52 protein-coding genes, 1 tRNA gene and 1 riboswitch (2 of these 54 cut by a window edge) are annotated in these 57,671 nt (G+C 64.8%); of the genes, 17 read left to right on the forward strand and 36 right to left on the reverse strand.

The features are described 5' to 3' along the window. Window positions 1-249, reverse strand: partial view of an NADP-dependent phosphogluconate dehydrogenase gene (gnd, locus tag ACX80O_RS09850; RefSeq protein ID WP_459307134.1) — the beginning only. It extends 1,191 nt beyond the left edge of the window; 249 of the gene's 1,440 nt are visible here — the first part of the coding sequence; it begins with the start codon at window positions 247-249; the stop codon falls past the left edge of the window. A 215-nt stretch (window positions 250-464) separates the two neighbouring features. Here gnd and ACX80O_RS09855 point away from each other — a divergent pair, with 215 nt between their 5' ends. Next, a complete protein-coding gene (locus ACX80O_RS09855) occupies window positions 465-2,504 on the forward strand; it encodes an acyltransferase family protein (RefSeq protein WP_459333334.1) in 2,040 nt (679 codons plus the stop codon). Here the strand turns inward: ACX80O_RS09855 and ACX80O_RS09860 are convergent, their stop codons facing one another. The 5 genes from ACX80O_RS09860 to ACX80O_RS09880 form a co-directional block, all read right to left on the reverse strand. Beyond that, window positions 2,505-2,858, reverse strand: a complete 354-nt coding sequence (locus tag ACX80O_RS09860; RefSeq protein ID WP_459307130.1) for a DUF732 domain-containing protein — start codon at window positions 2,856-2,858, stop codon at window positions 2,505-2,507. It abuts the gene before it with no gap. Window positions 2,859-2,957: 99 nt separating this feature from the next. Next, window positions 2,958-3,033: transfer RNA gene (locus ACX80O_RS09865), tRNA-Val, on the reverse strand. A 93-nt stretch (window positions 3,034-3,126) separates the two neighbouring features. Next, window positions 3,127-4,053 (reverse strand): NAD-dependent protein deacetylase, encoded by a 927-nt coding sequence (locus ACX80O_RS09870; protein ID WP_459333335.1) that lies wholly within the window; start codon window positions 4,051-4,053, stop codon window positions 3,127-3,129. Continuing rightward, window positions 4,050-4,538 carry a peroxiredoxin gene (locus ACX80O_RS09875; protein WP_459307126.1) on the reverse strand — a complete coding sequence of 163 codons (489 nt, stop codon included), beginning with the start codon at window positions 4,536-4,538 and terminating at the stop codon, window positions 4,050-4,052. Before ACX80O_RS09875 ends, ACX80O_RS09870 begins: the two co-directional genes overlap by 4 nt. 1 nt (window position 4,539) lies before the next feature. Then, the gene (locus ACX80O_RS09880; protein WP_459307124.1) at window positions 4,540-4,959 is read right to left on the reverse strand and encodes a DUF3052 domain-containing protein; all 420 of its coding nucleotides are present in this window, start codon (window positions 4,957-4,959) and stop codon (window positions 4,540-4,542) included. A gap of 400 nt (window positions 4,960-5,359) precedes the next feature. On the opposite strand from ACX80O_RS09880, the gene aceE reads away from it, so the two are divergent. From aceE to fabF, 6 genes are all read left to right on the forward strand, one after another. Next, a complete protein-coding gene (gene aceE, locus ACX80O_RS09885; protein WP_459333336.1) occupies window positions 5,360-8,098 on the forward strand; it encodes a pyruvate dehydrogenase (acetyl-transferring), homodimeric type in 2,739 nt (912 codons plus the stop codon). A 176-nt stretch (window positions 8,099-8,274) separates the two neighbouring features. Beyond that, window positions 8,275-9,510, forward strand: coding sequence for a PucR family transcriptional regulator (locus ACX80O_RS09890; protein ID WP_459333337.1), 1,236 nt, complete (start codon window positions 8,275-8,277; stop codon window positions 9,508-9,510). Window positions 9,511-9,606: 96 nt separating this feature from the next. After that, window positions 9,607-10,572, forward strand: coding sequence for an ACP S-malonyltransferase (locus ACX80O_RS09895; protein WP_459333338.1), 966 nt, complete (start codon window positions 9,607-9,609; stop codon window positions 10,570-10,572). Next, the gene (locus tag ACX80O_RS09900) at window positions 10,569-11,621 is read left to right on the forward strand and encodes a beta-ketoacyl-ACP synthase III (RefSeq protein ID WP_459307116.1); all 1,053 of its coding nucleotides are present in this window, start codon (window positions 10,569-10,571) and stop codon (window positions 11,619-11,621) included. The genes ACX80O_RS09895 and ACX80O_RS09900 overlap by 4 nt, the downstream gene beginning before the upstream one ends. 83 nt (window positions 11,622-11,704) lie before the next feature. Next, a complete protein-coding gene (locus ACX80O_RS09905) occupies window positions 11,705-11,950 on the forward strand; it encodes an acyl carrier protein (RefSeq protein WP_019482900.1) in 246 nt (81 codons plus the stop codon). A 105-nt stretch (window positions 11,951-12,055) separates the two neighbouring features. Then, complete coding sequence (gene fabF, locus ACX80O_RS09910; RefSeq protein WP_459333339.1) at window positions 12,056-13,291, forward strand: beta-ketoacyl-ACP synthase II; 1,236 nt, start codon at window positions 12,056-12,058, stop codon at window positions 13,289-13,291. A gap of 129 nt (window positions 13,292-13,420) precedes the next feature. Here fabF and ACX80O_RS09915 read toward each other — a convergent pair whose 3' ends face one another. The 21 genes from ACX80O_RS09915 to ffh all read right to left on the reverse strand — a co-directional run bounded on the left by ACX80O_RS09915 (window position 13,421) and on the right by ffh (window position 29,794). Next, entirely contained in the window at window positions 13,421-13,924 is a 504-nt protein-coding gene (locus ACX80O_RS09915) for a DUF3145 domain-containing protein (protein WP_459307112.1), read from the reverse strand. Between the two features lie 170 nt (window positions 13,925-14,094). Next, window positions 14,095-15,015: a tyrosine recombinase XerC gene (locus ACX80O_RS09920; protein ID WP_459307110.1), complete on the reverse strand. Its 921-nt coding sequence runs from the start codon at window positions 15,013-15,015 to the stop codon at window positions 14,095-14,097. A gap of 154 nt (window positions 15,016-15,169) precedes the next feature. Further along, window positions 15,170-15,844 carry a methylated-DNA--[protein]-cysteine S-methyltransferase gene (locus ACX80O_RS09925; RefSeq protein ID WP_459333340.1) on the reverse strand — a complete coding sequence of 225 codons (675 nt, stop codon included), beginning with the start codon at window positions 15,842-15,844 and terminating at the stop codon, window positions 15,170-15,172. 28 nt (window positions 15,845-15,872) lie between these two features. Next, window positions 15,873-17,090, reverse strand: coding sequence for a DNA-processing protein DprA (gene dprA / locus ACX80O_RS09930; RefSeq protein ID WP_459333341.1), 1,218 nt, complete (start codon window positions 17,088-17,090; stop codon window positions 15,873-15,875). Then, on the reverse strand, window positions 17,087-18,631 hold the full coding sequence (locus tag ACX80O_RS09935; protein ID WP_459333342.1) for a YifB family Mg chelatase-like AAA ATPase: 1,545 nt from the start codon (window positions 18,629-18,631) through the stop codon (window positions 17,087-17,089). Before ACX80O_RS09935 ends, dprA begins: the two co-directional genes overlap by 4 nt. Continuing rightward, the gene (locus tag ACX80O_RS09940; RefSeq protein ID WP_459307102.1) at window positions 18,631-18,987 is read right to left on the reverse strand and encodes a YraN family protein; all 357 of its coding nucleotides are present in this window, start codon (window positions 18,985-18,987) and stop codon (window positions 18,631-18,633) included. The genes ACX80O_RS09935 and ACX80O_RS09940 overlap by 1 nt, the downstream gene beginning before the upstream one ends. 185 nt (window positions 18,988-19,172) lie before the next feature. Next, complete coding sequence (locus ACX80O_RS09945) at window positions 19,173-19,658, reverse strand: SRPBCC family protein (protein ID WP_459307100.1); 486 nt, start codon at window positions 19,656-19,658, stop codon at window positions 19,173-19,175. Continuing rightward, window positions 19,655-20,005 (reverse strand): ArsR/SmtB family transcription factor, encoded by a 351-nt coding sequence (locus tag ACX80O_RS09950; protein WP_459333343.1) that lies wholly within the window; start codon window positions 20,003-20,005, stop codon window positions 19,655-19,657. The genes ACX80O_RS09945 and ACX80O_RS09950 overlap by 4 nt, the downstream gene beginning before the upstream one ends. 52 nt (window positions 20,006-20,057) lie before the next feature. After that, entirely contained in the window at window positions 20,058-20,384 is a 327-nt protein-coding gene (locus ACX80O_RS09955; protein ID WP_459307096.1) for a DUF2469 domain-containing protein, read from the reverse strand. Between the two features lie 7 nt (window positions 20,385-20,391). Further along, window positions 20,392-21,150: a ribonuclease HII gene (rnhB, locus tag ACX80O_RS09960; protein ID WP_459333344.1), complete on the reverse strand. Its 759-nt coding sequence runs from the start codon at window positions 21,148-21,150 to the stop codon at window positions 20,392-20,394. Next, the gene (gene lepB, locus ACX80O_RS09965; RefSeq protein ID WP_459307092.1) at window positions 21,147-21,977 is read right to left on the reverse strand and encodes a signal peptidase I; all 831 of its coding nucleotides are present in this window, start codon (window positions 21,975-21,977) and stop codon (window positions 21,147-21,149) included. Before lepB (ACX80O_RS09965) ends, rnhB begins: the two co-directional genes overlap by 4 nt. A 32-nt stretch (window positions 21,978-22,009) precedes the next feature. Continuing rightward, the gene (lepB, locus tag ACX80O_RS09970) at window positions 22,010-22,603 is read right to left on the reverse strand and encodes a signal peptidase I (RefSeq protein WP_459333345.1); all 594 of its coding nucleotides are present in this window, start codon (window positions 22,601-22,603) and stop codon (window positions 22,010-22,012) included. Between the two features lie 95 nt (window positions 22,604-22,698). Further along, the gene (rplS, locus tag ACX80O_RS09975) at window positions 22,699-23,058 is read right to left on the reverse strand and encodes a 50S ribosomal protein L19 (RefSeq protein WP_459307088.1); all 360 of its coding nucleotides are present in this window, start codon (window positions 23,056-23,058) and stop codon (window positions 22,699-22,701) included. Between the two features lie 201 nt (window positions 23,059-23,259). Continuing rightward, complete coding sequence (gene trmD, locus ACX80O_RS09980; protein WP_459333346.1) at window positions 23,260-24,069, reverse strand: tRNA (guanosine(37)-N1)-methyltransferase TrmD; 810 nt, start codon at window positions 24,067-24,069, stop codon at window positions 23,260-23,262. Next, the gene (rimM, locus tag ACX80O_RS09985; RefSeq protein ID WP_459333347.1) at window positions 24,070-24,681 is read right to left on the reverse strand and encodes a ribosome maturation factor RimM; all 612 of its coding nucleotides are present in this window, start codon (window positions 24,679-24,681) and stop codon (window positions 24,070-24,072) included. Window positions 24,682-24,774: 93 nt separating this feature from the next. Then, entirely contained in the window at window positions 24,775-25,020 is a 246-nt protein-coding gene (locus ACX80O_RS09990; RefSeq protein ID WP_019482920.1) for an RNA-binding protein, read from the reverse strand. A 1-nt stretch (window position 25,021) separates the two neighbouring features. After that, window positions 25,022-25,441, reverse strand: a complete 420-nt coding sequence (gene rpsP, locus ACX80O_RS09995) for a 30S ribosomal protein S16 (RefSeq protein WP_459307269.1) — start codon at window positions 25,439-25,441, stop codon at window positions 25,022-25,024. Window positions 25,442-25,615: 174 nt separating this feature from the next. Continuing rightward, a complete protein-coding gene (locus tag ACX80O_RS10000) occupies window positions 25,616-26,494 on the reverse strand; it encodes a VOC family protein (RefSeq protein WP_459333348.1) in 879 nt (292 codons plus the stop codon). 233 nt (window positions 26,495-26,727) lie between these two features. After that, window positions 26,728-27,222: a GNAT family N-acetyltransferase gene (locus ACX80O_RS10005; protein ID WP_459333349.1), complete on the reverse strand. Its 495-nt coding sequence runs from the start codon at window positions 27,220-27,222 to the stop codon at window positions 26,728-26,730. Window positions 27,223-27,402: 180 nt separating this feature from the next. Next, a complete protein-coding gene (locus ACX80O_RS10010; RefSeq protein WP_459307078.1) occupies window positions 27,403-28,110 on the reverse strand; it encodes an alpha/beta fold hydrolase in 708 nt (235 codons plus the stop codon). 106 nt (window positions 28,111-28,216) lie between these two features. Then, window positions 28,217-29,794: a signal recognition particle protein gene (gene ffh / locus ACX80O_RS10015; RefSeq protein WP_459307076.1), complete on the reverse strand. Its 1,578-nt coding sequence runs from the start codon at window positions 29,792-29,794 to the stop codon at window positions 28,217-28,219. A gap of 26 nt (window positions 29,795-29,820) precedes the next feature. On the opposite strand from ffh, the gene ACX80O_RS10020 reads away from it, so the two are divergent. Beyond that, window positions 29,821-31,332: a glucose-6-phosphate dehydrogenase gene (locus ACX80O_RS10020; protein WP_459333350.1), complete on the forward strand. Its 1,512-nt coding sequence runs from the start codon at window positions 29,821-29,823 to the stop codon at window positions 31,330-31,332. A gap of 147 nt (window positions 31,333-31,479) precedes the next feature. On the opposite strand, the gene ACX80O_RS10025 is transcribed toward ACX80O_RS10020, so the two are convergent. After that, the gene (locus ACX80O_RS10025) at window positions 31,480-31,818 is read right to left on the reverse strand and encodes a P-II family nitrogen regulator (RefSeq protein WP_019482927.1); all 339 of its coding nucleotides are present in this window, start codon (window positions 31,816-31,818) and stop codon (window positions 31,480-31,482) included. Continuing rightward, entirely contained in the window at window positions 31,815-33,113 is a 1,299-nt protein-coding gene (locus ACX80O_RS10030) for an ammonium transporter (protein ID WP_459307074.1), read from the reverse strand. Before ACX80O_RS10030 ends, ACX80O_RS10025 begins: the two co-directional genes overlap by 4 nt. Before the next feature lie 261 nt (window positions 33,114-33,374). Here ACX80O_RS10030 and ACX80O_RS10035 point away from each other — a divergent pair, with 261 nt between their 5' ends. After that, a complete protein-coding gene (locus tag ACX80O_RS10035) occupies window positions 33,375-35,129 on the forward strand; it encodes a hypothetical protein (protein WP_459333351.1) in 1,755 nt (584 codons plus the stop codon). A 54-nt stretch (window positions 35,130-35,183) separates the two neighbouring features. Here ACX80O_RS10035 and ftsY read toward each other — a convergent pair whose 3' ends face one another. Then, window positions 35,184-36,338, reverse strand: coding sequence for a signal recognition particle-docking protein FtsY (gene ftsY, locus ACX80O_RS10040; RefSeq protein ID WP_459333367.1), 1,155 nt, complete (start codon window positions 36,336-36,338; stop codon window positions 35,184-35,186). A gap of 133 nt (window positions 36,339-36,471) precedes the next feature. Between ftsY and ACX80O_RS10045 the strand changes: the two genes are divergently transcribed. Then, window positions 36,472-37,740, forward strand: coding sequence for an MFS transporter (locus ACX80O_RS10045; RefSeq protein WP_459333352.1), 1,269 nt, complete (start codon window positions 36,472-36,474; stop codon window positions 37,738-37,740). 7 nt (window positions 37,741-37,747) lie between these two features. Here ACX80O_RS10045 and ACX80O_RS10050 read toward each other — a convergent pair whose 3' ends face one another. After that, window positions 37,748-38,422 (reverse strand): LuxR C-terminal-related transcriptional regulator, encoded by a 675-nt coding sequence (locus ACX80O_RS10050; protein WP_459307068.1) that lies wholly within the window; start codon window positions 38,420-38,422, stop codon window positions 37,748-37,750. 241 nt (window positions 38,423-38,663) lie between these two features. Here ACX80O_RS10050 and ACX80O_RS10055 point away from each other — a divergent pair, with 241 nt between their 5' ends. Continuing rightward, window positions 38,664-40,094: a hypothetical protein gene (locus ACX80O_RS10055; protein ID WP_459333353.1), complete on the forward strand. Its 1,431-nt coding sequence runs from the start codon at window positions 38,664-38,666 to the stop codon at window positions 40,092-40,094. Between the two features lie 102 nt (window positions 40,095-40,196). After that, window positions 40,197-40,940 (forward strand): class F sortase, encoded by a 744-nt coding sequence (locus tag ACX80O_RS10060; RefSeq protein ID WP_459333354.1) that lies wholly within the window; start codon window positions 40,197-40,199, stop codon window positions 40,938-40,940. A gap of 4 nt (window positions 40,941-40,944) precedes the next feature. On the opposite strand, the gene smc is transcribed toward ACX80O_RS10060, so the two are convergent. After that, entirely contained in the window at window positions 40,945-44,568 is a 3,624-nt protein-coding gene (smc, locus tag ACX80O_RS10065; RefSeq protein ID WP_459333355.1) for a chromosome segregation protein SMC, read from the reverse strand. 239 nt (window positions 44,569-44,807) lie between these two features. Between smc and ACX80O_RS10070 the strand changes: the two genes are divergently transcribed. Genes ACX80O_RS10070 through ACX80O_RS10080 form a run of 3 tightly spaced genes read left to right on the forward strand, consistent with a single transcriptional unit; the run spans window position 44,808 to window position 49,437 of the window. After that, a complete protein-coding gene (locus ACX80O_RS10070; RefSeq protein ID WP_459307060.1) occupies window positions 44,808-45,830 on the forward strand; it encodes a 3-oxoacyl-ACP synthase III in 1,023 nt (340 codons plus the stop codon). Beyond that, window positions 45,824-48,472, forward strand: coding sequence for an alpha/beta fold hydrolase (locus tag ACX80O_RS10075; RefSeq protein ID WP_459333356.1), 2,649 nt, complete (start codon window positions 45,824-45,826; stop codon window positions 48,470-48,472). Before ACX80O_RS10070 ends, ACX80O_RS10075 begins: the two co-directional genes overlap by 7 nt. Next, complete coding sequence (locus ACX80O_RS10080) at window positions 48,469-49,437, forward strand: NAD-dependent epimerase/dehydratase family protein (protein WP_459333357.1); 969 nt, start codon at window positions 48,469-48,471, stop codon at window positions 49,435-49,437. The genes ACX80O_RS10075 and ACX80O_RS10080 overlap by 4 nt, the downstream gene beginning before the upstream one ends. A 120-nt stretch (window positions 49,438-49,557) precedes the next feature. Here ACX80O_RS10080 and ACX80O_RS10085 read toward each other — a convergent pair whose 3' ends face one another. After that, a complete protein-coding gene (locus tag ACX80O_RS10085) occupies window positions 49,558-50,112 on the reverse strand; it encodes a DinB family protein (RefSeq protein ID WP_459333358.1) in 555 nt (184 codons plus the stop codon). A gap of 158 nt (window positions 50,113-50,270) precedes the next feature. On the opposite strand from ACX80O_RS10085, the gene ACX80O_RS10090 reads away from it, so the two are divergent. Then, window positions 50,271-51,386 carry a hypothetical protein gene (locus ACX80O_RS10090; RefSeq protein WP_459333359.1) on the forward strand — a complete coding sequence of 372 codons (1,116 nt, stop codon included), beginning with the start codon at window positions 50,271-50,273 and terminating at the stop codon, window positions 51,384-51,386. A gap of 171 nt (window positions 51,387-51,557) precedes the next feature. On the opposite strand, the gene ACX80O_RS10095 is transcribed toward ACX80O_RS10090, so the two are convergent. After that, on the reverse strand, window positions 51,558-52,514 hold the full coding sequence (locus ACX80O_RS10095; protein WP_459333360.1) for an NlpC/P60 family protein: 957 nt from the start codon (window positions 52,512-52,514) through the stop codon (window positions 51,558-51,560). A 6-nt stretch (window positions 52,515-52,520) separates the two neighbouring features. Then, window positions 52,521-52,681: riboswitch (cyclic di-AMP (ydaO/yuaA leader) on the reverse strand. Window positions 52,682-53,395: 714 nt separating this feature from the next. On the opposite strand from ACX80O_RS10095, the gene ACX80O_RS10100 reads away from it, so the two are divergent. Then, window positions 53,396-56,488 carry an Ig-like domain-containing protein gene (locus ACX80O_RS10100; RefSeq protein ID WP_459333361.1) on the forward strand — a complete coding sequence of 1,031 codons (3,093 nt, stop codon included), beginning with the start codon at window positions 53,396-53,398 and terminating at the stop codon, window positions 56,486-56,488. A 96-nt stretch (window positions 56,489-56,584) separates the two neighbouring features. On the opposite strand, the gene mutM is transcribed toward ACX80O_RS10100, so the two are convergent. Both mutM and rnc read right to left on the reverse strand, forming a co-directional pair. Further along, entirely contained in the window at window positions 56,585-57,604 is a 1,020-nt protein-coding gene (gene mutM, locus ACX80O_RS10105) for a bifunctional DNA-formamidopyrimidine glycosylase/DNA-(apurinic or apyrimidinic site) lyase (protein WP_459307044.1), read from the reverse strand. 24 nt (window positions 57,605-57,628) lie between these two features. Next, window positions 57,629-57,671, reverse strand: partial view of a ribonuclease III gene (gene rnc / locus ACX80O_RS10110; protein ID WP_459333362.1) — the end only. It continues 764 nt past the right edge of the window; the window shows 43 of its 807 coding nt (coding positions 765-807); its start codon lies beyond the right edge, outside the window — the gene reads right to left on this strand; its stop codon occupies window positions 57,629-57,631.

Consider the following 57,671-nt stretch of genomic DNA (forward strand, 5'->3'; position numbering starts at 1 on the left):
CACCGAGTCCACGGGCGCTCCCGCTTTGACCATGATCAGTACCCGGCGCGGTGTCTCCAGGGAGTCGACCAGTTCCTGCAGGGTCTCGGTGCGGATGAAGTCGCCTTCCTGCCCATGCTTCTCCAGCAGGATGTCGGTCTTCTCGACCGAACGGTTGTGCAGTGCGACTGTGTAACCGTTGCGGGCAAGGTTACGGGCCAGGTTTGCGCCCATAACCGCTAGGCCTGTGACACCGATCTGTGCACTCATGAAGTCTCCAATACTGGGGTAATGCCCCCAACCGCGGGGGCCGATGCGCGGCCAGCCAGGCAGCTCTGCGCCACGAAGTAGTCCTTCCACCCTATTACCGCTGGTAGTCCACTGGCCAGACGGCGTCGGATGATGAAGGAGCTTCGCCGTCGTGAGCCTGCCACCGACGGGCACCGAATCGATCCATTGGTGCCGACTTGATAGATTGGGACGAGATGTTTGCCAGGGAAGGACTTGTCATTTCGCGACCAACTGCCCGGCAGTCGGCTCCGTTCCGGCCGGATATTCAGGGTTTGCGTGCTGTTGCTGTGGGCGCGGTGGTCCTCTATCATGCTGGTCTCGCGGCGGTCCCTGGCGGTTACGTCGGAGTGGACATCTTCTTTGTCATTTCCGGATTCCTGATCACCGGCCAGCTGATTTCCATGATCAAGGCCCGCGGCCGGATCCCGTTCGGCGAGTTTTACGCCAAACGAATCAGGCGGATCATCCCGGCGTCCTTCGTAGTGCTGGCACTGACCACTGTGGCGTCGGTGCTGTTCCTCCCCCCCTCCACCCGCCCGGGGGCGCTACAGGACGCTATCGCCTCCGCACTGTATGTCCCCAATGTGTTGTTCGCCGCGCAGGGCTCGGATTACCTCGCGGAAACAGCTCCATCGCCCTTCCAACACTATTGGTCGCTGGGGATCGAGGAGCAGTTCTACCTCTTTTGGCCGCTGATCCTGCTGGTGGGTTTCATCGCCGTCCGCAAATCCATCACGCGCCTGTTCTGGGTGGTGCTGGCCCTCGTGGTCCTATCCTTCATCACCTGCGTCATCCTGACCAGTACCTCGCAGCCGGCTGCCTTCTTTCTGCTGCCGGCCCGGGCCTGGGAGCTGGGCGTAGGCGCGCTGGCGGCCTTCGCAGTGCACGCGGGACTGATCAACCTTAACGCCCGATCCTCGGCCATCGGCAGTTGGGTGGGACTGGTGGGTATCGGGGCGAGCCTGGTTGCCCTGAACGCGACGACGGTGTTCCCTGGTTGGGCTGCGTTGCTCCCCGTGCTGTCCACGGCCCTCATCATCGTCTGCGGCAGCCCTCGACCGGGCGCCGGCGCCGGAGTGCTGCTGAGCCGTGCACCGATGCAGAAGGTGGGCGCCTGGTCCTATTCCATCTATCTGGTGCATTGGCCGCTGCTGATTATCCCTCAGGCGGCGGTCGGCTACGAAAACCCACTACCGCTGCCCCTGACCCTCGCCCTGGGGGCGCTGAGCGTCCCGCCCGCGGTCTTGTTGTACACGTACGTCGAGAACCGCTTCCGGCATCCCTTGGCGGGCCCGGTACGGTCGCGCCGGGTCATCGTCCTGGCGGCGCTCGCGTCACTGGTGTTCGCTTCGACTGCCGCGGGACTCAGCGCTGTGCAGAGCACCACTCCGATTGCTTCCTCCAGGGATGCCGCATCGCAGCCACTGCAGGTCACGCCAACCGGATCGACGTTCGTTCCCGCCAATCTGACCCCCACCCTGCGCGACGCACCGGACAGCATCCCGGAGACCTACGACGACGGCTGCCACGCCGATTTTTCCGTGACGGAAGTTCAGGCAGGATGCATATATGGCGACGAGGAGGCTGACCTGGATATTGTCCTGTTCGGTGACTCCCATGCGGCTCAGTGGTTCCCGGCCGTCGACGCGTACGCCACCGGCAGTTCGTATCGCCTCCACAACCTCACCAAGTCCAGTTGCCCATCGGTGGACATCGAGATCCTCCACGAACAGTCACCCTATGCGGAGTGCGAGCAGTGGCGTCAGAGCGCTCTTGACTACATCGAGGACCTGGATCCCGAACTGGTCCTGCTCAGCAATTACGGCGACGTCGTCCCGGCCGACTCGTCGACTGGACTGCTGGGGCAGTGGGAAGCGGGGCTGGGTTCCACGCTGTCAGCTCTCCCCGAGTCATCGCGTGCCCTGGTGCTGGCTGACACGCCACGGCATCCCGCATCGCCCCTGTCCTGCCTATCCCAGCACACCGAGGACGCCAACGCCTGTGACCTGTTGCGCGCTGAGGGCCTCGATAATGAGATCGTCGCCATTGAGAAGCGGGCCGCCGCGGCGGGGTCGAACGCGTCGTTTGTTGACCTCAACGGCTATCTATGTACCGAAACCTGTCCGTCGATCATCGGCAACCTGCTGGTCTACCGGGACGAGCACCACATCACGACAGCCTTCAGCCGGGCGCTGGCCGGACCGCTCGGCGACGAACTGGACAAGGTCAAATAGTCAGGCGGCGTCCGGGCAGAGGTGCTCTGACGCCAGGGCCTGGGTGATCCGGATACGGTCGACGGTTTCGTCGGTGAGGTTTTCCGCCGGGTCACGCGCGCCAAGTTCCTCCAGGTCAGCGCCAGCGGCCAGCTCCTCGCAGATCCGCTCGCCCGTGGCGATGAGTTGCTCGTCCTTGGAGTACACCGAATCCGGGGCGGCGTCGCGCAGTTCAGACAGGAACCGCTGCTGGGAGACCTCGTTGGTTTCGGCGCCGCCCATCACTCCCCCATCGGCTGCCGAGCAACCGACCAGTCCCGCCACCAGGCACCCCAGCACGGCGCCGGCGGCGCGGTTGGATACTTTTCCGTTCACGTTCGGTTCCCCGCCCTCTACCTACTCTGAAATGTCCTACCCAGAAACTGAAAAACCCCGCCTCCTCAAGCATTATTGCTTGGAAAGGCGGGGTTTTGCTGGTGGGTCCTACCGGGATCGAACCGATGACATCCACGGTGTAAACGTGGCGCTCTACCAGCTGAGCTAAAGACCCAAACACCTGATTGCCGGTCCTGGGACCGGCCAACCAACGAAGGATTACTCTACTGGCATTCCAGATCGAACGCCAATCGGTGTGCACCCACGGCTACTGAAGATTGGACAACGATTCGGCGAGGAAAGTGAGGGCTTCCGAGACTCCCAGATCCACGAGGATGCTCGCCAGATCGTCGCCGCGGGTCATCCCCCGGTTGATGATGACAACCGGCTTACCAGCCTTCGCGGCGTGGCGGACGAACCGCAGCCCGCTCATCACGGTCAGCGACGATCCAGCAACGAGGAGCGCATCCCCCGAATCGACCACCAGGTAGGCCTGGGCGACCCGATCCTTCGGAACGTTCTCCCCGAAATACACGAAGTCCGGCTTCAGCATGCCCCCGCAGTTGGGGCACGGGGCTATCACAAAGTCGCCGGTGTCATCGACGTCGGCGTCGGCGTCAGGCGCCACGTCCCCGGCGTTGGACTGCCGTTCAAGGTAGCCGGGGTTGAGCCGTTCGAGGAGGACAGCGATATCCGACCTGCTGTAGTGCCGGCGGCACTGCAGGCAGACCACGCGATCATAGGTGCCGTGCAGGTCGATCACTTCCGCCTGCCCAGCCGCCGAGTGGAGCCGGTCAACGTTTTGGGTGATCAGCCCGGAGAGCAGCCCCCGGGCCTCCAGCGCGGCCAGCGCCTGGTGTCCGGGATTGGGATCAGCATGGCGGAGGTGATGCCAGCCCACGTGATTGCGGGCCCAGTAACGACGTCGCAGCGCCTCGTCCCCGACGAATTGCTGGTAGGTCATCGGGCTGCGGGGGACCGATTGCGGGCCCCGATAGTCGGGGATTCCGGAGTCGGTGCTCAGGCCGGCGCCGGTGAGGACGGCGAGACGGTGCCCACTGAGGAGGCTGATCACCTCCCCCATCCGCTGACGCTGTTCCTGGGTGAGGGTTTCGCCGGCGGCAGGATCCCCACTGGCGAATCCAGTCAGGCCCAAACCCGGCGACGTCAGTGGGTCCACGGCGTTGCCTGTCATGACCCGGGGTGCCGGACTGGTGCGGGGAGGGCCGTCAGCGCGGCCCGGTAGTCGTCCAGGTGGCGGGGCTCTCCCAGCTGTGTCCGGAACGTCGCCGCGATGATTCCGGCTGCGTCGATCAGGAAGGTCACCCGTTCAGCGTAACCGCGGGTGGTGTCGAACGCCCCGTACCGAGCGGCGACGTCGCCATGCGGCCAGAAGTCGGCCAGGAGGTCGAACCTGAGCCCCTGGTCCTGGGCATAGGAGCGGAGGGTGTATCTGGAGTCGACCGAGATGCCCAGGAGGCGCACGCCGTCGTCGTCGAACATAGCCAGGTTGTCCCGCAGTTCGCACAGTTCGACGGTACATACCCCCGAGAAGGCGAAGGGATAGAAGACCAGCGCCACGGGGGTTCCGTGCAGGCTGCTGAGGCGGACCGGCTCGCCGAACTGGTTGGCTAGTTCGAAGTCCGGCGCTGCCTCGCCGACCGCCGGAACCCGGCTCACGCTAGCTTTTCCGCCGGCTCACCAATCGGGTGGCTGCCCAGTCTTTGGAGACCCCGGCCGACGAGGTCGCATGGAGCCCGGCGGTCGGCGCCGCCTCCTGGATAAGCGCCGGCGCCACGTAGCCATCGCGTCCTGACTTGGGGGTAAGGACCCACACGGTACCGCCTTCGCCGAGGCAGATTAAGGCATCGACGAGCGCATCCACCAGGTCTCCGTCCTCGCTGCGCCACCAGAGGAGCACCCCGTCAACCACGTCCTGGTCGTCTTCGGTGAGCAATTCCGACCCGGTTTCATCTTCGAGGGTGGCCCGAAAATCAAAGTCCACATCCTCGTCGTATCCGAGTTCCTGCAGCAGGTCCCCGTTCTTGAAACCCAACTTGCCCGCCACGGTATCCGCTGTGGCGGCTTCGGCCTCGCTCACTGTTGTCCTCCCGGAAGACTGTGGGCCGCCCGGAGGGAGGGACCACTAGTTACGTTGATATGCATTATTACCAGCCAACACCCTTTAACGCCATGCATCAAGCCAGCGCGGATTTCGTCTTAATCCTGAGAGTGCCTAGCTACACCTTATAGCTGCGGTGGCCCGGCGGGTTCCGGGCGTTCACCTGCGTGACGGGGCCCTGGCCTGTGCCGAGAGCAGAATGCGGACCCGCCCCCCAGTCTCGGCTACGCATCCCCGGCGCGTCGCGGTTAGAGTAACTAGGTGATCCGTCACGATCCGGCGATCTTGGATTGTGGCTCCAGACAGGCTGCGGAGTACTGCTCCGTTGCAGGAGTTTTAAGCACCGCAGACATCATCTGCGGAGCGGGAGAGGTTTGGCGTGGCTGTAGAGCAGGGTGGACCGGAAATTCTGAGCAGTTTGACCGGCGGCACGGACGGTGATCCGGAGGAAACAGCAGAGTGGATCGAATCACTCGATGACTTGATCCGGGTCCAGGGCACCGAACGGGCCCAGTTCATCATGCGTTCACTGCTGCAGCGCGCTGGTGCGCGCAGCGTTGGCGTGCCGATGGTGACAACCACTGACTACGTGAACACCATCCCGGTGGATCAGGAACCGGATTTCCCCGGCGACGAGGAAATTGAGCGGAAGTTCCGGGCCTGGATGCGCTGGAACGCCGCGGTTATGGTGCACCGCGCCCAGCGCCCCGAGATCGGGGTGGGCGGACACATTTCCACCTATGCGGGCGCCGCCACCCTGTACGAGGTTGGCTTCAACCACTTCTTCCGTGGCAAGGATCACCCCGGGGGTGGTGACCAGGTGTTCTTCCAGGGTCACGCGTCCCCCGGCATGTACGCCAGGGCCTACCTTGAGGGTCGCCTGACCGAGGAAGATCTGAACGGGTTCCGTCAGGAGAAGTCAAAGGAGGGCCACGCCCTCTCCTCCTATCCGCACCCCCGTCTGATGCCGGAGTTCTGGGAATTCCCGACCGTCTCCATGGGCATCGGCCCCATGAACGCTATTTACCAGGCCCAGTCCAACCGGTACCTCCACAACCGTGGCATCAAGGACACGTCGGACCAGCAGGTGTGGGCCTTCCTTGGCGACGGCGAGATGGATGAGCCCGAGTCGCGTGGCCTGCTGCAGCTCGCAGCCAATGAACGCCTCGACAACCTGAACTTTGTCATCAACTGCAACCTGCAGCGTCTTGACGGACCGGTCCGCGGTAACGGCAAGATCATGCAGGAACTGGAAGCCTTCTTCAGGGGCGCCGGCTGGAACGTCATCAAGGTGGTGTGGGGCCGCGAGTGGGACGAGTTGCTGGAGAAGGACGAGGACGGATCCCTGGTGGGGATCATGAACTCGACCCCCGACGGCGATTACCAGACCTACAAGGCCGAGTCCGGTGGATTCGTTCGCGACCATTTCTTCGGCAAGACCCCGCAGACCAAGGAAATGGTCGCCGATTACAGTGACGACAAGGTCTGGAAGCTCAAGCGCGGTGGACACGATTACCGTAAGGTCTTCGCCGCCTACAAGGCAGCCACCGAATTCAAGGGCAAGCCGACGGTCATCCTGGCGAAGACCGTCAAGGGTTACGGCCTGGGGCCGCACTTCGAGGGGCGCAACGCGACCCACCAAATGAAGAAGCTCACCTCGGATGATTTGAAGGCGTTCAGGGATCACCTCCGCATCCCGGTCACCGATGAGCAGATCGACGACGATCTCTACAACGCGCCGTACTACCACCCCGGCGCTGATGCCCCGGAGATTAAGTACCTGCTCGAACGCCGGAAGGCACTCGGCGGTTTCGTCCCGGAGCGCCGGAAAGAGCACACCGAGATCACCCTTCCGGGTGACAAGGCCTACGAGGTAGCCAAACGTGGCTCCGGAAAGCAGCAGGCCGCCACCACCATGGCGTTCGTGAGGTTGTTGAAGGACCTGATGCGGGACAAGGAATTCGGAAAACGAATTGTCCCGATCATTCCCGACGAGGCCCGCACCTTCGGGATGGACTCCTTCTTCCCGACGGCGAAGATCTACAACCCCAACGGTCAGAACTATTTGTCGGTGGACCGGGACCTGGTCCTAGCCTACAAGGAGTCGGTCGAAGGGCAGATCCTGCATGCCGGCATCAACGAGGCCGGATCTGTTGCGGCGTTCACTGCGGCGGGTACTGCCTACGCCACGCACGGCGAACCGTTGATCCCGGTCTACGTGTTCTACTCGATGTTCGGGTTCCAGCGCACCGGCGACTCGTACTGGGCGGCGGCCGACCAGATGACCCGCGGGTTCATCATCGGGGCAACGGCTGGCCGCACCACTCTGACCGGTGAGGGACTGCAGCACGCTGACGGTCATTCGCCGCTCCTGGCCTCCACTAACCCCGCAGTGGTCACCTATGACCCGGCGTATGGCTACGAAATTGGCCACATCATGCGGGACGGATTGAACCAGATGTACGGGGAGGGTTCGGACGACCGGAATCTTATGTACTACATCACCGTCTACAACGAACCGATCCTGCAGCCGAAAGAGCCGGAAGAGCTCGACGTCGAGGGCCTGCTCAAGGGTATCTACCTGGTGTCCCCGGCCAAGATCGACGGTCCACGGACCCAGTTGCTCGCCTCCGGCGTGTCCGTTCCGTGGGCACTCGACGCTCAGCGGGTCCTCGCCGAGGACTGGGGTGTCTCGGCTGATGTCTGGTCGGTCACCTCGTGGACCGAACTTCGCCGCGACGGGCTGGCGGCCGAGGAAGAAGCGTTCCTGCACCCGTCCGACGAGGCGCGGGTACCGTTCATCACCCAGCAACTCGAAGGCGCCACCGGCCCCATTGTGGCTGTGACCGACTACATGAAAGCCGTACCGGACCAGGTCCGGCAGTTCCTGCCCAACGAGTTCGCGACGCTCGGAGCTGACGGCTTCGGCTTCTCCGACACCCGGGCTGCTGCGCGCCGGTTCTTCAAGATCGACAGCCACTCGGTGGTGGTGCGGGCACTCGAGATGCTGGCACGCCGTGGAGAGGTCGACACTGGTGCGCCGGCTGAGGCGATCGACAAGTACAAGCTGCTAGACGTCAACGCTGGCACCACCGGGAATACCGGCGGCGACAGCTAGCCCAATGGTGGAGTCAGCACCGTCCTAGAAACTGCCCCGGGACTCGGGTTCGCCGGTGAGAACCGGCGGACCCGGGTGCCGGGGCACCCCTCGTTGTGCGCCGATCGGGTTCGCTGCGTGTTTGTAGCCTCCACACAAAATGGGTCCTGACCCCGCTTCGGACGTATGCTCAAGAAATGCCTGTGTCCGAACACCCTTTTCCACCCAGTTCCCGCAGGTCCCAGATCCCGGTAGCCGACCCTGACACCCTGGTTCGGTTGAAGGCAAAGATCGGTGCCCTGTCGACGGCCACCCTTCAGCAACTCGACGCTTCGCTGCCCTGGTACCGCGGTCTGCGCCCCGATGAGCGGTCCGCGCTGGGCCTGGTGGCGCAAAAGGGCATCGCCTCCTTCGTGAACTGGTATCAACGCCCGGTGTCCCCCGCCTGGGTGCTCAGCGACGTCTTCGGCACGGCACCCACCGAACTCACCCGCTCCATCAGCCTGCAAAAAGCCCTGCAACTGATCCGCGTGGTGGTTCAGGTGGTGGAGGACCGGGTGCCGGACCTCGCGGCCGACGCCGACCAGGGGGCGCTCCGCGAAGCGGTGCTGCGCTATTCGCGGGAGGTGGCCTTCGCGGCCGCCGACGTCTATGCCCGGGCCGCTGAAACTCGTGGATCGTGGGACACCCGCCTTGAGGCGCTGGTGGTCGATGCCATCCTCCGCGGGGAAAGTTCCGACGCCCTGCGCTCCCGGATTGCCGCGGTGGGCTGGAAATCCCAGGCCCGGATCACCGTGATGGTGGGCAGTTCACCGCCGGAGCCAAACGCGATGTTCCTGAACGAGTTGCGACGCACCACCGACAGGATCGCCGAAGACACTCTGGTAGGTATCCAGGGCGACCGTCTCATCCTGGTGCTCGGCGGCGTGGAAAACTCTGAGAACACCTACAGCCGGCTCAGTGACCTTTTCGGGCCGGGACCGGTGGTCTACGGACCCGAATCCGAATCGCTGGTGGCAGCGAGCGGCTCCGCGCAGGCAGCGTTCGCCGGTCTCACCGCGGCACGGGCCTGGCCCGCCGCGCCGCGCCCGGTCGCGGCTGACGATCTGTGGCCCGAGCGGGTCATTTCCGGGGACGACACGGCACGAAAAGCGCTGATCCGGAATATCTACCGTCCGCTGGTCGGCGCGTCAAACGGCCTTGCGGAGACACTGTCGGCCTACCTGAATCTGGGGCACTCACTCGAAGCCACCTCGCGCGAACTGTTCGTCCACGCCAACACCGTTCGGTACCGACTCCGTCGTGTCTGCGACATCACCGGCTGGGACCCGCTACTCCCCCGTGAAGCGTTTGTGCTCCAGACAGCACTGGTGGTAGGGCGGTTGAGTCAGCCGCCCGCGACGCCGCCGGAGCGTCCGGTTACTCGTCCGTAACCCGCCGGGTCGTTGTAGACTTCCTACAAAGCGGACCCCGGAGCTTCGTGCACCAGGACACCCAATAATCCTCTCCCAGTTTGGAAAGCTTGATAAGTGCTTGCAATCGTCTGCCCCGGTCAGGGGTCCCAAACACCCGGTTTCCTGCGACCCTGGTTGGAACTCCCGGGCGTCCCTGAACATCTCGCGTCCCTCAGCGCCCAGGCTGGCCTGGATCTGATCCAGCACGGCACCACATCCGGCGAGGAAACAATCAAGGACACAGCCGTTGCACAGCCCCTCATCGTCGCTGCCGGGTTGGTGACAGCCCGCGTGCTGCTCGCCGACCGTCCGATGACCGCTGGAACGGTGGTCGCCGGACACTCGGTGGGCGAGTTGACGGCGTCGGCCGTTGCCGGATCGTTGTCCGAACAGGACGCTGTGTCCTTTGTCCGGGTACGGGCCACCGCCATGGCCGAAGCCGGGGCTGTAGTCGCCACCGGGATGAGTGCGGTCTTGGGGGGCGACCCCGACGACGTCGCCGACGTCCTGGCACGGCACGGGCTGACACCAGCAAACAGTAACGGCGGTGGCCAGGTGGTCGCCGCCGGAACCCTTGAGCAACTGGCAGCACTCACCGCCGACCCGCCAGCGAAGGCCAGGGTCATTCCCCTGAAGGTTGCCGGCGCCTTTCACACCCACCACATGAGCCCCGCCGCCGCCGCTCTTCAGGAGCTGCGGTCCAGCCTGACGCCAATGGATCCCGTCGCGACCCTGCTCTCGAACTTCGACGGGGCACCGGTGGTCACCGGGGACGGCAATCTTGACAGTCTGATCGCCCAGGTTTCCCGGCCGGTGCGTTGGGATCTTTGCATGGCGCGTCTGGAGCAGATGGGCGTGACCGGCGTCGTCGAACTGTCGCCGGCGGGAACCCTTACGGGCTTGATGAAGCGCGGAATGCGCGGCACACCGACATTGGCCGTAAAATCACCAGAAGATCTTGATGCTGCGGCGTCGTTTATCGACGAGCATTCCCGTACACCCGATCCGGTCATTTTCCCCATCGCAGAAGGGCACCAGTGAACGTCCCGGCTCTAAAGCAAGCTCCACTGCGCGAGCACACACGTATCCATGGCATCGGGGTCTTCCGTCCCGACGTCATTGTCACCAATGAGGATATCTGTCAGTGGATCGACTCCTCAGACGAGTGGATCCGCCAGCGCACCGGCATCGTCACCCGGCATCGCGCTGATCGGGACACCAGCGTGATCGACATGGCGGAGGCCGCCGCGCGGGCCGCCCTGGAGAATGCCGGGATTGAGGCGTCACAACTGGGCGCGGTCCTGGTCTCGACCGTCACTCACCCCTATGCCACGCCGTCGGCGGCTGCACACCTCACAGACCGCCTGGGTGCCACACCGGCGCCCGCCTACGACATCTCGGCTGCGTGTGCGGGCTACTGCTACGGCATCGCCCAGGCTGACGCCATGGTTCATGCCGGAACCGCCGAGTACGTCCTGGTGGTCGGCGTTGAAAAGCTTTCGGACTTCATCGACAACGCCGACCGGACGATCTCCTTCCTCCTCGGGGATGGCGCTGGGGCAGTCATCATCGGGCCGTCCGACAGCGCCGGCATCGGCCCATCGGTCTGGGGTTCGGACGGCAGCAAGCACCAGGCCATCAGGATGTCCCACTCGCTGCTGGATATTCGCGACGCCGAGTTGGCCTCGGTTGCCGCGGGGGGCGGGTCACTCGACGACGCGCCGAAAGCTTCCTGGCCCACCATGCGCCAGGACGGTCAAACGGTGTTTCGGTGGGCGGTCTGGGAAATGGCCAAGGTAGCCCAACAGGCCCTTGACGCGGCGGGCATCACCGCCGAGGACCTCGTTGCGTTTGTCCCCCACCAGGCCAACATCCGGATCATCGACGAGATGGTTAAACAATTGAAGCTTCCCGAGCACGTCGAGGTGGCTCGCGATATCGTTGACGCAGGAAACACCTCCGCCGCTTCCATTCCGCTGGCCATGCACCGTCTGCTGCAGGAACACCCGACCCTCAGGGGTGGCCTTGCCCTGCAGATCGGTTTTGGTGCCGGGCTGGTGTTCGGCGCACAGGTGGTAGTGCTTCCCTAGTTTCCCCCAAGCCAAGCCGTCAACCGCGGTTTGATTATCCATGTCGGATCTGTGATCCGGCAAGACAAGAAAAGGAGCCATCCATGGCTAGCAACGAAGAAATCCTGGCCGGACTGGCCGAAATCGTCAACGAGGAAACTGGTCTGGCACCAGAGTCGGTTGAGATGGACAAGTCCTTCACCGATGACCTGGACATCGACTCCATCTCAATGATGACCATTGTGGTCAACGCCGAGGAAAAGTTCGGCGTTCGGATCCCCGACGAAGAGGTCAAGAACCTGAAGACCGTCGGCGACGCCGTCAACTTCATCTCCGGCGCGCAGGCCTAAGTAATCCCTGCCTTCGGGACCACCAGCACGAGTCGGTGCTGGTGGTTCCGAAGGGCCCCACCAGCACGTTCCACAGCACCACCCCCACGTTTTAGAGAGTGAACCATGGCACGCAAAGTAGTCATCACCGGGCTCGGCGCGACGACGCCCATCGGCGGAGACGTTCCCACCATGTGGAAGAACGCCCTTAAAGGGGTCTCCGGTGCTCGAACCATCGAAGCCGACTGGGTCCAGGAGTACGAACTGCCCGTAACCTTCGCCGCACAGGTCACCACCCCCGCCCTCGAGGTCCTCTCACGAGTCGAAGCGAAGCGCATGGACCCCTCCACCCAGTTCGCGGTCATCGCAGCCCGTGAAGCGTGGCGGGATTCAGGGCTTGAAGAGATTGATCATGACCGCTTTGCTGTCGCCTTTGCCACCGGCATCGGCGGCGTCTGGACGCTGCTGGATGCCTGGGACACGCTCCGCGCCAAAGGCCCCCGACGGGTGCTGCCCATGACGGTGCCCATGCTGATGCCCAACGGTCCCGCCGCGGCTGTCAGCCTCGACCTCGGCGCCCGCGCTGGAGCGCACACGCCCGTGTCGGCGTGTGCCTCAGGAACCGAAGCCCTGCATCAGGGACTTGAGCTGATCCGCTCCGGCAAAGCCGACGTCGTGATGTGCGGCGGCGCCGAAGCGGCCATCCACCCAATGCCCATTGCTGCATTCGCCTCCATGCATGCGCTGTCCCGCCGCAACGATGATCCCGAGCACGCGTCCCGGCCCTACGACACCGGGCGCGATGGGTTCGTCATGGGTGAGGGCGCTGGAGCACTCCTGATCGAGGCGGAAGAACACGCGCTGGCCCGCGGCGCCCGGATCTACGCCGAATTGGCTGGTACGTCGGTCACCGCTGATGCCTACCACATCACCGCCCCTGATCCCGGCGGACTGGGCGCAACCCGTGCCCTGAAGGCAGCCATGTTCGATGCCAGGGTGCAGCCGTCCGACATCGCCCACGTCAACGCTCACGCGACGTCCACCCCGGTGGGCGACAAGCCCGAGTACGTGGCGTTGAAGACAGCTCTCGGCTCGCATATCGACAATGTTGCGGTGTCGGCGACCAAGTCACAGACCGGCCATCTACTGGGCGCCTCGGGAGCAGTAGAGGCAGTCATGACGGTTCTTGCTGTGTACGACCGCAAGCTGCCCGTGACCATCAACCTGGAAAATCAGGATCCCGAGATTCCGTTGGACATCGTTACCACCGAACGAACGCTGCCCGAGGGCGACCTGGTCGCCTTGAGCAACTCGTTTGGCTTCGGTGGACACAACGCAGTGATTGTGGTGCGCAGCGTCTAGCCAGTCGCTAGTGGAACCGTTGACGCAGAAGGCGCCGGCCCTCGGGGCTCGGCGCCTTCTGCTGTAGGAATGGTGACAGGCTGTTAGGCGTGGTCAGCCCGCTCGTGGGTGTCAGCCCGCTCGTGGGTGTCAGCCCACCTGGTGGAGCCACCTGACCGGCGCGCCCTCGGCGGCATGGCGGAACGGTTCAAGCTCATCGTCCCACGACTCGCCAAGGGCCAGCGACAGCTCATGGTAAACAGCAGCGGGATCCCCCGCACCGGTTTCGTAGGCATAGCGGATGCGGTCCTCAGTGACCATGATGTTGCCATGCACGTCAGTGGTGGCGTGGAAGATGCCCAACTCGGGGGTGTGCGACCATCGGCCACCATCGGCGCCGGCGCTCTGCTCTTCGGTGACCTCGTAGCGCAGGTGCGCCCAGCCCCGCAGTGCTGAGGCCAGCTGGGCTCCGGATCCCTGGGATCCGACCCATGACAGTTCGGCCCTGGACATACCCGGTGAGGCGGGTTGAGGGGACCACTCAAGATCGGTTCGCTGTTCAATCACCGAACCGATCGCCCACTCGATATGAGGGCATAACGCAGAAGGGGCTGAGTGAATATACAACACTCCGCGCGCCGTGATACCAGACATTCCATCCTCCATAGCTGTAGGTACGTCTTCCCCAACGACCTGCAACGGGAACGAAATCTTCTGGATGTGTCTGCCGACACGGCAGACTACGATTTATTCTGCCTTACATCGCCACATTGCGCCACTGTGACTATGGAGCTGCTACGTGCACTCATTTCCGAGACCATTCGCTAGGCCCGCGGATGGGCCTGCTCATAGCTCTTTCGGAGCCGGTCGACCGATACATGGGTGTAGATCTGGGTGGTGGCAAGGCTGGAGTGCCCGAGAATCTCCTGCACGGCCCTCAAGTCGGCGCCCCCGTCCAGAAGATGGGTGGCGGTACTGTGTCGGAGCGCGTGCGGACCGGTTGCCGAGGTGCCCTCAATGCCGGCGAAGAGTTTCTCGACCGTTGACCGGACCTGTCGCTGATCCAGCCGTCCGCCGCGTTGGCCGAGGAACAAGGCGTAACCGCTTCCGGGTGCGGCCAGCTCAGGGCGGCCACGGCGAAGCCAGTCATCCAGTGCATGGGCGGCGGGCACCCCATACGGAACGGTGCGTTCCTTATTGCCTTTGCCGACCACGCGGAGGGTGCGGCGGTCCATATCGAGGTGGTCAACGTCGAGACCGACCAACTCCCCCACCCTGATACCCGTGCCATAGAGCACCTCGACGAGTGCGGCGTCCCTGATCGCCACCGGGTCACCCTCGGCTGCAGCAGTGCGCAGTGTTCCAAACACCCCATCGAGCTGCTTTCCGGAAAGGACTCCCGGCAGCGTCTTTTCCCGTTTGGGGGCGCGGAGGCGCAGCGCCGGATTCGCGTCGATGAGTTCCTCGCGCACCGCCCAGGCCAGGAAACTCCGGACGGTGGCTGCGCGCCGAGCGATAGTCGACCGTGCCTGGCCCTGCGCATCCATCGATCCCAGCCAGCATCGGAGATCAGCCAGGGTCAACTCATCCAGGCTGGTCACCCCCGCAGTGTGAGCGAAGCGGAGCAGCCCGCCAAGGTCGGTGAGGTAGGCGCGGATCGTGTGGACCGAGCGGTTGCGTTCAGCGCTCAGGTAGCTCTGGTACCGCTCCACGATGGGTTCGAACGATTCGGGCAGTTGCTGCATCCTCCTACTGTGAGCCCTGAGAGGTGCATCCTCAAGGAGGCGCTCCGCGCCGCGGTTCACGGGCCGGTCAGGTGCGATTCAAAGGGCGGTCTAGGGCTGCCACGGTCTGCCACGGCTGTTCACGGGCTGCCACGGGCTGCGGATGGAATCGCTGTCAGGCCGCCGGTCGGGCAGCATCACCCGCCTCAAGGTCGAGCAGGAACCTTTTGACGTCCGGGCCGGCAGAGTACCCGGTGATTCCGCCGGTGGACCTCACCACCCGGTGTCCCGGGATGATGATAGCCAACGGGTTGACCCGGATAGCGGCACCGATGGCCCTCCCCATCGACGGATTGCCCAATTGGGCGGCCAATTCCTTGTAACTGCGCGTTTCGCCGTAGGCAATGCCCAACACGGCGCCCCAGACCTGCTGCTGAAAATCGGTTCCGCTGGCGTGGACGGGCAGGCTAAAGGCTCGTCTTGTGCCTGCAAAGTAGGCCGAAAACTGATCCGTGGCACGCTCATAGGTGGCGGCGTCTGCCTTCAGGGCTGCAACGGTGATGCCGCTGTCTGCTGGGTTTTTACCTTCGGGCTTCCTTACTCCTACCTCCTTGCCATGCGACTCCCTACCGCCCGGACCCTCGGCTTTGGGTCCCGACGGTGTGGCCGGTGGGCCCACCGGTGTACCCGCAGCGCTTTGGGCGACCGCGAGCGTGGCGAACGGGACTCCGACGGCCGATGGCACCGGCTGCGGTTCATGGACTTCGTGATAGACAGCCGTCAGTGCACCTCGTTCCACGACCAGTAATAGCCTGCCGATTGGAGAGGCGATAAATCGATGAGTCTTCATGGGATGGTTCCTTTCTTATCGTTGCTTCTCAGGTGTGATGGCGGTGGATGTTTCCGCGACGCCAGCCGCCGTCGTCGGTTCGTTCCGCGAGGGCGCTGAGATCCAACCGGCTCAGCCCCGCCAGGACATCACGGACACTCAGGCCAGCGACCGAGGCGAGCTTGTCGACAGTGGTGGACGCCCGCACAGGGAGGGCGTCGAGGAGGAGTAGGTCTTCGACACTAAGTCCGTCGTGAACCGCCACCTGCTGGTCGGGTTCGGGGACGATCATCGCGCCGATCGGCCCAGCGAGTTCGGCGATCTCCGCAGCGTCGGTGACGCAGATGGCGCTTCCGTCGCGCAGCAGCCGATGGCATCCGGCCGAGTTCGCCGAATGCACAGATCCCGGCACTGCCCCGACCGCTCGTCCCAGGCCTGCCGCGTGGTGCGCGGTGTTCAGTGCCCCAGACCGCCACCGTGCCTCAACAACCACTGTCACCGCGCACAGGGCGGCGATGAGACGGTTGCGTTGCAGGAACCGCCACCGTGTTGGAGAGGAGCCGGGCGGTACTTCCGCGACCAGTAGGCCGCGTCGCGCTGTTTCGCGGAGCAGTTGCTCGTTGCCCGCGGGATAGTAACGGTCGACGCCGCACGCAGTTACCCCGATGGTCGGCACCGGGCGGTCCTCTCCCGCCGCGGCAAGTGCAGAGCGGTGCGCCTGGGCGTCGATCCCGTAGGCCCCACCCGACACCACGGTGTAGCCACGCATGACCAGGCCAGCCGCGATGTCCCCCGTGACGGCTGCCCCATAGGCGGTGCTGTCCCGTGAGCCAACTACTGCCACCATCCGGTCAAGTTCGGGCAATCCCGCTGAAAGGTCACCCCGGGCCCAAAGGCAGGAGGGGGCTGAAAGCTGCAGGTCGTCAAGTGCTCCGGGCCACAGGGCGCTTTCGGGGGTAATCAGGATTCCGCCGAGCCGTTCAAGCGTTGCGAGATCCCGGTCGGGCGCAAGGTCGGCGACTCGTGGTTTCCACCGTTCCAACGCCTGCTGGAGTGTCTGAGCGCGGCTACTGATCCCGTGCGATTCCAACAGTTCTGCTATTTCGCGGGCTATCAGTGCTCCGACCACTACTTGACCGGTGGCGATCCTCAAGGCGTCGACCGGTCCAGCGGCGACGGTCAGGGCGAGACCTACCGTGTCAGATGGTTCAAAGAGCCGGGAGAGGGCGGCCCGGGCGATGACCGTTGGATCGGTCGAGATGGTCATGAGGCACTCTCCTGCAAGCGAAAATTCAAGGCAACCTCAACGTCGTAGGTGGTGGGTGATGTGCGTCCGCCCAGATCGGCGAGGGTCCAGGCCACCCTGAGCACCCGATCGTGCCCGCGCATCGTCAGGGTCTGCTTGTCCATAGCCCGGTCCACTGGTGCTGTGACGGTTCTCGGTAGCTTGAGCTCGTCGTTCAGCACCGCGGAGGACATCTCGGCATTGGTGGTGGCGTCCCATGCGGCCAGCCGTTCCCGTTGGGCAGCACGCGCTGCGGCGACCCTGCCCGCGATGACATGTGACGCTTCGGCCGTTGCGCCGTCGGCGTAGTCGGCAAGGGAGACCCGGGAGACGGTGAGCTGGAGGTCCACCCGGTCGAGAAGCGGTTGGGAAAGGCGGTTGAAGTATCGGCGGCGGCGTTCTGCGGAGCACACGCAGTCAATCCCTTTACCGGTGGCCAGGCCGCAGGGACAGGGATTGAGCGCCATCACGAGCTGAAACCGGGCGGGATAGGACGCGGTGCCCGCCGAGCGGTGCAGCACCAGTTCTCCACTCTCCAACGGTTCGCGGAGCGCCTCAAGGACACCGCGCTGGTATTCGGGGGCCTCGTCGAGAAAGAGCACGCCGCGGTGCGCCCGCGATGCCGCGCCGGGGCGTGGAATGCCGCTACCGCCGCCAATGATTGAGGCGGTCGACGACGTGTGATGGGGGCTTTCAAAGGGCGGTCGTCGCTGCAAGCCGCGACAGGAGAGGATTCGCCCGAGCGAGTGGATGGCTGTCACCTCCATTGCCTCCTCGTCGCTGAGGTCGGGGAGAATGCCGGGCATGCGTTCGACCAGCATTGTCTTACCGGCGCCGGGTGGGCCCACCATCATCATGTGGTGGGCACCGGCCGCAGCGATTTCGACGGCGAAGCGGGCAGTGGATTGGCCGGCAATGTCGGCCATGTCCTTCAGCGGGGCCCGTGAAGGTGGCGACACAGGCGCAGGTGCCGGCACCGAGCTCAGCCTGGAATCGGGGAGAGTCACTCGTGCTGGATCGGCGCCGAAGGCGAGGAATACCTCGGCCAGGCTGGCGAACCCTTTCACCTCGGCCTGCGGAACCAGCCCTGCTTCCCCGTGGTTTCCGGTGGCCACGACAAACCGCGTGTAGCCGGCCTTGACACCAGCCATGACGGCGGGGAGCACTCCGCTGACCGGCCGCAGCCGACCGTCGAGGCCCACTTCGGCAATGAACACCGTATCGGCGCAGCCGCGAACATCTCCGGTGGCGGCCAGCGCTGCCATCACGATGGCCAGGTCAAAACCTGAGCCTCGCTTGTGAAGTGAGGCGGGAATCAGGTTGACGGTGATCTTCCGGCGGCTGAGGGGAAGACCAGCGTTACGGGCGGCTGCCCGAATCCGTTCGCGGGCCTCATTCAGCGACGCGTCGGGGAGTCCCAGGATCACGAAGGCAGGGAGGGTTTGCCCGATGTCGGCCTCCACCTCGACGATGTAGCCGTTCAGCCCGACGAGCGACACTGCATAGGTGCGTCCCAGTGGCATCAGCTCACCGCCCTCAGGTACTCGATCTGCGGATGACCGGTGCCGTCGTCAACCACTGCCACAGCATCCACCCGCACCTCCAGGAAGCGCAGGTCATGGGCAAGGGCCCATTGAGCCGCCAGCAGATAGAGGCGCTGCAGCTTGGCTGCGTTGATGCCCTCCAGCGGATGGCCAAAATCCAACGAGGAGCGGGTCTTCACCTCAATGACAACCAGGGTGGAGCCGTCAATGGCCACCAGATCAATCTCGCCGTGCGGGCACCGCCAATTATGATCCACCAGATCCAAACCCACACCTTCGAGATACGCGGCAGCCAGCGCCTCTCCCCTACGGCCCAACCTGTCTTTCGCCAACATCACAACACCTCCGGTTCCAGCTTGATCTGGCTGGCACCGGTGGTGTCACGAAATGTCGGCTATGTGGGAAAACCCACCGGCACCCGTCCTGTGCAGGACGGGTGCCGGTGAAGGAGGGTAAGCAACGGCCGGTTTGGAAGTCGGCGGGTTTGGCGGACTAGGCGGGTTGGACCGGGCTAGACCGGCTAGCGCTCCAGGACCGATTCGATCTGACCCATCGCCTCTTTGATGCCTTCTTCCATTCCCATGGCGATCATTTTCTCCAGCTGGTCGAGACTCTCAAAACTCGACACGGTCGTCATTCGAGTCCCGCCGTCGATGGCCTCGAAGGTGACTGAACCATGGGTAGTTCCTAGCTCATCCACCGGGGCTCCGTTGTCATCGGCGAATCCGTCGTCGAACTCAAGATGAGTCGGCTCAGTGATGGTGGTGAACGTCCACCAGCCGCGGCTCTTCTCCCCATTGGGACCGGTCATGAAGTAGCCGGCCTTCCCACCCGGGACGAAGTCGTGGCTTTCGAAGGTTGCGGGCCAAGTGGGTGGACCCCACCAGCGCTCGAGTTGCCGCGGGTCCGCCCACACCTGCCATAACCGCTCGGCGCTTGCCTCGAATTCGGCAATGACTGTGAGGGTCAATGCCTCGGGGTCTTTGTGTGAACTGATAACTGTCATGATGGTGATTTCCCTTGTTCCTCAGCCAGGATGGCGGAAATCCGGTCGACGCGTTGCCGCCAGATCGCCTCGTACTCCTCAAGCAGCCGCCGTGCCCGTCTCAACCCATCAAGATGGACCCGCACAATCTGCTCCCGTCCGCGCTTCTCCTTCGTCACAAGAGACGCGCGCTCCAGGACCGCCACATGCTTTTGCACCGCGGCGAAACTCATGGCGTAGTGGGCGGCCAAACCGGATACTGAATGATCACTGACCAGTGCTCGGGCGACAATGTCGCGCCGGGTGGCATCGGCGAGTGCCTGAAGCAGGCGGTCCACTTCGACCTCGGATCGCTCATCTATAACCATGCGGTTGTACGTTAGCGGGCGCCGGGCAAGGCGTCAAAAGGTAGGTGGGAGATCAGTTCCCGAGCGAGCCGTCTTTGGGGAGCGCAATGTCGTCCGACTTGGTCAGTTCCTCGACGTTGACGTCCTTGAAGGTGATCACCCTGACATTTTTCACGAACCGCGCCGTGCGGTAGACATCCCATACCCACGCGTCCTGGAGCGTCAGATCGAAGTAGATCTCGCCATCGGCCGATCGCGCCTGCAGGTCGACGTGGTTGGCCAGATAAAATCGACGTTCGGTTTCCACAACGTAGCTGAACAGGCCGACCACGTCGCGGTACTCGCGGTAGAGCTGCAGCTCCATGTCGGTTTCGTAGTTCTCAAGATCCTCAGCGCTCATGTCCCCATCATCTCCCACTTTCCATCCGCGGCATGCTGATTCGGCCCCTGGTCCCCAACCGCCAGGTGGTGCGGTGCAGGCCGGTGGGACCCAGCCCGTCGATCGCTGCGCGGTGACCAACGGTGGCATACCCTTTGTTGATGTCCCAGCCATACTGCGGATGGTCGGCGGCGTAGGCCACCATCATGGCGTCCCGCTCCACCTTGGCCAGCACGCTCGCCGCAGCGACGCTGAGGCACTTCAGATCGGCCTTGATCCGGGTGTGGACGGGAACGTCGCAGCCGGTCACCACCTCCGCCACAGCGGTGCGAAAGGCGCCGAGGGTGGTGGCTTCAGTATCGAACGTCTCGGCGTCGAACAGTGCCGCCTGCTCACGCGGTGAAAGCCAATCGTGGTTCCCGTCGAGGATCACCGCATCGGGCCGCACGGTAGCAGCCACCTGCTCCCACGCCCGGTTGCCTGCCAACTGCAGCGCACGCATCAGCCCGACGGTGTCTATCTCGGCGGCGCTGGCATGCCCCACCCCGTGGGCGAGGGCCCATTTTTTGATCCGCGGTACCAGTTGGACCCGGTCCGCTGGCGACAGCAGCTTGCTGTCCCGTACCCCCCTCAGCCCCTTGACGGCGCCCAGATCGATCACGACAAGCCCTACCGAGACCGGTCCGGCGAGGGCTCCCCTGCCAACCTCGTCGCATCCAGCCAGGTACCGGTGGCCGGCATCGAGGAAGGACCGCTCAAAGCGGAGAGTCGGAGCGGCTGACCTCATCGCGATGAGGGGGCCGTCTCGCCTGCCGCGACCGCGGGTTCGGGCACGCTATCGAAAACGCCGGGGTAGTTGCCGAGGAAACCGGCCCGATCCAGCGGCCAGGCGATCACCGCCGCTTTACCTTCAATGTCCTCCACGTCGATGAACCCGGAGTTTGGTTTATCCATGTTGGCGCGGGAGTCTGCTGACGCGTTGCGGTGATCGCCCATCACCCAGATTTTCCCTTCGGGGACTGTCACGTCGAATTCGGTGTCGGAGGGGCTCGCGCCAGGAAAGAGGTACGGCTCCTCAAGAGGTTCGCCGTTGACGGTGATCCGCCCGTCGTCGTCGCAGCAGACCACCCGGTCGCCGGCCATGCCGATCACCCGCTTCACCAGGTGCTGCTGGGTGTCATCCGGGGCCAGCCCCACAAAGATCAGCCCGTCCTTGACCCAGTTGGAGCCGGGACCGGTGCCGGGCGGCGGCGTGGGCAGCCACCCTTCGCTGTCCTGGAAGACGACGACGTCGCCGCGCTGCAGGTCAAACGGTGCGGGTACGAGCTGGTTGACGAAGATGCGGTCGTCAACCTCGAGGGTGTTTTCCATCGAGCCCGAAGGGATGAAGAAGGCCCTGAAGAGGAATGTCTTGATGAGGAAGGACAGCAGGATCGCTATGCCCACGATAATGAGGATTTCCTTGAGCCAGCCGCCTAAGCCGCGGGCGCCGTCGTCGTCGGTCTTTTTCCTTTTCGAGGAGCCACGACGGTGGCTCCGCGCCGACGAGGCGCGGGTAGCATCCGGACGGGCGTCAGCGTCGTCGTTGGGCTTGCCGGGGATGCTCGTTGCCATCTGCAGGTCACTACCTCAAAGTTGGTGGTCGGTCAATCGGTGAAACGTTCAATGGGGCCATACCGTGAGGGCGGCCAGATGGTGTGCACTGCCCGGCCAAGGACCCGGTCAGTCGAGACCAGTCCCCCACCCGGTGCCCCCAGCAGCGACCGTGAATCGAACGACGCTGAGCGGTGGTCGCCCATTACCCACAATTTACCCTGTGGGACCGTAACCTCGAACTGTTGGTCGCTAGGGGCATCTGAGGGGAAAACGTAGGGCTCCGCGAGCTGGTTCCCATTGACCTCGATCTGCACACCCGGGCTGCTGCAGCAGGACACCGTGTCTCCGCCGACGCCGAGTACCCGTTTGACGTAGACGGTGTCGCTGCCCGACACGCCGAGCCAGTGCCCCAGCGTGCCAAGGATTTCGGCGGGTCCACCCCCACTGATCGGGTCAAAAGACCCCCGGCCGTCGAAGACAATGACGTCGCCGCGCTGCGGTTCCCCGTCGACCCGGGAGACCAGCACCCGGTCACCTTCCTCGAGGAGCGGTTGCATGGACGCGGAGGGGATGTAGTAAATGTCGGCGACGGTGGCCCTGAGGACAGAGGCCACCACCACGGCAATAAGGAGTGCGGACAGCACAAAACGCCAGCCCCGAAGGGGCCGGCGTTCTGGTTGAGCTCGCGCACCATGCCCGGGACGATCCGATCCAGGCATGGTGCGGTTCACAAAGGGTGTTACTTGGCGGTCTTGGGTTCGCGCTTTTCCTTGATCTTGGCGGCCTTGCCGCGGAGGTCGCGCATGTAGTACAGCTTCGCGCGCCGGACGTCGCCGCGGGAAACGACCTCAATCTTGTCAAGGACTGGGGAGTGAACCGGGAAGGTACGCTCCACGCCTACACCGAAACTGATCTTACGGACGGTGAAGGTTTCGCGGAGGCCATCGCCCTGACGGCCAACAACAAAGCCCTGGAAGATCTGGACACGGGTGTTCTTGCCTTCAATGATGTTGACGTGCACCTTGAGGTTGTCACCGGCGCGGAATGCAGGAATGTCGGTGCGCAGTGATGCTGCATCGACGGAGTCAAGAATATGCATGGTTGTTGCTCCTGGTGAACGCCACAGGTCATTCACGTTGGTCACAGCGGGCAGGGCCTAGGCAATGTCCGCCGGAAAATTAGGAGACCGGCAGACTCATAGGTGGGCCGCCGGCGTGTCAGCCTGTTGGTAGTTCTCCCCCTGTGGCAGGGAACAACCCAGTCGACACAAACGCCAATTATGCCATATCGACGAGCTCGGTCAGTCATCGCCTGGCGAGGCACCGTCGGACCGCCGCTTCAGCCCGCCGTCGACGACGACGTACCCCAAGTCCGCCAACGCTGCCAGGTCCGCGGTGCTCAGCGTTTCAGTCGACAGCCCTTCCAGCAGGTCCGGCCGGCGCTGGGCTGTGCGACGGAACTGCTCGTCACGCCTGAACTGGGCGATTCGTGCGTGGTTGCCGCTGAGCAGGACCTCGGGGATCCCCCGGCCACGCCAGTCGGACGGCTTCGTGTAGACCGGATACTCCAGCAGCCCGTCGGCATGGGACTCTTCGACGAGTGACTCCGGGTTGCCCACCACTCCGGGCAGCAACCTGCCGACGGCTTCGACCATCGCGAGCACGGCCACCTCTCCGCCGTTGAGGACGTAGTCGCCGAGGCTCACCGGCCGGACCTCGAACTGCTCGCTGGCCCAGTCGAGCACCCGCTCGTCGATCCCCTCGTACCTCCCGCAGGCGAAGGCCAGCTGCGGCTCCTCAGCAAGTTCATTGGCCATGCGCTGAGTGAACACCTCCCCCGCAGGAGAGGGAACAATCAGCACCGGGCGACACTCCGCCGGCGACTCGTCAATCACTGACTGCAGAGCCAACGCCCACGGTTCAGGCTTCATCACCATGCCCGCACCGCCGCCGTAGGGCGTGTCATCTACGGTGCGGTGGCGGTCGGTGGTGAACCTGCGCAGGTCATGGACCCGCAGATCGAGCAACCCGTCCTGACGCGCCTTGCCGATCAGCGACAGGTCAAGGGCGGCCAGATACTCGGGGAAAATACTGACGACGTCGATGCGCACTTAGCGTCCGCTGCCCTCGGTACCGGCCGGGGCGTCGTTTGCGGGGGCGTCGTCGTCGAGCTCGCTGACTTCCCCATCATCGGGACCCGCCTGGTTGGAGCCCGGCAGGTTCAGTTCGAACAGGCCCGCCGGTGGGGTAAGCAGCACGTAGCCGCCCGCCACATTGACCTCGGGAACAATTTCGTTGACGAAGGGCACCAGCGTCTCGTGTCCGGCGGAGGTTTCGACGATCAGCAGATCCTGCACCTCGAGGGTGCGAAGACCGCTGACCTTGCCAACGACGTCGTCCCCGACCCGCGCTTCAAGGCCGATTAGCTCGTGTTCGTACCAGGCGTCGTCGTCGTCGTCCTCAGCCTCATGGGTATCGATGAAAAGTTTGGCTCCGCGGAGGGTTTCGGCGGCATTGCGATCGGCGTACCCGTCGAAGCCGAGGATCAGGATGTCCTTGTTCCAGCGGGCGCCACTGACCGTCAGCGGGCCAAGGGTGGCCGGTTCAGCGCGGAAGATGGCACCCGCCTCGAACCTGTCCTCCGGCGCGTCGGTGAATAGCTGCACGGTGACCTCGCCGCGAATACCGTGGGGCTTGCCAATCCTGGCAACCTGTACTTCCATCTGACACTCCTGGGTTGGGTGGGCACAAATTTGGCCCCGCCACCATTATCCGGTGCGGGGCCAAACTTAGTAATCTAGTGTGCTGAAGCGCTGTTAGCCTCGGCGGCGGTCCGTATCGACGACGTCCACGCGCACCGGTTCGCCATCGGCGAGGGCTGACACAACGGTGCGCAAGGCGCGGGCTGTGCGGCCCTGGCGACCGATAACGCGGCCCAGATCGTCCTGATGAACCCGCACCTCGAGGGTTTCCCCACGGCGGTTGTTCTTCAGGGAAACCTTGACATCATCAGGACTGTCGACGATTCCCCGGACGAGATGTTCCAGCGCTTCTGCCAGCAATTTACTTGGCCTCGGCGGTTTCCGTCTCGGCGTCGACTGGTGCCTCGGCGTCGGACTTCTTGGCCTTGGGGGTGATGGCTTCAGGAACGATTACCGAACCCTTTTCTGGGGCGACGAAGGCTTCCTTGGGAGCCTTGGTCCGCAAGGTTCCCTCCTGGCCTTCGAGTCCCTTGAACTTCTGCCAGTCACCGGTGATCTTGAGCAACACGGCGACCTGCTCGGTTGGCTGTGCGCCAACGCCGAGCCAGTACTGCGCGCGGTCCGACTTGATCTCGATGAACGAGGGCTCCTCGGTGGGGTTGTACTTACCGATCTCCTCGAGGGCACGGCCATCACGCTTGGCGCGTGCATCCATGACGACGACACGGTAGAAAGGTGCGCGGATTTTACCCATGCGCTTCAGGCGAATCTTTACGGCCACTGTTGTGGTCACTCCTTGATGATCTAAAGGGGCGAGCCCTACTCAGTGCTCCCGTGGGGCGGGCCACCTCTGAGGGTTCAAAAGGACAAGATGCGCGCGCAGAGAGAGGGGCTGCCCGGATCGAGTACAGCTCTATTGTGCCAGATAGCTGACGCCAGCACGAATCACGCCACACTAATTTATGGCTACCCGGATTTTGTTGTTCCACGGATCATTGAAGCGTAGTTCGCTGCCGGTGTGGTGGTTTTCAATGCCGGCGACTTTCAGCCTGTCAGCCAGTGCACCCACGTGGTCCTGGGCTGGGACACGGATGAGCACTTCACCCAGCCCGAGTGTGTCTTTCCGTGGTCCGGCGCCGAGGCTGTTCCACACATTCATCGCCATGTGGTGATGGTATCCCCCAGCAGACACAAACAACGCCTGCCCATGCCAGCCGGCGGTGCGTTCGAAGCCGAGTGTGTCGACGTAGAAGTCTTCGGCGGTCGCCACATCTCCCACCTGCAGGTGAACATGCCCGACGACGGCGGCCGCCACTTTCTGGGCTGTCACCGCTTCCTGGGTCAGGTGGTCCCGCAGGTAGTCCTCGACCGGAAGTCGGAGGCTGTCCATGACGACTGACTTTCCACTGCCGTCGGTGTTCCACTGCCAGGTGTCGCGGGGCTTGTCGAAGTACAGCTCAATCCCGTTGCCTTCGGGGTCGGTGAAGTAAAAGGCCTCGCTGACCAGGTGGTCCGCGCTGCCCACGTAGAGTCTGGCATCGTACTGGGCGGTGGCGGCGACCGTAGCGGCCAGAGCCGACCGGTCATCGAAGAGGAGTGCGGTGTGGAAAAGTCCAGCCTCGCCCCGGGCCGGAAGCTGGAGGCCATTAGCCGGTGTGAGGTGAATCAGCGGCGTGTTTCCGCGGCCGAGGTTCACCCCCTCGCCAGTTTCCTCGATGACTTCGAGTCCAAGGGCTCGTTGGTAGTAGTCGGACATCGCTGGCAGGTCGCCCACCTTGAGGAGCACGGTGCCCATGGACAGCTCGTCGGGCAATAGATCCTGGGGATTCGTCATGAGGTTCTCCTTTTTACGTGACGCGCTACAAGGCACAACTACTTGAAACTTCAAGTTATTCCCGGACGTGGTGCGTTCCTGGTCCGGCGCCGATCTCCAGCGGCTGGCTGGTGGGCGAGATTGCCCAGGTTGTGGCGCGTGTTCGGCGTGTAGGCCGCCCGACACGCCGTCGATGGGCCGTTTTCGGGCGGAGAAGGTGAGCAGACCGGCACGGATGTGGCGCCTTCGGGCGGCTACAGCGCTATGCGCATGATCACGCGCTGGCCGATCTGGTCGAGGCCGATGGTTTTTTCATGGCGTCGGACCTCCAGCAGTGCCGGGGACGGGTGCCGGGCCATCTCAAATCCGCAGCTCTCATAGAGCGGGGCGTTGAACGGTACAGCGGAGAAAGTAGTGAGGGTCAGTGCGGTGTATCCCTGCGCGCGGGCCCAGTCCTTCGAAGCTTCGACCAGGGCCCGGCCGATCCCCCTGCCCGCGTGGCGCGGAAGGACAGCCAGTTGCTCAAGGTGCGCGCCGCCGTCGAGCTCCTCCAGACGGGCGAACCCGACACACGGGCGCCCGACAACCAGCAGCTTCAGCGAGAGTGCCAGCTCGGCCCGCGAGGCTCCGGCCGGTAGCGACACCGGCAGAGGTGCGCCGCCGATGAAGGTCAACAACGAATCAGCTGTCGCCTCGATGACCGGCAGAAAGGCGATATCCAGCGGTTCGGCGTCGCGGATGCTGATCATCCGATCAAGTGTAGGGCGAGACCAGGCCGGTCAGGGCGCCGAGCGGCCTGCGCTGCGGGGATCAACCTGGACAGGCGGGTCAGTCTGGACCTCGTGGACCGAAATACCGCTCACCGGGGTCCAGGCTGACGTCCCGTGTCCAGGATGCTCACCGTTGCCGGATTGTGGCACGGAAGGTCTTCATGAGTGAGCGGGATTTGCGTGCACAGCGATGAACTCCCGGATCAGGGTGTCCCCCTCGGTTGCGTCCTGCGGTCGATGGCCGCCCGGGGCAACCACGTGGTGGGCGCCGGTGACCGCGAGATAGTCGGCGATCTCCTCGTAGAGCGGTTCCCAGCCGCCGGTCACGATCAACGTCGGGACCCCGGGAACGATGTCCAGCGGCGCCTCCCACGGCGGCAACTGCATCTTCAACCGTCGGGCGGCGCGGCGGGCCTCGGATGTGGCAGGATGCCTTGCCTCGGTGGAGAACACGAGCCGGACAAACTCCTGCAGGAACGCTTCATCCGACAGAGAATCCCGGCGTTGATATAGCGGCTCGACCAGCGCCCGGTGCGCAGCGGTGGCAGGCAGGTCGGCGGTCAACGAAAGGCAGGCGGGCTCGATGAGTACCAACGACCGGACCAGATCGGGCCTGTCGACGGCGGCCATCATCGCCGAAATGGCGCCATGCGAATGGGCCACCAGATGCCCGCCGTCGCCGAGGGCATCGACAACAATCCGCTGGTCCTCGGCGAAGTCAGGGGGCAGCGGGTCAACCCCGGCCTCGAACCCATGACGGCGCAGGAAGAGGCAGTCGTACCTACCCGCCAGGGCGTGCTGGGTTGGCCAGGCGGCGGCGCCAAAGGCACCGCCGCCGTGGACAAACACGAGTCGTTCCTGGGTCATGGCGCCGCTCTTAGGTCTCCGGGATGGATCGAGTCACCACACATGACGGGACTCGCGCCCGAAATCGATCATTTCTGGTGACTCGATCCGAGGGTGTTGCGGGGGGCTACTTGCCGAGGAACTTGTCGAAGCCCTTCGGGAGGTTCAGCGACGACGGGTCGAAGTCGTTCTGCGCGCCGAAGGCCGCCCCGGACGGAACGGACGGTCGGTTGCGCCGCGCCTCGGCGTCGACCCGCTCCTGGGCCGCCTTGGCCGGGTTGCCCGACTTCGCCTTTTTCTTCCCCTTGGCTACAGCCTTGCCTTTGCGTGCTCCACCGTTGAACCCGCCGGGACCTGCCACGCCGGGCATCCCCGGGATTCCCCCGCCGGAGGCCATCTTCTTCATCATCTTCTGCGCCTGGCCGAAACGCTCCAGCAGGCCGTTGACCTCCGAAACATGCACACCCGAACCGCGCGCGATCCTGGCGCGGCGCGAACCGTTGATGATCTTCGGCGCCACCCGCTCATGCTTGGTCATGGACCGCACGATCGCCTCGACGCGATCGATCTCGCGCTCGTCGAAATTCTCCAGCTGTTCCCGCATCCCGGCGGCGCCCGGCATCATCATCAGCATTTTCTTCATGGAGCCCATGTTGCGGATCTGTTGCATCTGCGCCAGGAAGTCGTCGAGCGTGAAGTCCTCCTGGTCGGAGAACTTCTGCGCCATCCGCGCGGCTTCGTCCTTGTCCCACGACTTCTCCGCCTGCTCGATCAGCGTGAGAATGTCGCCCATGTCCAGGATGCGTGAAGCCATCCGGTCGGGGTGGAACAGCTCGAAGTCGTTCAGGCCCTCACCGGTAGAGGCGAACATGACCGGCTTGCCGGTGACCGACGCCACCGAGAGCGCCGCACCACCGCGGGCGTCGCCGTCGAGCTTGGTCAGGACCACACCCGTGAAATTGACGCCCTCGTTGAAGGCCTGCGCCGTGTTGACGGCGTCCTGCCCGATCATTGCGTCAATGACGAAGAGCACTTCGTCGGGGTTGACTGCATCGCGGATGTCGGACGCCTGCTGCATCAGCTCGGCGTCGATACCCAGGCGACCCGCGGTATCGACGATGACGACGTCGTACAGCTTGGTCCGTGCTTCGGCGACACCGGCGCGGGCGACGGCTACCGGGTCCCCAGTGGCGGTTTCGAATTCGGAGCTGACACCGGGATGCGGCGCGAAGACCGGCACGCCCGCGCGTTCGCCGTTGACCTGCAACTGCTTGACGGCGTTGGGTCGCTGCAGGTCACACGCCACCAGGAGCGGACTGTGGCCTTGGCCCTTTAGCCACTTCGCCAGCTTGCCGGCAAGGGTGGTCTTACCCGCACCCTGGAGGCCGGCCAACATGATGACGGTCGGGGGGTTCTTGGCAAGCCTGATGCGACGGGTCTCCCCGCCGAGGATGCCGACGAGCTCCTCGTTGACGATCTTCACGACCTGCTGGCCCGGATTCAGCGCCTGCGAGACCTCCAGCCCCAGCGCGCGTTCCTTGACCTTGGCGGTGAATTCGCGGACCACCGTGACCGCGACGTCGGCATCCAGCAGTGCGCGGCGAATCTCGCGAACAGTGGCGTCGACGTCGGCTTCGGAGAGCCGACCCTTCCCACGGAGGTTCTTGAAAGTTTCTGTCAACCGGTCAGAGAGTGAATTGAACACGCGCCGTGAACTGCTTTCTTCGATGGATGGTGGATCTGCTATCAAGGGTACCAACTGGGGCAGCTGGCGGGTTGCGGGACATCGCGGTAGCGAGGTGGCAGGGTGGTGGTGTGGAAACGCATACAAACTCAGTCCAGGACCAGACGCCGTTCTCCCCCGATCAGGAGGTCGCGACGCTGCTCATCCTCGGCGCGTCAGGCGATCTGACCGGCAGGCTGTTGCTGCCCGGCCTGGCCCGGCTGGTGCGGCACGGCCGAGCCGGTGGGCTCCATCTGGTGGGTGCCGGCTCCGACGACTGGAGCGCGGAGCGGTGGGCGACGCGGCTCTCGGATTCCTTCGCTGCCGCCTCCGAGGATGCCGACGACGACGGCCGGATGGCGCTGGGCGGGATCAGAGCCACCAGCGTGTACCGGCGGATTGACGTCACAGCGCCCGGTGAACTGGCCCGGCTGATCGCAACCCTGCGGGGGCCCGTCGCCGTGTACTTCGCGCTGCCACCGGCGATCAGCGAGCAGGCGTGCGAGCTGCTCTCCCCCACTGATCTTCCCGCTGGCACCCGGCTCGTGATGGAGAAGCCGTTCGGCACCGATCAGGCGGCGGCGTTCCGGCTCAATGAAACGCTGACCCGGCTGGTTCCCGAGGATCACATCCACCGGGTGGATCACTTCCTGGGCAAAGCCACGGTGCTGAACATTCTCGGCCTCAGGTTCGCGAACCGCCTGCTGGAACCGGTCTGGAATAACCTGCACATCGATCGGGTGGAGGTTGTCTACGACGAGGATCTGGCGTTGGAGGATCGTGCCCGCTACTACGACGGCGCTGGCGCCCTCCGCGACATGATCCAGAGTCATCTGCTGCACGCCATGGCCATCCTGGCGATGGAATCCCCGGTGAGCCTGCACGAACGCGACCTCAGGGACGGCATCGGCGCCGTGTTGCGTGCCAGTGAGGTTGACCCCGATTTCACCCGGAGCACCCGGCGCGCCCGGTATGTGGCCGGGACCATTGCTGGGCGGGACATTCCGGATTACGCGGCCGAGGCCGGAGTCGACCCCTCCCGCGGGACAGAAACACTCGCCGAGATCACCGTGTCCATCAATAATGCGCGGTGGGCTGGCGTGCCGTTCATCCTTCGGTCCGGGAAGGCGCTCGGCGTCAAACGCAAGGAGGCGCTCATCACGTTCAAACCGGTGAGTCATCTACCCGCCGGGTTCACCGGTCAGGACACGCCCACCCGGCTGCGGATTAGTTTCGGACCCGAGACGCTGCAGCTCGAAGTTGATGTCAACGGACCCGGGGACATCTTCTCCCTGGACCGGGCGGTCCTTGAGGCCAGACTCAACGCGTCGGAACTGCTGCCCTACGGCGAAGTCCTCGAAGGGGTGCTGACCGGCGACCCCACCCTGTCCGTTCGGGGCGACACCGCCGAGGACTGCTGGCGGATCGTGGATCCGGTACTTGACGCGTGGGCTGCCGATGAGGTGCCGCTGGATGAGTATCCGGCCGGGTCGTCGGGTCCCGCAGCCTGGGAGAGGTAGTTGGAACGGCAGCGCCCCTGCTGACCGCCGCCAAGCGCCGTCGTCGTCGTCATTAACCGCCGAAGCCACCCCTCGCTTCGGGAAACCCGCCGGTAGGCGGTGATCCCGGAGGTGAAAGGTGGCTTTTGTCCGGTGTCGTGGGACGGACTAGAGTGCGGCGTCGCCGCGTTCCCCGGTGCGAACGCGGACGGCGTCCTCCACCGGGATCACCCAGACCTTCCCATCACCGGCCCGACCGGTGTTGGCGGTCGAGACCAGGACATCAACAATGTCGGTGACCCAGGCATCGGCGACGAGCACCTCGACGCGAATCTTCTGGAGCAGGTCGACTGTGTATTCAGCGCCGCGGTACACCTCGGTGTGGCCGCGCTGCCTTCCGTAGCCGCTTGCCCCGCTGACCGTGAGACCCTGCACGCCGTAGGTTTCCAGGGCTCCGCGGACGCCGTCGAGCTTATCCGGGCGGACGATTGCCGTGACCAGCTTCATGAGTTCACCTTTTCCGAGACCTGCTCCGTGGCTGCGACATTGTGTGTGGGATGGAACTGTCCACCGACACCGAGCCCACCGAATTCGTAGGCTGTCTCGGCGTGCTCCGAGAGGTCGACGCCGGATACCTCGTCGTCAGCGGTGATGCGGAATCCGATGGTCTTGTGGATGCCGAGGCCGATGATTGCCGTCATGACCGCGGAGAGGGTCACGGCTACGAGGACCGAGATGACCTGGGCCAGCAACTGGCTGCCACCACCACCGTAGAAGAGCCCCCCACCTTCGCCGTCTACCGGCATGGCGATGAAGCCGAGTGCGAGGGTGCCGATGGTCCCGGCCACCAGGTGAACGGCGACGACGTCGAGGGAGTCGTCGAAGCCGAGCTTATATTTCAGGCCGACGGCAAGAGCGCACATCGCGCCAGCTACCAGGCCGAGGCCGATGGCACCGATGGGGCTGACGTTGGCGCAGGCGGGGGTGATGGCGACGAGACCGGCGACGATCCCCGAGGCTGCGCCCAGGGACGTTGGTCGCCCATCACGGAACCGTTCGAGCACCAGCCAGCCGACCATTGCTGCTGCCGGAGCGGCCATGGTGTTGACCCAGATGAGGCCGGCTTCCTCGGCGGAACCCGCGGCGCCACCGTTGAAGCCGAACCAGCCGAACCACAGCAGGGCTGCGCCGAGCATGACCAGTGGCACGTTGTGGGGGCGCTGCGCGGGATCCTTGCCGAAGCCCTGCCGCTTGCCGAGGATGAGCGCCAGGACCAGTGCCGCAACGCCGGCGCTGATGTGGACAACAGTTCCGCCGGCGAAGTCGATGGCTTCACCCACCGCACCGCCGACGGCACCGTCGGCGCTGAGTAGGCCGCCACCCCAGACCATGAAGGCAAGCGGGCAGTAGACGGCGGTGACCCAGATGGGGACGAACAGCGACCAGGCGCCGAATTTGGCCCGGTCGGCGATGGCGCCGCTAATGAGGGCAACAGTGATGATGGCGAAGGTAACTCCGTAGCCGGCCCCGATCATGTCCTCGGTGCCGATCAGGCCTTCGAGACCGAAGGAGGCGAAGGGATTACCGAAAAGCTGGGCGACGCCGTCGCCCCCTGTCATCGAGTAGCCCCACAGGACCCAGACGATGCCGACCAATCCGACGGCGATGAAACTCATCATCATCATGTTGAGTGCGGCCTTGGCGCGCGTCATGCCGCCGTAAAAAAATGCCAGCCCGGGTGTCATCAAAAGCACCATGGCGGCCGAAATCATTACCCAGACGTGACCTGCTGTCAGATCCATCGTCACATCCTCTCGCGAGTGGCGGGTAGATCCCGCACTAGCAAGTCTGCCCGCGCCGTGTTTCCGTGCCGTGAACCAATTGATTGCCGGGACGTTACAGAACTCGCGCCCCGGTAAAGACTGCATGACAGCTATGTTTCGGGCAGATGAACTGGCCCCACACTGCTGCGGGCCACCGGCTGGGGGTGACCACTGGGGGTAGAAAACGAAGGAGGCTGCGGGCTGGTTAGACTGGCTGGGAGCTGACAACGATGGAGACTAATGTCCGATTACCCCAATAGCCCCACGCCTGATCCTTTACCGGAGGAGACCGGGCAAGGATCTGCCCGGCGTGCCCGTCCGAGCCCCAAAGTGATGGTTGCTGCCGGGTTGGCCACCATTGGTGTCCTGGTCGGCGCGGGAGTTGGAATCTCCGCCCTGGTCCAGGAGGACGAGCCAGGGGCGACGACGTCGTCAGCCTCGCCGTCGTCGTCCTCGATGCCGAGCTCTGCTGCCGTCGAAACCTCGCCAGCTCCCCCACCGGAGCCGCTGCCTGAATCAACCGAGCCCCTTCCGCCGGCACCTACCGTGTTCTATGAGCAGGCCGGCCCCCCGGCAGGGTCGCCGCTTGAAGCCGTCGAACCAATGACCATCACGGTGTCTGACGAACCGACCGGCACCGAGCTGCCGTCCAACCTCATCGGACTGTCGCTTGAAGCGACCGATCTCGCAGATCCTCGGATGTCCGGCGACAATCCGGAGATAGTGGCCAGTCTGACCGGGCTGGGGCGGCCGATGCTTCGCTTCGGCGGCAACGCGGTGGACCGCCGGTTTTTCTGGACCTCCTCCAACGAGGCAATCCCCGGAAACCTTGAGGGCGATAAGGCGCGGCCCGTACGCGCAGTCGGCCCAGCAGACCTGGAGCGGGTCAACACCTTGCTGGAAGCCGCTGACGCCACGATCAGCCTGACAGTGGATATGGGTAACTACGATCCCGAGCGTGCGGCTGACATGACCATGCACGCGTCCAACATCTTCGGTGACCGACTGGTCGGAATCACCATCGGTAACGAACCCAATGGGTATCCCACTAACGGTCTACGGCCCTCCGACTGGGGCATCCCGGACTACCTGAACGAGCTGCAAGCCTACGCGGACGCAATGTACGAGGTTGCGCCAGAGGTGAAGATTGTGGGTCCGGGCACGTATGCGGAGGCCTGGTGGGAGCCGTTCACCCAGGCCGACCTGCAGCAGGAAAAGATCCTTTCGTTCCACCACTACCCGCTGTCGCAGTGCGACGGATCAAATGATCCCCTGGGCGAGCCCATCATGGAGAACCTGATGGCCGCGCCGATCCACGACCGCGCCGAGGACTACCGCCGCGCCGCCCTCGCCCCGGCCAGTGCAGCCGGACTGGAAACCTGGATTCCCGAAACCGGGATCTCGGCCTGCCCCGGATCAAACGAGACCACCAAGACCCACGCGTCAGCGCTGTGGAGCGTCGACTACGCACTGAGCGCCGCCCAGATCGGCATCCCCCGGCTGAGCTTCCACAGCTCACTGCTGACCTGCGAGGGCGGTCCTCCGATGTCATCCATTTGCTCGGGAGGGGCCTACCTTCAGCCTGATGCAACCTTCAACGAACGGGCCAACTACTACGGCCTGTCAATGGTTGCCGAACTCCCACCCGGAGCGTTCCTGAAGAACACCGCCGAGGGTGGTGGGCTGGCCTACAGCTACGTGGTCCAGCACGAGGATGGCAGCATCAGTGTGGTCCTGGTCAACGAGAACGACCCCGAGGTTGCTGCGCAGGCTGACGTCACAGTGCAACTACCCGCAGGTGCGCGCACCAGCTCCATGACCCAGCTCGCTGGTCCTTCCTACACCGCAGAGGACTCAACAGTGATCGACGGCGAGTTCGCCGCACCCATCCCGGCCGCCGATCGCCCGGCCATCCCCGGGTTCGTCCCGGGAGCGGAATCGGTGCAGCTGCCGGTGACGGCGGGCACCGTGTCGGTGTTCACGTTCACCTTCTAGCCCCACACGAAAGCGGCGCCCACGGAATCGTGGAGCGCCGCTTTCCTTGACCCGCTAGTTGAGCAGCGCGTCCACGAAGGTTTCGGCCTCGAACAGGGCCAGGTCGTCCGCGCCTTCACCGAGCCCCACGAGCTTCACCGGGACCCCGAGGCTGCGCTGGATCGCGACGACGATGCCGCCCTTGGCGGTGCCGTCGAGCTTGGTGAGGACGATGCCCGTCACGTTCACAACCTCGGCGAACACCCGTGCCTGGTTGAGGCCGTTCTGCCCGGTGGTGGCATCGAGCACCAGCAGCACCTCATCGACGGTGGCGAGCTTCTCGATCACCCGCTTCACCTTACCGAGTTCGTCCATCAGGCCCACCTTGTTCTGGAGCCGGCCGGCGGTGTCAATCATGACCACATCCACTTCGCCGTCGATGCCTGCCTTCACTGCCTCGAACGCGACCGACGCCGGGTCGGCGCCGTCGACGTCGGACCGGACCGTCGGCACGCCGACCCGCTGCCCCCAGGTCGCGAGCTGCTCCGCAGCCGCGGCTCGGAAGGTGTCGGCGGCGCCCAGCAGGACATCCTTGTCATCGGCAACGAGGACACGCGCCAGCTTCCCAACGGTCGTGGTCTTGCCTACGCCGTTCACGCCGACCACCAGCACCACCGCGGGGCGGTCGGCGTGCCGGTCGGTCGCGAGGGAACGGTCCATCGTGGGATCGACCAGCTTGACCAGTTCCTGGCGCAACATGTCCTTGACCTCGGCGGGGCTGCGGCTGCCGGCAACCTTCACCCGGGCCCGGAGCGCGTCCACCAGTTCCATTGTCGGTTCGGTGCCCAGGTCGGCGAGCAGCAGGGTCTCTTCGATTTCGTCCCAGACGTCTTCGTCGATGTTGTCGCGGGACAGCAGGGCGAGCAGACCCTTGCCCAGCGCATTATTCGACCGGATCAGCCGGGCCCGCAGGCGGGCCAGGCGGCCCTGCACCTCGTCGGGCGTCTCCACGGGCACGGTTTCGGTGCCGATGGTGGTCTCGTCGAGATCGCGCAGGTCATCGGGAACAGTTACATCCGGGGCAGCGACGTCGGGTGCGTGGACCATGCCCGAGGGCCGCTCCAGCGTATCGGTGGAGTAGGCGGACCTTCCACCGGTGACGGGATCGTCGTCGTCACGGGTGGTGGTGTAGGTACCCGGAGGTGTTCTGCGTCCCTTCAGCAGGAGCATGGCGAGTGAGCCGATCACCGCGAGGGAAATGGCTACGTAAATTACTATCTGGAGCGTCGTTTCGTTCACAGACCTAGCTTCTCATACGCCTCCGGCACGGCCCGGAGGAAACTGGTGAAAGACTGAACGCATCATGTTCAGCCTCAGACGCTCCCCCGCCACCGGCACGCCCGCCGTCGAACCCGCCGAACGCATCACCATCCCGCGGGAGATCCGGGTCCTGATCGCCGCTGCGTTCGTTATCGCCATCGGCTTCGGACTGGTGGCACCGGTGCTCCCGCAGTTCGCCCAAAGCTTCGACCTCCCACCGATCGTGGCCCGCCTTGACCTGGGGGTGACCGCCTCGGCCATCATCGTCAGCGCGTTCGCCTTCACCCGGCTGGTCTTTGCCCCGGCGGGCGGCAAGCTCGTCGAACGCCTCGGTGAACGGCCGGTCTATGTGTCGGGACTGTTGATCGTCGCGCTGTCGACTGCAGCGTGTGCGTTCGCCGCGGACTACTGGCAGCTGCTGATCTTCCGCGGACTGGGCGGTATCGGGTCCACTATGTTCACTGTGTCGGCGATGGGCCTGATCGTTCGGCTGGCGCCACCGGGCCTGCGCGGCAGGGTATCGGGCTCCTACGCTTCAGCTTTTCTGCTGGGCAGTATTTTCGGGCCCCTGATCGGCGGGTTGCTGGCTGTCTTCGGACTGCGGGTTCCGTTCCTCGTCTATGCGGGAGCCCTGATCATCGCCGCAGCAGTGGTCTTCTTCCAGCTGCGGGATTCGGCGCTCCGGGACAAGGCAGCCAACGCGGCGCCGCTCCCATCCCTGTCCGTGCGCGAGGCGCTCGGCGACTCCGCCTACCGGGCGGCGCTGGCATCGGGGTTCTCCAACGGGTGGTCCTCGTTCGGCGTGAGGATGGCGCTCGTCCCCCTGTTCGCCGCGGCCGTGCTGGGCGAAGGCCCTGAGGTGGCTGGCATCGCTCTGACCTTCTTCGCGGTAGGCACCGCGGTGGCCCTGACCTTTTCCGGCAGGCTGGCAGACCGGTTGGGCCGCAAACCCCTGGTGCTCACGGGGCTGGCCGTCAACGGGGCGGCGATGGCGGGTCTCGGCTTCACCACCGACCTGGTGATGTTCCTCGCGGTCTCTGTTGTCGCCGGTCTGGGTGCTGGCCTGCTGAATCCCGCCCAGCAGGCGGCCGTCGCCGATGTGATTGGCAACCAACGCAGCGGCGGAAAGGTGCTGGCAGCGTTCCAGATGAGCGCCGATACCGGCGCCATCATTGGGCCCATCATCGCCGGACTGCTCGTTGACGCCCTGTCCTTCGGATGGGCATTCGCCCTGACCGGCGTCGTCGCGTTTGCGGCGTTTCTGGTTTGGCTGGGCGCGCGCGAAACGCTTCCAGGAAAGGCTGGCCCCTAAGCGCCCGTTAGCCGGTAGTCACGCCGGCGCGAACCGCTGCAACAGCGATCTGCACACGGTTGTCCACGCCCAGCAGCTGCATAACCTGTGCCAGCCGCGCCTTGATCGTCGCCTCGCTGAGATTCATCTTCCGCGAGATCTGCAGGTTGGTCTGCCCGTCAGCCAAAGCGCCAACAATGAGCAAGTCCCGTCCGCTCATCGACTCGAAGCGGCTCACCACCTGCGCATCCATGCCGGCCACCGGGCGTGGCGCGTGCCGACAGGCTGGGAAGACGGCGTTCACCACCCCGCCCCGGTGCACGATGCGCAGGGCGGCGGCAATATCCTCGACAGTGAAATCCCGCACAATGTAACTCGATGCCCCAGCGGCGAAGGCCGCACCCATGGCGCTGCCCGAATCGCCGGTTCGGTTGGCCGAGAGGATAGCCACCTTCGGCGCCCCGGCAAGCCTGGAGATTGCCGAGGTAGTCTCAGCCAACCCCCGGTCGGAAATCAGCGCGTCCACCAAAACCACGTCGGGATGTTCAGTCCGGACCTGGGCGACCGCCTGTGTGCCGTGCGTGCTCAATCCCGTGACTTCAATGAATCCCGACCGGTTCAGCAATTGAGCGAGCGCGAGACCGGTTAGATAATCGTTGCCCGCCAGATGAACCGTGAGCGATTGGGAACGAAGGTCTTCCATTGTCACTAGATGTCTCCCCCAAACGGCTACCAAGTAGCAATGACTCCCCAGCCATTTGGCTAATCTACCCCATCAACTAAGCTGGCTTAGTAACAGTTGGGTCACTTTTTTCTAACTGACCAGACCTGTCAATTACCCACCTGACCGGGTGACATGGAGCACAGGAAACACCTCAAGGACAACCGGTGCTCCTGCCTTCGGTCGCGGACCGTCGGCCCACTCTCGCCTCAGGAGAAGATTCATGATCACTCGCAACCGCCTGCTCGCCGTCGGGTCCACAGCTGCACTCATCGCTGGCAGCACGTTCCTCAGCGCTGCACCGGCACAGGCCGCACTCGATTCGCCCGAGTGCCTGTCGGCGCAGGCCGACGTCCGCGCTGCACTGGACCGCACGGGGGCGGACCCCGAGCTCTCCCTCGAACTCTCGCTTGCCCTACAGGCTGTACTGGACGCCCAGGCTGATCTGGACGCGCTGGTAGCAGCGGCAGCTGTCGCCACCGGCGAAGCCCAAGGGGAGCTCGACGCGGCACTGCAGTTGCTCGTCGATGCGGAGCTGGCACTGGATAACGCGCAACTCGCCCTCGACGCTGCGCTGGCGGTTCTGCTGGACGCCGGCGTTGACGTGGACGACGCCACCGTAGCTCTCGACGCAGCGCTCGCCCTTCAGTCCGGTCTGATCGCCGACGCACGGACGGCCCTCGATGTGGCGGTTGCCGCCCAGGTCGTCGCGGATGAGGCAGTGGCCACCGCTGAGGCCGACCTGGCTGTAGCCATTGCCGACGGCGACCCGGTGGCGATCGCTGCTGCCCAGGTCGCTTTGGATGCTGCGCTCGCCGCGCAGGTGGTCGCTGACCTATCGGTGACCAACGCCCAGGTTGCAGTGGATGCGCTGCTGGCGGTCGAAACCGACGCCGTAATCGCGGCCCGGGCGGCCCTGGATGCGGCCGTGGCGCTGGAAGCCGATGCTCAGGTAGTGGCTGACGACCTCCAGCTGACGCCGGATGCCGCTGCGGCGGCCGCCGTCGATGCCCAGCTTGCCGTTGACGCTGCCGAGCTAGCGCTCGAGCTTGCAGCCGACACCGAAGCTATTCTCGCAGCCCAGGGGGCGCTCGACGCCGCGCTGGCGGTGCTGGTGAACCTTCAGCTGGAGGCGCCCGGGATCAGCGACGCCGATATCGCCGAGCTGGAAGCCTTGTTCGCTGTGGCGATCGCCAACTGTGGGGTGGGCGACGTGCTGCTCGACATCGACATCATCGTCGACGTGGACGGTGGTACAGGAGGCGACGGTGGCGACGGTGGCGACGGCGATTCCGGTGGTTCCGGTGGTTCCGGTGGTTCCGGTGGTTCCGGTGGTTCCGGTGGCGCAGGGAGCGGCAACGGAGGGACCGGCAGCGCCGGTGGAACCGGAGGCGCAGGTGGGTCCGGTGGAACCGGTGGCTCCGGGGCTGGCGGTTCGGCCGGGACGTCGGGTTCGGCGGGCAGCAACGGCGGTTTGAATATCCAGACCGGCAGCGACAGCGGCGATGTAACGGCTACCCCAGCGTCCACGGCGTCCACAGCATCCCCAGCATCACCTGCGAGCGCGGGGTTCCTGGGACTGGGGGCACTGTTGGCTGCAGGTGCAGCCGCGGCGGTAGTGAAACTGCGGCGCAACTCACGGGTGACAGGCTAGCTCCTCCTGCCGTCAGCTGACCAGCAGTGAAGGTGGCGCCGATCATCACCTCGATCGGCGCCACCTTCACACTGTGACTTTCACCCAACGAAACGAGGACCGATGACCAAAGATCGATTCCCCGGAGCACGGCAGAACCGCAGCTACCGGCTGGTGTACGTTGTGCTCGGCGCGCTGCTGACCTTGCTTACTGCGTGCTCGTCGGAAGTGGCAGCGTCGTCTGGCCCAGCGGACCGACCCTCGGGCAGCTACCAGACCTCTACCGCCCCCTTCTCCACCGCCCCCTCACCGGGCGCCCCCTCATCACCGTCAGCTGATCCCACGGGAACCGCTCCTCCTGCTGGACCGGCTGGGGCAGGACCCGCCGCCCTCGAAACAGGCCACGGCGACGAGGCAATCGTTGCTCCCGTTTCGGCGCCGATCGGGCTCACTGTTCCCTCAGCTGGCATTGATCTAGCGGTCCTGGGGCTGACACCGACCGCCGGTGAGGTTGCAGCGCAGTCGATTGTGCCGCCGTTCACCCTTGATGCGTACTGGCTCACCAGCTACGGCAGCCCCGGAGAAGGATCCACCAACACCACCTATGTCACCGGTCATAGCTGGGAGGACCGGGAAGCGCCGTTCAACCGGCTGAGCACCGACGTCGTCGTCGGGGATCCACTCACTCTGACCACTGAGACGGGCGCGTTGAACTACGTCGTCGAATCGGTCACGACCCACGATAAGGAGACGTTGAAGACCAGCGATATCTGGGACATTGTTCCCCACCGGTTGGTGATCATCAGCTGCTACACGGACGACCTGTGGGGGAAAAACGTCATCGTCACAGCGGTACCGTCCGGCTAGCTGCCTACGCGTCCACCAGCCGCTGGCTGATCACCGTGGAAACGCCGTCGCCCCTCATCGTCACCCCGTACAGCGCGTCTGCCACCTCCATCGTCCGTTTCTGGTGGGTGATGATGATGAGCTGGCTGGATTGACGGAGCTCCTCGAAGATGGTGATCAGCCGGCCCAGGTTGGTGTCATCGAGTGCCGCCTCCACCTCGTCCATCACATAGAACGGCGACGGCCGGGCCTTGAAGATCGCGACGAGGAGCGCGACGGCGGTCAGCGAGCGCTCACCCCCCGACAGCAGCGAGAGGCGCTTGATCCTTTTCCCCGCCGGGCGTGCCTCCACCTCGATCCCGGTGGTGAGCATATTGTCCGGGTCGGTCAGGACCAGCCTGCCCTCCCCTCCCGGGAACAGCCTGCCAAACACACGCTCAAACTGGACAGCGGTATCCTGGTACGCGGCGGTGAAGACCTGCTCCACCCGTTCGTCGACCTCCCGGATGATGTCCAGCAGGTCCTTGCGGGTCGCTTTGAGGTCCTCCAGCTGGGTGCTCAGGAACTGGTGGCGCTCCTCAAGGGCAGCGAACTCCTCGAGCGCCAGCGGATTGACCCGGCCCAGCGACGCGAGGTCCTTCTCGGCACGCTTCAACCGCTTCTCCTGGATCTCCCGCACGTAGGGCGTCCCGGTGGGCACCGGATTGCCGGCGTCGTCCACCGGCGCCCGGAGCTCAGCCCACTTGTCGGCGGCCGCTGCGGGAACCGGGACCGGCACATCGGGACCGTACTCGGCGATCAGATGGTCCGACGTGAATCCGAGCTCATCGATCGAGCGATTCGCCAGCGTTTCGATCCGGGCCCGCTGCTGGGCGCGCGCCAGTTCGTCGCGATGCACCGAGTCGGTCAGCGCGGCCAGTTCGGCGAGCAGCCTGTCGTTGCCGGTGCGGACCTCGGCCAGTTCGGCGTCCCACTGCGCCCGCCGGTCCTCGGCTGCATCCCGGAGGTGAGCCGCCCGGTCCACTGACACGTTGAGGTAGGCGAGTGCACTGGTGACCGCCTGCCCGACGGCGGCTGCCCGCTTCGCCTGCAGGCGGCGGACTCTCGCCCGCTCGGCAGCCTCGACGCGTGCCTGTCGTTCGGCGACCGCTGCCCGTTCGAGGGACAACGCACGGTTGCTGATGGACCGGAGTTGCTCCTCGGCGCTCCGCAGTGACAGCCGGGCTTCCATCTCGACCTGCCGCGACTGGGCTGCCCCGAGGGCCAGCAGGTCACGGTGCTCGGTGGAGGGTTCGCTGTCCGCCGGGGCGTCCTGGGCGGCGGAAAGCCGCCCGGTCACCTCGTGCAGCCGTTCCTGCTCGGCGGCGAGGTTGGCGGCGGCAGCGTCGGCCAGTCGGGTCAACCGTTCAGTCTCGCCTGCCGCCGACCGCACCACCGAACCCAGCTGACCCAGCTTTTCGGCGACCGCCGCGAGCCGGGCATCCGAGTCGTGGAGTTGTTCTAGCGCGTCGTTGGCCGTCGTCTGGGCGTCGTGCACCCTGGCTGTAGCGGCAGCAATCTCAAATCTGGCGCGTTCCATCCGGTTGGCCGCGGCGTCCAGCCGCCCGGTGGTTTCCTCAACCGCCGCCTGCACTTCCAGGACCCCCGGCTCACCGGCAGAGCCACCCCGCACTGACGCGACAGTGATCACCTGGCCATCCCGGGTCACGGCCGTCACGCGTGGCTGCGACGCCACCAGGGCAAATGCCTCAGCGAGTCCCTCAACCACCACACGGTCGGCGAGCAACCCGGTGACGACGCCAGCCAGCCGGCTGTCGCAACGGACCAGGCTGGCAGCCGGCACAGGTCCTGCAGGTACTTGTGTCGCCGTTTCCCCTATCTGCTTCCGCAGTTCTCCCCCAGCCAGTTCTCCCCCGGCGTGTCCTCCCCCGGCGACGAGCAGCGTGACCTGGCCGGCCCCATCGTCCAGGACCCGAAGCAGCACGCGCCGGGCCGCCTCAAAATTCTCGACGGCGACGGCGTCGGCTGCCGGACCGAGAGCGGCCGCGATGGCCGTCTCATACCCCGGCTGCACAGTAATCAGGTCGGTGACCGCGGTGAGCACCCCGTGCAGGCCGGCGTCGAGCACAGCCTGGCTGGCGTCCCTGCGTCGCAGCCCGGTCTGCAACGCATCCCGGCGCGCCTGCAGGGAGTCCCGTTCCCTGTCGGCGGCGCGCTCCTGCCGGGTCAGGTCCTCCAGTTCCGCCTGGACAGCCTCCAGGGCGCGGCTGGCAGTTTCGTACTGTTCGTCGAGGTTCTCTTCGCCCTCCTCGGCGCCTGCGACCTGCACCTCCAGGGCGGTGAACTCCTGCTGGGCGGCGGTCCGGCGCACGTTGACGTCGGCCACCGAGGCACGAAGCCGGCCCAGTTCGGCCCCGGCCGACTCCACCCGTGACCGGGCGGCGCCCACCTGGCCGGTGAGCTTGGCAAGTCCCTCGCGCCGGTCCGCCGCAGCGCGAAGCACCGCGGTGAGCCGGTGATCCTCGACCGCCGCGGCCTCCTCGGCGTCGCCGCGCAGTTCGACAGCCGTCTCGAGCGCTTCGCTGCGTTCCTCAACGTGGTCCCGCAGCGCAGCTTCCTCAGCACGGGCGCGGGCCGCCTGCTGGTCCAGCTCGTCGGGGGTCCTGCCGCCAGCCCGGGGGGCGCCGTCGTCGTCGGCGCTCTCCCCAAGGAGCCGCCGACGCTCCTCGGCGAGGCTGCCCAGCGACCTGAACCGTTCGCGGGTGTTGGCGAGCTGGTACCACGTGTCGCGGGCTGCGTTGAGTTGGGGGGTTGCCTCGGCGGCGAACCGTTCAAGGTCGGCCTGCCGGGACCGTCCGGCGGCGAGGAGTTTCTCGACGTCGGCGCGGCGATCCTTCAGGGCAGTCTCGTCGGCCACGTCGCGCTCGAAGGAATTCATCAGCTGCATCAGGTCGTCGGCCATAAGCCGTGCCCGGGCGTCCCTGACATCGAACTGGACGGTCTTGGCACGGCGGGCGACGTCGGCCTGTTTTCCCAGCGGGGTGAGCTGACGGCGAATTTCACCGGTCAGGTCGGTCAGGCGGGTGAGATTCGCCTGCATGGCGTCAAGTTTCCGCACGGTCTTTTCGCGGCGTCGCCGGTGCTTGAGGATTCCTGCTGCCTCCTCGATGAACCCGCGGCGGTCCTCGGGGGTGGCGTGCAGCACCTTGTCCAGCTGGCCCTGCCCGACGATCACGTGCATTTCCCGACCGAGCCCGGAATCCGAGAGCAGCTCCTGAATGTCAAGGAGCCGGCAGGTGCTGCCGTTGATCGCGTACTCCGAGCCACCGGTGCGGAACAGGGTCCGGGAAATGGTCACTTCGGCGTACTCGATTGGGAGGGCGCCGTCGGCGTTGTCGATGGTCAGCGAAACCTGGGCTCTGCCGAGGGGCGCCCGGCCCGACGTTCCGGCGAAGATGACGTCCTCCATCTTGCCGCCGCGGAGCGTTTTGGCACCCTGCTCGCCCATCACCCACGCCAGGGCGTCCACCACATTGGATTTACCTGATCCGTTGGGTCCCACCACAGCGGTGACACCCGGCTCGAAGTCGAACGTCGTCGCGGACGCGAAGGACTTGAAGCCGCGCACGGTTAGACTTTTCAGATGCACGGGATCTCTTAGGTCTCCAGAAGGTGATGGGTTTTCCCCTAATCTACTGCGTTGAGGCTCTGTTCAGCAGCATTGCGTGGGTTCACGCACCGCGTAATTAGGCGTCACCGCGGGCTGGAGAAAGAGAAAGGAAGTAGGCTTTATAACGAATCGTCAGATTCGTTTGTGCGTCCACGTGCCCCAGAGGCCATCCAGCGCAGGTTACCGAGGCGCACTGACCAGTCGACAAGGCAGGAAATTTGACCGGCAATTTCAACTTCCGACACCACAACACAGCGCTGCTTGGCGTGGAAAGTGTTGAGGCTCCGGTCATCGTCACCTCCAACGAGTTCGACCGTGTTCTGGCACCGGCGCTCAAGCGCCTCCGACTCTCCAGCGGCCTGCTTCAGCGGGTTGCTGGCATCACTGAACGCCGGTGGTGGGCTCCGGGCACCCGGTTTGACGACGCCGCCATCGAGGCGGGCGCGAAAGCCCTCGCTTCCTCGGGCATTGGTGCCTCACAGATCGGCCTCCTGATCAACACCTCGGTCACGCGCACCAACCTTGAACCATCGGTTGCCGTGAAAATCCACAACGGGCTGGGGCTGCCGTCATCGGCGATGAACTTCGACGTCGCCAACGCCTGCCTCGGGTTCGTCAACGGCATCACCCTGGCCGCGAACATGATCGAGGCTGGGCAGATCCAGTACGCGATGGTGGTCAATGGTGAAGATTCCCAGGCCACCCAGGAGGCCACGCTGCGCCGCCTCAACCAGCCGGACGCCACCAGGGCCAGCTTTCTGCAGGAGTTCGCCACCCTCACCCTCGGATCGGGGGCAGCCGCCGCAGTGCTGGGGCCAGCCGACGCCCACCCGGGCGCCCACCGCGTGTTGGGTGGAGTGGCACGTGCTGGAACCGAGCACCACGAACTGTGCATCGGCGGCATGGACGGCATGTATACAGATGCTCAGGGATTGCTCGACGGCGGCCTCGAGCTGGTCGTCGACGCCTGGAAAGAAGCACAACAGGAGTGGGACTGGACATCGATGGACCGCTACATCACCCATCAGGTGAGCAGCACCCACACGAACGCCATCGTCGAGGCGATTGATCTTGATCCTTCCCGGGTGCCGATGACCTTCCAGAAATGGGGCAATGTTGGTCCTGCTTCCCTGCCAATGACCCTCGCAGCCGAGGCGCAGACGCTCACGTCGGGCGACCGGGTGCTCTGCATGGGCGTTGGTTCAGGGCTGAATACCGCAATGCTGGAGATTGCGTGGTAGCACTTCCCGGCGTCGACCCGTCGTGGCCGGCCTACCGAGACGTCCCTTCCACCGCCGCAATAGACCCTGCGGGAACCACCAATAGCTGGCATTATCTAGATAATGGGTCTCAGCTGACCAGGCCAGCCCGCGGGACTCTGCTGTGTGTGCACGGCAACCCCACCTGGTCCTACCTGTGGCGGACCGTCCTCGCCGCGGGTGTTGAACACGGGTGGCGGGTGATCGCCGTCGACCAGCTGAACATGGGGCTTTCCGAACGGACCGGACGGTTCCGCAGGCTCGCTGACCGCGTGACTGACCTGGTTGACTTCGTCGATTCGATGGGACTCACCACACCGGTCATCACAGTGGGTCACGATTGGGGCGGTGTGGTCAGTCTCGGCTTCGCCGACCGGCGCAGGGACCTGGTGTCCGGAGTCGTGCTCACGAACACGGCGATCCACCAGGATCCCGACCGGCAGATTCCCGCTGCGCTTCGACTGGCGCTGCACCCGCTGGTTCACCGTTGGGGCACCAAGGACACGACGGCCTTTCTTGACGTTACGCACGCCCTGGCCCGTCCGTCGCTGCCCCAAGAGGTGCGGAAAGCGTTTCTGCTGCCGTACCGTGGTGCCGCCCGGCGTCAGGGCATCGCGGATTTTGTTGCTGACATCCCTGCCGACCCGTCGCATCCCAGCTATCCGGCGCTTCGGAGCATCGCTGAAGGCATTCGGACCCTCGATGTGCCCGCGTTGATGCTGTGGGGCCCCGAAGATCCGATTTTCTCCGACACCTACCTCAACGACCTCGCAGCACGCCTGCCGCACGCCGACATTCACCGGTTTGAGGGTGCTGGCCATCTGGTGGGCGAGGATCGGGACATCGCGACGCCACTGTTCGGATGGCTGGGTGGCACTGCGGCGCCGGCTCCTGAGGCCGGTCCGTCGTCGTCGTTCACCCCACTTGAACACGAACTGATTCAGCGTGCACAGGGGCTCGACGCGGACCAGTTGGCGGTTGCCGAGATGGGCTCCGACGGCCGCATCGGCCGGTCGCTGTCCTGGCGGGGGCTCGAGGATGAGGTGCAGTCCCTTGCGACCGCGCTACGGAGCATTGGTGTCAGCCGGGGTAGCCGAATCAGTCTCATGGTGCCGCCGGGGGTTGAGCTCACCGTGCTGCTGTACGCCTGCCTGCGGATTGGGGCGGTGATCATCGTCGCCGATGCCGGCCTGGGTCGAAAGGGACTGAGCAAAGCGGTCCGGGGCACGGTTCCCGACTTCCTCATCGGCATTGACCTGGCGTTGACCGCTGCGAAACTGTTCGGTTGGCCGGGACGCCGTATCAGTGTGGCCGCGATGCCAGCAGCCAAGCGGAGGGTCCTGGGGGTGGAGTACTCGCTCGCGGAGCTCCGTGTCAGCGGGGCTGGGGCTCCTGCTGCTTCTGGCACAACCGGGGCTTCCGCTGCTGACGAGCTGGATCCCGACGCACTCGATCCCGACGCATACGCCGCCATCCTCTTCACCTCCGGTTCGACCGGGCCCGCGAAGGGCGTCGTATACACGCATCGACGGTTGGCCGCCATGCGGGATACCGTCGCCCAAACCTTTGGTATCCGCCCCGGCGCTGGGCTGGTAGCCGGTTTCGCTCCGTTCGCGCTGCTCGGTCCGGCACTGGGAACGACGTCGATCACTCCCGACATGGACGTCACCAAACCGAAGACCCTGTCAGCGGCGGCCCTTGCCGACGCCGTCGCTGCGATCAGCGCCACCGCAGTGTTTGCGTCCCCAGCGGCGCTCAGGAACATTCTCGCCACCCGGAGCGAGCTGACTGCCGCTCATCGAGACGCACTGGCCGGCGTGTCACTGCTGCTGTCGGCAGGGGCTCCCGTGCCGTCACGGTTGCTGACCGAACTGTTTGGCGTCCTTCCCAAGGCGTCGCTGCACACGCCCTACGGGATGACCGAAGCGTTGCCCGTCACCGACATCGACCTCGGGATGATCCTTTCGGCCGAAGCCGATGCGGCAGCCGGGAGGGTGATCGGCGCGGGGAACGGGGTCTGCGTCGGCAGAGCCGTCTCGGGTGCGCAGATCACCGTCAGTCCCCTCAACCAGGCGGGTACCGCCGACGGCGACCCGACCACCGATGCCGGGGTCACCGGCGAGATTCTGATCAGCGCCCCACATGTGAAAGAGCGCTATCACCGGTTGTGGATCACCCAGAGTGATAGCTCACGGACGGGCGGCTGGCACCGGACCGGAGACGTGGGCCATTTCGACTGTGACGGCAAGCTCTGGGTCGAGGGCAGGCTCCCCCACATCATCACCGCGCCAACCGGCGTTGTCACCCCGGTGGGGGTTGAGCAGGCGCTCGAAACGGTCGACGCCGTCGGGCTGGCGGCGGTGGTCGGTGTTGGGCCGGCCGGTACGCAGGTGGTAGTCGCCGTCGTCGAGACTGTGCCGCCGGCCACCACGTCAGGGCTGGCGCCGGAGTCCCTTGCCGCCGGTGCGCGCACGGCAGCACAGTCCGCCGGAGTTGAGCTGTCGGCGGTGCTGGCTGTTCCGTTGCTGCCAACGGACATCCGGCACAACGCGAAAATCGACAGGACCCGGGTCGCCGCATGGGCGGCTAGGGTGCTCGCCGGCGGGAAGATCGGCTCGCTGTGAGGGTTCTCGTCACCGGTGCCAGCGGGATGCTGGGCAGGGTGACAGCGGATCTACTCCGATCCCAGGGGCATGAGCTACGGACGTTTCAGCGTCGGCCGTCGGGGTTGGCCGGCGTCGATGATTGGCTGGGATCGGTTACCGATCCGGAGGCGATCCGGCGGGCGGTGCGGGGCATGGATGCGGTGGTACATCTCGCGGCCAAGGTGTCATTTGCCGGTGCTGCAGCGGATTTCGAAACAGTCAATGTGGAGGGGACCCGGCTGCTGCTCTCCGCTGCTAGATCCGCCGGGATCCGGGACTTCGTCCTCATTTCCTCCCCGTCCGTGGCGCATGTCGGAGCGGCGCTGATCGGACAAAGTGCCACGAGCGCGACGCCGGGCTTGGTGCGGGGTCATTACGCCCAGACCAAGGGAAGGGCCGAACTGCTCGCCCTGGCGGCCGACAGCGAGGATTTCCGGGTTGCAGCTGTCCGACCCCACATCGTGTGGGGTCCTGGGGATACCCAGTTGGTGGAGCGAGTGATTGAGCGTGCCCGTGCGGGGCGTCTACCGTTGCTGGATGGCGGGACGGCCCTGGTGGATACCACCTATGTAGACAATGCCGCAGCAGCGATAGCCGCAGCGCTTTACGGCATGGACCGGTTGGCGGGGCAGGCGGTGGTGGTCACCAACGGTGAGCCGCGGCCCATCGGCGAGCTGATTGCGGGGATCTGCCGGGCTGGCGGGGTGCAGCCGCCGCGTTGGACGGTTCCGGGTCGGGCGGCGCGGGTGGCTGGATCGTTGGTGGAGCTGGTGTGGCAGCGGCGCGGCCTTGAGAGCGAACCACCGATGACCCGGTTCCTTGCCGAACAGCTGTCCACCGCCCACTGGTTTGATCAGCGCCGGACCCGAGAGTTGCTGGCGTGGACGCCGGCCGTGTCGATCGATGAGGGTTTGGCCCGGCTCGCCCGGCACTACCAGGGCTAGCTGGCGCCTCCCCGTCAGATTCTTGGTTTATTGATGTCTGGCTCGTCGGTCCGCGGTTTGCTCATGTTTGGCCCGATAATTCCGGGCTCGTTAGTCCCTGGCTCGTTGTTCCCTGGCTCGTTAGTCCCTGATCATTGGCTCTTCACCGACTGCGCCGTCCGCTTGTTCCCGCAATACATCAAGGTGGCCGAGGTGGCGTGCCGTCTCCTCGATCAGGTGCTGCAGGATCCACCGGAGTGTGTAGTCGTCGCGGGAGGACGTTGCATCCAACGAAGGGGCGGCCCGGACGACGGCGTCGCAGCGGCCCGATTCGGCTGAATAGTCCTGAAGGAGCCGCTGCATCGAAATATCGGGGGCGACGTGGTATTCGCCGTCCGGATCGGCGTCGGACCAGTCGTAGGTAAGACCTTGCTCCCCCGCGAAGACGTCCCTTAGCCAGGACCGTTCAACATTCTCGAGATGACGTACCAGGCCGTGCGGGGTGAGCCCGGTGGGGGTCGCGACGGAGCGTAGGGCGTCGTCGTCGACGTCCCCGACCTTCCAGGCGACCAGATCGCGTTGACGTTGGAGGAAGCCCAGGGTGGTGGTCGACTCGTCACCCTGGTGGGCGGGCTCGGTAATTCCCCGCCGCACGCCGTTGTTTGCTCCTGCACCGTCGCCAGCCGCCTGTGTCATTGATTCACCCTACCGGTGAGCCGTCTGACCGGGAAGCACGAAGGCAGAGCCGCGGCTATCGTCCACGCTGGCGCGGGACGAGACCATTCTGGCGTGGGGGTGGATATCCGATCCCTATGCCTCTTTACTGCGCCATTGCCTTCAATTACAGTGCGACAGTGGAGACTTCGCTGAAGAAGTACGTTCCCTACGTTCCTCGGACGCCGCCGATGGCTGTGGACGACCCGGTGGTGCGGTGGCTGCTGCAGGGCGATCCAGCGATCCGTTGGCAGGTGCTACGCGACCTCCTCGACGCCCTGCGGGATGAGGTGGTAGCTGAGCGGGCGAGGGTGGAGCACGAAGGGTGGGGCGCTAGGCTGCTCGCGCTGCGGGCGCCCGACGGACAGTGGGCGGACGGGGCATGCTTTCCTAATACCGCTGCGTTCGCCGAGAGTACCGCGCGGGCCTTGGCTGCCGGCAAGCCACCGCCGCCGTTCCCGTCGCCCACCACAGACCAGACCGAGACGCCAGGTGAGCACCCTGAGCAACCATGGATCGCTACCTACCCCGTGCTGCTCGATCTGTGCCACTTGGGCGTACCGCCGGACAGTGCGGTGATGCTAGAGACGGCACAGTTGGTCGACCGCAACTGCCGGTGGGAGTATGACGGGTTGCCTTTCTTCGCCGGGGAAGTCGACTGCTGCATCAACGCCGGCGTTGTCCTGATCGGTACCTACCTTGGCATCAACATCGATCCGGTGGTCAAGCGGCTCGTGGCCGACCAACTGCCTGACGGAGGCTGGAACTGCTGGGCCGAGTCGCGTTCGGCGCCGGGATCGTTCGCCAGTACTCTTGACGTAATCGACGCTTTACTGAGGTGGGAGCGACGCACCGGTGGATCCGACGAGGTCAGGCGGGCTCGCCACGGGGGCGAGGAATTTCTGCTTCGACGCGGTCTGTTCCGGTCGTTGCGCACAGGCGAGGTAGTGAACCCTCGATGGCTTCAGTTCTCTTACCCTCCACGCTGGCACTACGACCTGCTCAAAGCGACGAGCTACTTCGCTCTCCGCGGCGGACCGGCCGATCCGAGGCTGGTTGAGGCAGTCGATCAAGTTCGTACCAAGCGTCAGTCAAATGGACATTGGCTGCTGGAAAACCCTCACCCCGGGGCGGTCCACTTTCGATTCGAAGAACCCGATGGTACATCGAGTCGGTGGAACACCCTTAGGGCATTGCGGGTTCTTCGCTGGTACGACGCAGCGAGTCTCTCCGACGGAGCAAGCGTGACCCTATGACAAGAGCAGCAAGAAGATTTCGCATGCGCAAGTGACGTCGAGAGTGCCGTACGAACTGGTGTCATTTAACCACGGGTGACCGTTTCACAGACGAAGCACAAAGGCGCCACCGGATGTTTCCGGTGGCGCCTTCATGGTACTTCTCCAGACCGCCGCGACGGTATGGAAGGTTTAGAGCGTGTAGTACCCAACCAGTGGCATAGCGCTGACCGCGTGGACCAGGGTTCCCTGGGTTGGGTTCAGTGCGCTGACCATCTGGCCGTCACCGATATAGATGCCGATGTGTCCGCCGCCGTTCTGGACGACGAGGTCACCTGGCTGAGGGTTGCTGGTGGGGGTCAGCGCACCCATCTGTGCCTGGCTGGTGCGGGGCAGATCGATGCCGTGCTGGGCGTAGACCCACTGCACGAAGCCTGAGCAGTCCCAGCCAGCGGTTGAGCTGGTGCCACCGTAGACGTACGGTGCGCCGATCATTGACTCGGCCGTTCCGGCGATACCTGCGCTCGATACCTGTCCGCCGGTGGACGCCGCACCGATTGGCTGGATGTCCTCCGAGGCGGTGGTGATACCCAGCGTGCTGGTCTCAGCGGGGGCCGCCGGTGCAGCTACCTGGATCGCCGGGGCTGGCGCTGCTGCTGGGGCTGGCGCTGCTGCTGGGGCTGGCGCTGCTGCTGAAGCTGGGGCTGGCGCTGCTGCTGAAGCTGGCGCCGGTGCTGCTACTGGTGCTAACTGGCTTGACTGGCCAGTGTTGCCGGTCAGCGAGATGACGTCGCCTGGGAAGATGACCGAGTCCCAGCCGAGCCCGTTGGCGGCGAAAATCGACTCAACGCTGACGCCGTAGGTGCCGGCAATGCTGCCAAGAGTATCTCCGGGCTGAACCGTGTGAGTGGAGGCTCCGGGGGCTGGTGCGCTGGAGGCCTGGGCGACAGATGCCGGCGCGGCCTGGACGTCGACTTCGCCTGCAGCGTTAGCTGGCAGCCCGGCGCTCAACATCAGACCTGATGCGGCGACGACAACCGCTGCCGGACGGCCGATGGAGCCGGCATGTGAGCTGACTGCCTTGGATACGGTCTGCATGGCGCTTGGCGGGGTTGCACGGTGGCGCGCGATATAACGGTTCTTGGACATGATGATGTTGCCTCTCCCAGTGCCTGCGAAGTTAGCTGTCGGATTCGGATGGGAGCCACCCGGGTGCGATACCGCACCTTTACCCCTAGGCCGTCTTACGACGACCACTACTGGTTCCCCCGCTTCTGCCGGATGTATGCGAACGGACCTCGCGGCAGCGGCAGAATTAGGCAATCTGTCGGGAGGACGCTGAGTTGAACGGAACAGAGCGTGCCGTCTACTGTACCTATCGCTATGAGGTTTTGTCACATTTAGGTCACGGAGCCAGTGTGCCGTTGTGTGCCCCCGGTGGCGGCGACGGGCGACCGCCTCGATGATGGATTGCGTGCGCGGATCGATGATCCGGATTACTCCCCGGGTTACATTTCGCTGCCAGTCATTGCGTTTTCCGGCCAGAGCCGCCATCAGTTCGCGCGGCGCTACAGGCAGTGCGGCCCGGAAATTGACCCTACCGAGCCCGGCACGGGAAAGTTCCCTCCGGCATGCTAAGCCGCCAAGCTTTTGAAATGTCCTCACGGTATCCATACCTAATGGTTACCTGCCCGCAGGTGCTGCCGGACGGCGACATGTATTAAGTGGGTAAGTCTCCTGGGTGGAGGACAAGTCATCCAGTGGTGTCAGGACGAGAATCGGATGCCGACCTCACCGGAGCCGCGCTTCCTCGTTCACTGAGGGTCACTGTGTTTCGGCGTGAGGCCATTTAGTGGTAATTATGCGGGCGGTGCGTCCCGCCCGCATGGCCCCGAATTGATGGTCCCGGGCAAGGTTTTCCCATGGTTGGTTCGTCAACATTGGAGGCGCCAGAACTAATGGCAGCCTGCAGTGACTTCACGGCGTAGCCGGGAGCACCGGAACCAGTAAGGGGAATCATCATGTCGGCAGTGAACAGCAAAACCGCTCGGGGTTGGCAGACATGGAATACTGGGGATGAACCCGGTCTGCACCGAGGTGCAGGGCAGGGCCGTCGGAAGACTTTCCTGCGCCGGTTCGCCACCGTGACTGTTGCCTCCCTGTTGGCCGCATCCATGGCCCCTTTGGCTGCCGTGCCTGCGTTGGCTGCGACGGCGGGCATGAGTCCGGTCGACCCCCAGAATGGATTTCCCACCTGGTATTCAGACGGCAACGTCAAACTTCAGCTGTGCTACATGGCCGGAGCTGGTTGCCTGGCTGAACCGCCGGACCCAAACTCCCCGGCGTCCTACCCCGATAATTTTCCGGAAGAAGCGTTCTGGTTCAACGCAGGGGCATCCGGCGGAAAGCTTGGGCTCTACGAAGCGGCACTGGAAGGTGCCCACCTGAACGGTGTCGTAACGGCTGGCGAGCAGATGGGCTTCGGCCGGCTTCGGTTCATCGTCGAGGACCTCCAGCCAGGCGCCAGCTACACCATTACGCACCCCTACGGTGTCAACACGTTCGTCGCCGAGCAAGACCCGAAGGTGGCAACGGCCGGACGCATCAAGCAAACCATTGACGCCGGAGTCTGCGCACCCACACCCCAGCAGCCCTGCGATTGGGCCGGCGTCGGGCAAGCCTTCCTGGGCGACAACTCAGACAGCACGACATCGACCTTCCTGAAGCAAGTTGGCGCAGCGCCAGGAACGCTTGGCGACATCAACACAGCACGCGCCGTCACCGGTGCACCGACCGGAAACAACTTCGTGCGGGTGGACGGCCCGGACGCCGGCGGTCCCGGCGTCAACACCCTTACCGTCAACACCTTCACCGTCCAAGGCCTGATCTTCAACGGTGCCGACGCCGCCCCTTCGACCCCCGACCTCGCGCCGGCGAGCGACAGTGGAAAATCAGGCACAGACAACATCACCAATGTGACCAGGCCGACCCTCACCGGAACCGTACCGGGCGTCGGCGTCAGCGAAGCGACGGTGGAGTTGCTAGTGGATGGCGCCACGGCTCCAGCTGCAACGACCACCACCACCGCTGGCGCATACTCGGTTCTCCTGGACACAGCCCTCACATCCGGTACCCACAGGGTCCAGGCCCGAACACCCAATCCCGAATACACAGTGGACCCAGCAACGGGTGAACCGGTTGATCCCACGATTCCCCAATATCTCATCTCGGGAACGCTCACCTTCAAATTGGACACGGTCGCTCCGCCCGTCGCTATTGTGGCGCCTTTCCCGTCCAACCCGACCGCCGACACCACCCCAACCGTGAACTTCACGTCCCCGGAGCCAAGTGTCAGCTTCGAATGCCAGCTGGTGCCAAGCAACCCCGACTGGGATCCAACCTGTGCCTCGCCAAAGAGCTACGACCCACAGCTCAACGGGACTTACACTTTCAACGTCCGCGCCACCGATCCCGCGGGTAACGTCGGAACCCAGGCCACCCGGACCTGGACCATTGGCCCGGCTGACACCATTGCACCAACCCTCAGCGCGCAATCGCCTTCAAGTAACGCCAGCGGGGTCCCCATGCTCAACACGATCTCCGTCAGATTCTCCGAACCGGTCAGAAACGTTGATGCATCAACGTTCATCCTTCAGGATCCTGCGGGCGCCATCGTGCCGTCGACCGTTACCTTCGACACCGCCACCAACCAGGCGGTCCTGGATCCCACCAACCCTCTGGCGGGCAGCACCCGCTACACCGTCTCACTCAAGAACACCATCGCGGACCTTTCCGGAAACCAATTCGCTGGCAGCACGTGGGCCTTCACCACTACTGACACAACCCTCCCGACCGTCACCTCCCGCAGCCCCCTTACCGGCGCCACCGGCGTCAGCACCACAGGGAACATGACGGCGACCTTCAGCGAAGCCGTCCAAGGCGTCAGCGGGACAACCTTCACCCTGAGAAACGCCGCCGGAACAGCAACCGCCGCCACGGTGTCCTACAACGCCACCACCCGGGTCGCGACCCTGGATCCCACGGCGACCCTGGCAGCGAACACCAATTACACGGCTACCCTGACCGGAAGCACAACCAGCATCCGAGACACCGCCAACAATCCTTTGGCCACCACGTCCTGGTCCTTCACCACCGGAGCCGCGCCCGACACCACCGCCCCAACCGCCACCTCCCGCAGCCCTCTCACCGGCGCCACCGGCGTCAGTACTTCAGGGAATGTTACGGCGACCTTTAGTGAGGCCGTCCAAGGCGTCAGCGGGACAACCTTCGCCCTGAGAAACGCCGCCGGAACAGTAACCGCCGCCACGGTGTCCTACAACGCCACCACCCGCGTCGCAACCCTGGATCCCACGGCAACCCTGGTGTCGGACACGCGCTATACCGTTGCTCTGACCGGCGGAGCCACCGGCATCCGGGATGCTGCTGGCAATCCCCTGGCCACCCAGAGCTGGGCGTTCACCACCGGTCCCGCCCCGTCGGTGACAGGACGGACACCGGGCATCAACGCAACGGCAGTGAGCACGACGGGAAACATCACTGCCACGCTGAGCGAGTCAGTCGCAGGAATCAGTGGAACGACGTTTGCGCTCCGGAATGCTGCGGGGACAACCGTCGCCGCGACAGTGTCCTACAACGCCACGACCCGCGTCGCGACGCTCAATCCCACGGCTACTCTGGCTTCGGACACGCGCTACACGGCGACCCTCACCGGAGGAGCCACCGCTATCCGGGACGCTGCAGGAAATCCCCTGGCCACCCAGAGCTGGTCGTTCACCACCGGTCCCGCTCCAACGGTGACAGGAAGGACTCCGGGCATCAACGCAACGGCAGTGAGCAGGACCGGTAACATCACCGCAACATTCAGTGAGGCCGTCACTGGAGTCAGCGGCGCCACCGTTGCCCTTCGGACCTCAGCCGGAGCAGCCGTCACAGCTGTAGTGTCCTACAACACCACTACCCGTGTCGCCACGCTCAACCCATCGGCAACCCTGACGGCCAACACCAGCTACCGAGTCACCCTGACCGGCAGCACCACGGCACTGCGCGACATCGTGGGCAATCCGTTGCTCACTACGACATGGAACTTCACCACCGGCCCATGACACGCTCCCAGTAAGTCGACGAAAGCGGCCCCGATCAGCAAGCCTGCCTGAATCGGAGCCGCTTTGTCGCGTCGGCGCCACCAGCCTTTTCCGAATTTACCAACGGCCGTTCCGGGGTTTCGGCTGACACCGGGGGCAGGTGAATGACGAACGGTTCATAAACATCTCACGACGCATCAGCGCGACCCCCTGGAACAACGGATCACCGGCGCAGCGGCTGCACGGTTCGCCCTCCCGGCCGTAGGCGTTCAGCGAACGCTCGAAGTATCCGGAGCTGCCGTTGACGTTCACGTAGAGCGAGTCAAAGCTGGTGCCGCCGGCCGCAAGCGCCCGTACCATGACGTCGCGGCAGGCGTCAACTAACCGCGACGCGTCGGCGCGTCTCATGGAGTCGGTCGGGCGCGCGTAATGCACCTTCGCGGCCCAGAGTGCTTCGTCGGCGTAGATGTTGCCGATCCCGGAGATCAGACCCTGGTCGAGGAGCGCCCGCTTGATACCCGTCTTGCGCCGTCGCAGCTTCGCGAAGAAGCTTTCAAAGGAGAACACGGGATCGAGCGGGTCGCGGGCAATGTGGGAGGCCTCTGCCGGAATCAACGGCAGGGGGCTCTCGCCAAGACCACCCGGCTGTCCGTCGTCGGTCGACACCATCGACGTCACGAAGAGGCCACCGAAGATGCGTTGATCAACAAACCGCAGTTCCCCCGGCAAAGGCCCAGTCGGCCCCCCCGCCGCCGACAGCGTCAGTCTGACCCGTAGGTGCTTTTCCTCGGGCGAGCCAGCGTCTTTGACCAGCAACTGCCCACTCATCCCCAGGTGAGCCATCAGGGCCACGGGCGCGACATCAGCGGACGAACCAGCCAGCGCCAACGACGCCGACGACGCCGACCCAGTGCTGACTATCTCGGCCGGGGCAGCCAACGGCATCCATAGAAATTTTCCGCGGCGCACCACGTCGAGGACCCGGGCCCCCACCAGGTTGCCGCTGAAGTCGTCGGCGCCGAGCCCGTGACGGCGGATGGACCGGAGATCGAGGATGTCGACGTCGTCGATGGTTCGCCCCAACACCCAGCGGGCGAGGCCACGGCGCACCACCTCGACCTCGGGAAGTTCAGGCATCGGGAAGTCCAGGCATCGGGAAAGTTAGGCTGACTCAGTCGACGCCGCGGCGGCAGCACCAGGATCG

It is taken from the genome of Arthrobacter glycogeni (genome assembly GCF_054511155.1).

Bases quoted from the DNA above. Each gene is read 5' to 3' on its own strand.
- ACX80O_RS09855 (WP_459333334.1), top strand. From the start codon at position 465: ATGTTTGCCAGGGAAGGACTTGTCATTTCGCGACCAACTGCCCGGCAG.
- ACX80O_RS09870 (WP_459333335.1), bottom strand. From the start codon at position 4,053: ATGACAGGCAACGCCGTGGACCCACTGACGTCGCCGGGTTTGGGCCTG.
- ACX80O_RS09890 (WP_459333337.1), top strand. From the start codon at position 8,275: ATGCCTGTGTCCGAACACCCTTTTCCACCCAGTTCCCGCAGGTCCCAG.
- ACX80O_RS09905 (WP_019482900.1), top strand. From the start codon at position 11,705: ATGGCTAGCAACGAAGAAATCCTGGCCGGACTGGCCGAAATCGTCAAC.
- fabF (WP_459333339.1), top strand. From the start codon at position 12,056: ATGGCACGCAAAGTAGTCATCACCGGGCTCGGCGCGACGACGCCCATC.
- ACX80O_RS09915 (WP_459307112.1), bottom strand. From the start codon at position 13,924: ATGTCTGGTATCACGGCGCGCGGAGTGTTGTATATTCACTCAGCCCCT.
- ACX80O_RS09920 (WP_459307110.1), bottom strand. From the start codon at position 15,015: ATGCAGCAACTGCCCGAATCGTTCGAACCCATCGTGGAGCGGTACCAG.
- ACX80O_RS09925 (WP_459333340.1), bottom strand. From the start codon at position 15,844: ATGAAGACTCATCGATTTATCGCCTCTCCAATCGGCAGGCTATTACTG.
- dprA (WP_459333341.1), bottom strand. From the start codon at position 17,090: ATGACCATCTCGACCGATCCAACGGTCATCGCCCGGGCCGCCCTCTCC.
- ACX80O_RS09935 (WP_459333342.1), bottom strand. From the start codon at position 18,631: ATGCCACTGGGACGCACCTATGCAGTGTCGCTCGTCGGGCTGAACGGC.
- ACX80O_RS09940 (WP_459307102.1), bottom strand. From the start codon at position 18,987: ATGTTGGCGAAAGACAGGTTGGGCCGTAGGGGAGAGGCGCTGGCTGCC.
- ACX80O_RS09945 (WP_459307100.1), bottom strand. From the start codon at position 19,658: ATGACAGTTATCAGTTCACACAAAGACCCCGAGGCATTGACCCTCACA.
- ACX80O_RS09950 (WP_459333343.1), bottom strand. From the start codon at position 20,005: ATGGTTATAGATGAGCGATCCGAGGTCGAAGTGGACCGCCTGCTTCAG.
- ACX80O_RS09955 (WP_459307096.1), bottom strand. From the start codon at position 20,384: ATGAGCGCTGAGGATCTTGAGAACTACGAAACCGACATGGAGCTGCAG.
- rnhB (WP_459333344.1), bottom strand. From the start codon at position 21,150: ATGAGGTCAGCCGCTCCGACTCTCCGCTTTGAGCGGTCCTTCCTCGAT.
- lepB (WP_459307092.1), bottom strand. From the start codon at position 21,977: ATGGCAACGAGCATCCCCGGCAAGCCCAACGACGACGCTGACGCCCGT.
- rplS (WP_459307088.1), bottom strand. From the start codon at position 23,058: ATGCATATTCTTGACTCCGTCGATGCAGCATCACTGCGCACCGACATT.
- rimM (WP_459333347.1), bottom strand. From the start codon at position 24,681: ATGGAAGTACAGGTTGCCAGGATTGGCAAGCCCCACGGTATTCGCGGC.
- ACX80O_RS10000 (WP_459333348.1), bottom strand. From the start codon at position 26,494: ATGACGAATCCCCAGGATCTATTGCCCGACGAGCTGTCCATGGGCACC.
- ACX80O_RS10005 (WP_459333349.1), bottom strand. From the start codon at position 27,222: ATGATCAGCATCCGCGACGCCGAACCGCTGGATATCGCCTTTCTGCCG.
- ACX80O_RS10010 (WP_459307078.1), bottom strand. From the start codon at position 28,110: ATGACCCAGGAACGACTCGTGTTTGTCCACGGCGGCGGTGCCTTTGGC.
- ACX80O_RS10020 (WP_459333350.1), top strand. From the start codon at position 29,821: ATGGTGGATCTGCTATCAAGGGTACCAACTGGGGCAGCTGGCGGGTTG.
- ACX80O_RS10025 (WP_019482927.1), bottom strand. From the start codon at position 31,818: ATGAAGCTGGTCACGGCAATCGTCCGCCCGGATAAGCTCGACGGCGTC.
- ACX80O_RS10030 (WP_459307074.1), bottom strand. From the start codon at position 33,113: ATGGATCTGACAGCAGGTCACGTCTGGGTAATGATTTCGGCCGCCATG.
- ACX80O_RS10035 (WP_459333351.1), top strand. From the start codon at position 33,375: ATGTCCGATTACCCCAATAGCCCCACGCCTGATCCTTTACCGGAGGAG.
- ftsY (WP_459333367.1), bottom strand. From the start codon at position 36,338: ATGCTCCTGCTGAAGGGACGCAGAACACCTCCGGGTACCTACACCACC.
- ACX80O_RS10045 (WP_459333352.1), top strand. From the start codon at position 36,472: ATGTTCAGCCTCAGACGCTCCCCCGCCACCGGCACGCCCGCCGTCGAA.
- ACX80O_RS10050 (WP_459307068.1), bottom strand. From the start codon at position 38,422: ATGGAAGACCTTCGTTCCCAATCGCTCACGGTTCATCTGGCGGGCAAC.
- ACX80O_RS10055 (WP_459333353.1), top strand. From the start codon at position 38,664: ATGATCACTCGCAACCGCCTGCTCGCCGTCGGGTCCACAGCTGCACTC.
- ACX80O_RS10060 (WP_459333354.1), top strand. From the start codon at position 40,197: ATGACCAAAGATCGATTCCCCGGAGCACGGCAGAACCGCAGCTACCGG.
- ACX80O_RS10085 (WP_459333358.1), bottom strand. From the start codon at position 50,112: ATGACACAGGCGGCTGGCGACGGTGCAGGAGCAAACAACGGCGTGCGG.
- ACX80O_RS10095 (WP_459333360.1), bottom strand. From the start codon at position 52,514: ATGTCCAAGAACCGTTATATCGCGCGCCACCGTGCAACCCCGCCAAGC.
- mutM (WP_459307044.1), bottom strand. From the start codon at position 57,604: ATGCCTGAACTTCCCGAGGTCGAGGTGGTGCGCCGTGGCCTCGCCCGC.